Origin of the sequence: Reyranella sp. (assembly GCF_044224635.1) — a bacterium.
GTDB lineage: Bacteria > Pseudomonadota > Alphaproteobacteria > Reyranellales > Reyranellaceae > Reyranella.
Genome location: NZ_JBGAKA010000054.1, coordinates 1 through 55411, shown reverse-complemented (window position 1 = coordinate 55411; position 55411 = coordinate 1). Strand labels below are relative to the sequence as shown.

The window sequence follows — 55411 nt, the reverse complement described above, 5'->3', positions numbered from 1 at the left end:
CCTCGCGCCACTGCGGCAGCCTCGATCGCCGCTTCCTGCGGCTGTGAAAGGCTCCAAGCTGAAATGGGTTGAGCCGCGAGTTCTGGTCGACGTGGCCTTTCCGAATATCAGCGAGGACGGCCGGCTGCGGCACCCGAAGTTCAAGGGTGTTCGAAGAGACCCGTAATGCTACCGTTTGACGCCCTTGGAGAGCGGGAAATTCAGATGAGGCCTCTATCCGTCGTTGTCTTATGGACGGCACTTATCGTTTTGTTGGTCAGCGTCGGAACGGTGGCGGCGCAACAATCCGGGCGGATTTACAAACTCGGATGGCTTTGGCTTGGCAGGCCCGGTCTTGTCCCGGTTCCTGCCGAAAAGTGGGCCGGTGACTGGGCCGCTTACCGAGACGTCCTGCGTGACGCTGGCTTTGTCCTAGGAAAAAACTTGGTCGTTGAACAGCGACATGCGAGCGGGGACGAAAGCCAGCTTATGACCGAAGCCGAAGCCTTGGTTGGCGCGGGCGTTGATGCAATCGTTACGCAAGGAACTCCACCAACTGTCGCGGCAATGCAGGCAACCAAGAGCATACCGATTGTCTTTTACGGCGTCGGCGATCCAGTTGAAAAGGGCGTAATCGCTAGCCTCGGAAGGCCCGGCGGGAATGTAACCGGGATGGCTGTCCAAATTGCCATGCCCAAGCAGTGGCAGCTACTGCACGACGTCGCTCCAGCCGTGCGGCGTGCTGGCTTTCTCGGGAACGCAGGGAACGTTCCGGCTGCGGATCGACGCACGGCCTTTGAGGCTTTCCAGGTTGAGCGAATGAGGACGAGCGCGGCTGCAGTGGGTATCGAGCCGATTCGCATGCGGGTAAATTCACTGGGAGATGTCGAGCCCAAGTTTGCCGCGCTAGCTGCTGCGGGCGATGCCGGGGTGGTCGTTGTCAACGATGCGCTGTTGGTCAGTCAAGAATGGCGACCTGTCATCCTGGAGCTGGCTCTCAAATACCGTTTGCCTACTTCTTGCGCCCAGAGCCCTCCGTGGGCCAGCTCAGGCTGTTTGGTGACGTACATTGAGAATTGGAACGCCATCCTGCGGGGCGCCGCCGCCCAGACCGTCAAAGTCTTCAAAGGTGCCGCGCCCGACCGCATCTCCGTAGAACAACCCACCGACTACAAGCTCGTAATCAATGCCAAGACAGCAAAGGCGCTCGGCCTAACGGTGCCTCCATTCCTGCTAGCTGCTGCTGCGGAGGTGATAGAGTAAGACGGCATCCAGGAGACCGGCGGCTTCGTCGTCACCTTCGCCTTTGCACTGATCATCATCTACCTGTCGCTGGCCGCCCTGTTCGAGAGCTTCCGCGATCCGCTGATCATCCTGTTCTCGGTGCCGATGTCGATCGCCGGCGCGCTGGTCTTCCTGATGGGGCGCAGCACCGTGGCGTTTCCCGGCGCCACGCTCAACATCTACACCCAGGTCGGTCTGGTCACCCTGATGGGCCTGATCAGCAAGCACGGCATCCTGATCGTCGAGGTCGCCAACGAATTGCAGGCCGCCGGCAAGTCGCGGCGCGAGGCGATCGAGGAAGCCGCGGCGATCAGGCTGCGGCCCATCCTGATGACCACGGCGGCGATGGTGCTGGGCGTGGTCCCGCTGATCGTCGCCACCGGCGCCGGCGCACTGTCCCGCTTCAGCATGGGCCTGGTGATCGCGAGCGGCCTCTCGGTTGGCACGCTGTTCACCCTGTTCGTGGTGCCTGCCGTCTACCTGATGCTCGCCGCCGACCATTCGAAGAGCTCGCCGACGCGTCGGCTGCCGACTGATCCTGCAGTGAGAATCGCAGTTGCAATGAATCGCGCCAGGGATTGCGCAAGATGTGAGATCACATTCTCGCTCGATTCACGGTGCTCAATCTCCATCCCTGTAGGTTGGAGAGGTGCACATGTCGTCACTGATCTTCAAGAGCGTGCCCGGGCATTGGCAGGGCAATGACTACAAGGACAAGAAAGCCGTCATCAAGGACGGCCAGATCGTCAAACCGGCCGAAAAACACCAGGTGTCGATGACGAGCGTGTCGATCGACAACCAGAGTCCATTTGCGCTCATCTTCATGACGCACATGAACATCGATTTCGACGGTGCCGCCAACGCCTACGGTCCATCGGACAAGGACACGCTCGATTGGATCGATAATGCGGGCCGCCAGACCCACTACTATGGCGTCATGTCGGTCCTGCCGACGGCAAAGAACCCGGTCGGCACCGACGGCATGATCACGGCCGATGACGGCACGAAGGTGAAGGTGGATCCGCGGTATCCTGACGCGAAGGGATATCTTCCCGTGGTCCAGCAATCGGGACCGTTCGCCGGCTACTTCGTTTCCACGACGTCGAAGAGAAATCCCGCCGGAAGCAAGTCGAGATACGAGCAATCGTACTATGTTGATTCGGCTGCGGTGCCGTACAGCGCCCTCTCCGGTGGACTGCATGGCCAGGGCGTCGGAGACGGCAACTACGGGATGGCGATCCGGCTCGATACGTTTGCGACGGCAGGCTTCCAGTTCCTCGGCGGAGAGGGAAACGCTTCCCATGCCGTCGGCGAGTGCTCGTACAAGGTCTTTCTCGACATCGGCGGGAAACCGAAGAAGCGCAGCGAGTCGTGGGTCAACAACAACTTCCCGACGTGTTTCGTCGTCTTCCCCCATTCGAATGTCCCGGCATTCCTGTGTACGACTTTCGTGCAGCACTCCGGCGACATAGCCGCCTTCATCGCGCTGCAAGCACAAGTAGACAAGCGCTCGCGCGGGACATCGGCTCTGGCGGCTTTCGACAAATGGGTCGCCGGCGGCCGAAAGGAAACTCCGAAGGACTATTCCGCGATCGCCATGGCGCTGCTCAAGTTCGGTTACGTGCCGAACCTGATGTCAACGCTCAGTGCCTGGCAATCCGTTCCCAGAGCGCTTTTTCCTCGAAGCACGCTGGGGATGACCTCATACGGGGGGAGGGGCATAGGCCGCGTTCGAAGGGTGGGCAACAGACGAACGTCTCGAAGGATGGGCAAAGGGCGAAGGGTGTCGCAGCACCCCTTCACTGCCCGACCCTTCGAGACGCGGCCCTTCGCGTGGCTCCTCAGGGTGAGGTCATTGTTGAGTGCTTGATCAGGGAAGGGGACTGGGGCTCCAGGTCGAAGACGGCGGACGGCCTGGAAGAGCATGAACCTGATCCCATCGCCGTCAGCGCGCGGCCACTGGCGCAGCGCCACCAGGCCGCCGTCGATCGGCAGCATGAGGCCGGTCACCCAGCGCGCTTCGTCCGAGGCGAGATAGACGGCGCCATGGGCGATGTCCCACGCCGTGCCTTCGGTCTTCATCGGCACCATGTTCCGCCGGCGCTCGCGCGCCTCCGTTCCCATATGCGCCACCATCGGCGTGTGCACGGAGCCGACGACGATGCAGTTGGCGCGGATGTTCTGGGTCGCATAATCGGCCGCCACCGACATCGTGAAGCCGTGCAGGCCGGCCTTGGCCGTCGAGTAGGCGACCGCGCCGGCGCTGCCCATCAGGCCGAGTGCGCCGGCAATCGACGACACCATGATGATCGATCCGCTGCCGCCCTCCTTCATCTTCGGCAGGCAATACTTGGTGCACAGCATCGTCGTCGTGAGGTTGGCCTCGATCACCTTGTGCCAGTCCGCAAGGGTCACCGTCTCGGGCGTGCCCGGCGCGCCGATGCCGACATTGTTGTGCAGGATGTCGAGCCGGCCGTACTGCTTCACCGCGAAATCGGCCATCGCCTCGGCGGCTTCTGGCTTGGCAACATCGGCAGCGAACACCGCCGCCTCGCCGCCCTCGTCCTTGATCTGGCGGGCGAGCTTCTCGGCCCGTTCGGCGCTGCGATTGACCAGGACGACCTTGGCGCCCTCGCGCGCAAAAAGAATGGCCGTGGCCATGCCGTTGCCGACGCCCTCGCCGCGCGGCGCCGCGCCCGTCACCACTGCCACCTTGCCCTTCAAGCGGTCCGCCATGGTCTCTCTCCCGATCGAATGCTATCTCCGCGCACCACCTTAGCGGGGAGCCTCGCATCATGACCAGCAACTCCACGACCTTCGAAGGCGGCTGCACCTGCCGGCAGGTGCGATATCGCATGACGGCAAAGCCGCTGTTCGTGCATTGCTGTCACTGCCGCTGGTGCCAGCGCGAGACCGGCGCCGCCTTCGCGCTCAACGCCATGATCGAGGCCGATCGGGTCGAACTGGTGAGCGGCGAGCCGGTGATGACGGCAAGTGATGACACCGCATCGCGGTGTGGAGCTATGGCGGCGCCGGCGACGCCGTGGCCTTCGTGCGCGTCGGCTCAGAAGATGCCGCCCGACATCCACATCTTCACCCTCATGGCGGCGCCGGCGACGCCGAGGGCTTCGTGCGCGGCGGTCGCCGAATACTACGACACCAAGAAGACCTGGCCGGCCGAAAGCCTGGCACGCCGCGAGTGCTGCCCGAGCGCCAGGCGGAGCAGGGGACTTCGCCATTGACCGACGTCCTGGCCGGCCGAAAGCTGGTACGGCGGGACGCCCCAGGCGGAGCCGACTTCTACTGGAGCGGGCGTCCCGCCCGTGCTTGAGGTCGGCGACCAGGGCGGCGACGATCCGCGTGCCGACGCCGACCACCAGCAGATCGTTGTCGACGCGCACGTAGTGATAGCCCGCCGGCGAGGGCGAGAGCTTGGCGATCAGCGCCGGCGGCGGCGCCTCCCCCTTGATGCTGTCGGCGAGTGGCTGGTCGAGCCGCCATTGCGACTTGCCTGCACTGGGCGCCAGGCACGCGTTGCTCATCTTGACCAGCGGCATGGGGCAGCGGCCGGCCGCCATCTCGGCGCGGTAGTAGGCGTAGACGGCTTCGCGGTCGCGCTGCGGCACCGTCATGTTGAGTGTCGGCAGCGGCGACTGCGACGCCGGCGGTGGCGCCGCCGGGTTGGCCGGACGATTGGCGGGCCCCTGCGCCAGGGAGGGCAGGGCGCCGAGAATGCCGGCGAGGGCCAGGGCTGCAAGCGCTACAGTGCGCATGGTCAGGCCTTCCAGTAGTCGGACAGTTTCGTCGCCAGCCACCGCGTCAACGCAGCGTTCACAGCAACCGGCTTCTCCTGCGCCATCCAGTGACCCGACTGCACGACCGCCTCGGTCAGATCGACACAGTCGCGGCGCATCGGCTCGGGCAGCTTCGAGGTCATGGTCTCGCAGGTCGTGTCGTAGGCGCCGTGCAGGAACAGCACCGGCATGGCGAGCTTTCCGTCCTTCACCGAACGCTTGGCATAGGCGCCGTTGGCTTCGTGATTCATGTACCACGAGTCCGGACCGAAGAAACCGTTGCGGGTGAGTGCCGCCGTGTAGGCTTCGAGATCCTGCCCGGTCAGCACGTCCGCATCGCGCGGCACGTCGGGACAGGCGCCGCCGCCGAACCATCCCCCGGCCGCGCGCACCATGGCGGTCGGCGCAGGCTTGCCGACGCGCGCCGGATCGCCCTTGCGGAACAGCGCCTTCACCACGTTGCGGATGCTGCCCTCGAAGCTCCTGCACGCCTTGTCGAAATTCTCGCGATAGAAGAGCTGGTAGTCCCATTGCCCGGCCGGGAACTTGTCCTCGGGATAGACCGAGCGGTCGACCAGCGGCACCACGGTGTCGAGCGTGAAGCCCGACGCGAGGTAGGGCACGCAGAGGCTCACCACGCCGGCCGTCTTGTCGGGATGGTGCGAAGCGATGTTCCACACCACCGGGCTGCCCCAGTCGTGGCCGATCCACACCGCCTTGTCGCGACCGAGCGCGGCCAGCAGCTCGAGCATGTCGGCGACGATCAGCTCCTGGGCAAAATCCTCGTGGCGCGTGTAGGTATCGGAGCGGCCGTAGCCGCGCATGTCGGGCGCGACGCAGCGAAAGCCCAGCGCCGCCAGAGCCGGCAATTGATGGCGCCACGACCGCGAGAGCTCGGGCCAGCCATGGCAGAAGATCAGCAGCGGCGCTTCTTCCGCCCCGCAGGCGAGGTAGCCCGTCGTGTGGCGCGCGGACTTGACGGTGTGCTCGGTGATCGGGAAGGTCATGGCGAGGGGAGAGTCACATGGAAATCGACACCGGCACAACCGAACTCTTGTGCAACGTGAAGGACGGCGTGGCGCTGATCACGCTCAACCGGCCCGAGGCACGCAACGCCATGTCGGACAAATTGACGCCGGCGCTGCGCACCCAGATCAGGGACCGTGGCGATGACCCGAACGTTGGCGCCCTCCTGATCACCGGCGCCGGCACCGCCTTCTGCAGCGGCGGCGACGTCAAGGGCATGGGCGGCCGCGGGCCGCGCGGGCAGATGAGCTTCGAGGAGCGCCTGGGCGACCTGCGCTGGCGCCAGGCGGCGCTGACCGGCGCGCTGGTCGGCCTGCGCAAGCCCACCATCGCCGCCCTTCCCGGCGCGGCCGCCGGCGCGGGCCTCGCGATCGCGCTGGCCTGCGACATCCGCATTGCCGCCCGGTCGGCGTTCGTCAGCACCGGCTATGCCCGCGTCGCCCTGTCGGGCGATTACGGCATCGCCTGGCTGCTCACCCGCACCATCGGCTCGGCGCGGGCGCGCGAGCTGATGTTCACCGCCGAGCGCGTCGACGCCGAGCGCTGCGAGCGCATCGGCCTGGTGAACCGCGTGGTGGCCGACGACAAGCTTCAGGCTGAAGCGTTCGCGCTGGCCAAGTCGCTGGCCGAGGGCCCGCGGGTGGCGCTGCGCAACATGAAGGACAATCTCGACGACGCGCTGCACATCGACTACCCGACCGCGCTGTTCCGCGAGGCCGAGCGCCTGGTTCAGGCCTCGCGCACCGAAGACCACAAGGAAGCGGTGCGGGCGTTCGTCGAGAAGCGCAAGCCGGTGTTCGTCGGAAAGTAGCTCATGTTCCCCATTGCCGGGAGCGCGCCACTCCGTGGCGCATCATCTTCTCCTCCCTAACGAAGTTGGGGAGGTGTCCGCGTCTTCGCGGACGGAGGGGTCATGAGCAGCGGGACCGTGGCCTTTGACCCCTCCGCCCCGTATGACAGGGCACCTCCCCACTTCGCGGGGAGGATTCATGAAACCCTGACCGCCCGCTTGCCGCGGTTGTTTCCTTCGAACAGGCCGATCAGGGCCTGCGGCGCCTTGTCGAGGCCGTCGACGATGTCGACGACGGCCTTGATGCGGCCGTCGGCGACCCACTGCGCCAGGCGCGCTTCGGCCGGCTCGCGCTGATCGAAGAAGTCCATCACGATAAAGCCTTCCATCCTGAGGCGCTTGGTGACGACCAGGCCGGGCACCGCCATCGGTCCGGGCGCCGGCTTCTCGACGTCGTATTGCGAGACGTTGCCGCAGCCCACGATGCGGCCGCGCTGGTTCATCAGCGACAGCGCCGCGTCGAGCACCGGACCGCCGGTGTTGTCGAAATAGACATCGACTCCACCGGGGCAGACGGCCGCCAGCGCCCGGCGCACGCCACCCGCCTTGTAGTCGACCGCGGCGTCGAAACCGAGCTCGCGCACCAGCCAGTCGCATTTGTCCTGGCCGCCGGCGGTGCCGACGACGCGACAGCCGGCGAGCTTCGCGATCTGGCCCACCATCGTGCCGACGGCGCCGGCCGCGGCGGAAACCAGCACCGTGTCGCCGGGCTTGGGCTGGCCGACCTCGAGCAGGCCGAAATAGGCGGTGAGCCCGGTGATGCTGAGCGGGCCCACCAGGTGCTCGAGCGGCGCCTGGGTCGTGCGCCTGGTGAGGCGCCGCTCCGGCAACGCGGCATAATCCTGCCAGCCCCAGTCGCCCTCGACGATGTCGCCGGCCTTCAGGCCGCCCGATTTCGACTCGACCACCTCGCCGATGGCGAAGCCGCTCATCACCTGGCCGGGCTCGAGGGCATCGCGGTAGGTCTTGCCCATCATCCAGGCGCGGTTGGCCGGATCGAGCGACAGCATGCGCGTGCGCACCAGTACCTCGCCATCGCTGGGCGCCGGGATCGCCGTCTCGGTCCATTGGAAGGTGTCGGGGCCGATCTTGCCCTGGGGCTGGCGGGCGTAGAGCCATTGACGGTTCATGTGACGGTTCCTGGGGGATCAATCCTGGTAGTGGGCGGCGCGCTTCTGCAGGTTGGACATGACGGCTTCGATCTGGTTGGCCGAGCCGATCAACTTCTGCTGCTCCACCGACTCCGCCAAGAGGCCAGCCTTCGCGTCGGTCGCCACCGCGTCGTTGAGCAGCCGCTTGGCGGCGCGCACGGCGTCGGGGCTCTTGCCGGCGATGTCGCGCGCCGTCGCCAGGGCCGATGCACGCGGATCCTCGACAATCCTGGTCACGAAGCCCAGCCGCTCCGCTTCCGTCCCGTCGAACACCCGGCCGGTGTAGGTGAGCTCGCGCACGATGTCCTCGCGCGCCAGATGGCGCATCAGCTGCGTGCCGGCGAGGTCGGGCACCAGGCCCCACTTGATCTCCATCACCGAGAAGCGCGTGTCCGATGTGGCGTAGCGGATGTCGGCACCGAGGGCGATCTGGAAGCCGCCGCCAAACGCCACGCCGTGCACGGCGGCGATCACCGGCACCGGCAGGTCGCGCCACAGCCAGGCGCAGTGCTGCGGCCGGTTGGCGATGCCGTGCGTGCGCACCGTGAGGTCGCGCGCCCCCGGCACGCCCGCGCCGTTGTCCTTCATGGCAGCGAAGCTGCCCATGTCGAGACCGGCGCAGAAGGCGCGGCCCTCGCCCGACAGCACCACGGCGCGCAGGCCCTTCATCCTGGCGAGCTCGGCGCCGGCCTCGATGATGCCCTCGAACATGGCGGGATCGAGCGCGTTCATCTTGTCGGCGCGGATCAGCCGGACGTCGGCGACGCCGTCGGCGAAATCGATCGAAACCCTGTCCTTCATTTGTCGTTCTCTCCGTTCAGCCCCGTGTTCAACCATTCCCGCAGTCGGCGCTTGACCTCGTCCTGCGACACCGGGGCGTCGGGCTTCGGCCACATCAGCACGGCGATGCCGCGCTGCACGTCGGCATAGGTGCAATCGTCAGGCAGGCGATCGAGCAGAGCCCTGACTTCCGCCTTCACATTCGTCATCGCGTCACCATCATCCAAACGGCCTGCACGATATAGACCGTGCCGATCACCAGGATCACGCGCCGGGTCCAGCGATAGAATTGCTTGTCGGACATACGGTCGAGGAAGCGGCGCGACAAGGTCGTTCCGAGGATGGCGAACACCGCGGCGTAGCCCATCACCAGCCATTGCGCCGCGTCGCGGCCGGCCGGATTGTCGATCAGGCCGGCGAAATAGGTGACCTTGGTGAGATGCCCCAGCACCTGGGCCGCCGCCTTGGTCGAAATGTTGACCTGCCGCGTCATGCCGGTGCGGACGTAGAAGATATCGAGGACCGGGCCGGTCACCCCAGACACCAGCTGCATGGCGCCGCCGATCGCGCCGGCCAGGAAGGCCTGGCCGCCCCGCTCGATGTTGGGTGCGATGCGCTGCGGCACCGACAGCGCCACGAACGGCGTCAAGCCGAGCACCATCAGCACCATCGCCTTGTCGGGCACGAAATCGAGCGACGAGAAGGCCAGCAGCGAAGCGCCCGACCCCAGGCCGAAATTGAGCACCACGCGCCAATTGACGTGATGCCGCCACAGCCACGCCCGCCAGGCGTTGGCGGCGATCTGGATGACGCCATGGAACACCATGGCGACCGGCACCGGCAGCAGCGCCAGCAGAAAGCCGATCAGCAGCATGCCGCCTGCCATGCCGAAGATGCCGGAAATGAACGATGTCACGACGGCCACGGCCGCCAGAGCCACCAGAACGGGAACTGAAAACATCCAACCGCGGCGTAACCCAGAGGCAGACTGGTGTCGAGCAGTGCACGCCCCCCTCCCCAGCGTCTTCGCTGGGGAGGTGTCGCCGTCTAAGGGCTTTTGGCCGCTCTGCGGCCAAAATGCCTAGGCGACGGAGGGGTCATGAGCCACAGTCACGATGCTCATGACCCCTCCGTCCGCGATGACGCGGACACCTCCCCAAGCGTAGCTTGGGGAGGGGGATGAGAACATTCCCATTGTCCGGCCAGTCTGCTCTAACGGCGGCCTGCCCGTACCGGAGTGCCGTGCCCGATGTCCGATGCCGATCTGCTGTTCATGCCCGCGACCAGAGCCGCCGCCCTCATCCGCGCACGCAAGCTGTCGCCCGTCGACTATGTCGATGCCGTCCTGTCGGCGATCGAGCGTGCGCAGCCCAAGCTCAACTGCTTTCGCCAGGTGCTGTCTGACGCGGCACGGCGCGACGCACGCAAGGCCGAGGAAGCGGTGATGCGCGGCGACCAGCTGGGGCCGCTGCACGGCGTGCCGGTAAGCGTGAAGGACCTGATCGACGTCGCCGGCGCCCATACGAGGCACGGCTCGGCGATCTTCGAGGACAATGTCGCCAAGGCCGACGACGTGCTGGTGCAGCGCCTGCGCGCCGCCGGCGCCATCGTCATCGGCAAGTCGACGACGCCGGAGTTCGGCGTCAAGGGCCTGACCGACGGCCCCTCCTTCGGCGTGACGCGCAATCCCTGGAACCTGGGGCGCACGCCCGGCGGCTCGAGCGGCGGCGGTGCGGCGGCGGTCGCCGCCGGCCTGGGTCCGATCGCGCTCGGCACCGACGGCGCCGGCTCGATCCGCGGCCCGGCCTCATGCAGCGGCCTGGTCGGGCTGAAGGCGACGCTCGGCGCGGTGCCGGCCGATACGACACGCGATGCCTTCGGCAACAACGTCTATGCCGGGCCGCTCACACGCACCGTCACCGATGCCGCGATCATGCACGCCGTGCTGACCGGGCCGAGCGGCAAGGATCCCTGGAGCCAGGGCGGCGAGGACAGGCGCCAGCTCTCGCCGGCGCTGACGGCTGAGGATCTGTCGGCCATCCGGATCGGCTACGTCGAGCGCACCGCCAACCCGCGGGTCGCCGCCGACGTGCGCGCCAACACGCGCCAGGCGCTCGACGCCTGGCAGGCAATGGGCGCCGACATCGAGGAGGTCACCGATCGCGTCGACTGGATCGAGCTCGAAGGCCGCGTGCTCTACCAGGCCAACTTCGCGGTGTTCTGCGCGCAATACCTGCCGAAGTGGCAGAACCAGATGGACCCGGTGACGCTCGCCTTCATGGAGCGCGGCGGCAAATTCAGCCTGGCCGATTTCCGCAACGCCCAGTTCGCCCGCACCGGCCTGTTCCGCGCCATCCAGGCCCTGCTCGAGCGCTTCGACTTCCTGGCGATGCCGACCAACTCACGCACCGCGCTCGACGTCACGCACGATGCCGCCAACGACGAGGTGGTGGTAGACGGCGAGAAATGCGGCATCACGCGGCAAGGCTGGACCTCCTACCAGTACCCGTTCAACCTGACCGGCCATCCGGCTCTTGCCGTCCCGTCGGGCTTCGGAACCGACGGCCTGCCAACCTCGGTGCAGATCGTCGGCCGCTGGGGCGCGGAAACCGACGTGCTGCGGCTCGGCGGATTGCTCGAACGGGCGCGCCCGTGGGCGCAGCATCGGCCGAAAAATTTCTGACGCGGCGAACCTTTCTCCACCCGAGGCGCCTCTCATGAACGTCGCCAATACCAAGGAGGCTTCGTTCATGTCGTTCAAACGCAACATCCCCGGCTGGGAACGCGCCGTTCGCGCCGCGCGCGGCATCGGGCTGCTCGCCGTCTCGCAGCCCGACTGATGCGCTTCGCGCGCCGCACCTGCGCCACGACGGAGGATGCCGAGGACGCAGCCCAGGCCGCGCTGTAGCAGCTCCATCGCCCGATCGGCACGCTGCGCGTGATCGCGGCATTCGCCAGCTGGCTGTTTTGCATCGTCGAGCGCGAATGCCGCCGCCTGCTCGGCCTGCGGCGACCGGCCGTGCCCATCGACCAGGTGGCCGAAGTCATCTCGTGAAATGAAGCACTTATTCTGTCGCAGGCCCTCAAGGTCCCTCGCGGTGCTCGGGATGACAGCATTCCTCGATGGACCGATCTCGTGAATTGATGCCTTGGTGCCTCACGGTCTCCATGGCCAGGGCGGCAGTCAATTCGCGCACGGCGGAAGCCGGATTCACCAGTCACATTCCCTCCGGCTGGTTCCAGCCGGCGGGAATGTGCTCTAGGCTGCCGCGGGTTCACGGAGGAAATTCATGCGTTTGCTTTCGGCGCTCGTGTGCGCCACCGCCCTGCTTGTCGGCATCGAACCCGCGATGGCCGAATATCCCGACAAGCCGATCCGCATCATGGCGCCCTATGCGCCGGGCGGGAACATCGACGTCACGGCGCGCATCATCGCCGACAAGCTGAAGGATGTGCTGGGTGTCACCGTGCTGGTCGAGAACAAGGCCGGCGCCAGCGGCATGATCGGCGGCGATGTGGTCGCCCGCTCGGCCCCCGACGGCTATTCGCTGCTGGTCGCGGCGAACTCGCTGGTCGTGGTGCCGGTGATCTATGGCAACGCGCCGTACGACTGGAAGACCGCGTTCCAGCCGATCAGCCATCTTCAGTCGGTGCCTGCCGTCATCGTCGTTCCGCCGAGCTCGCCGATCAAGACCTTGGCCGATTTCATCGCGCTCGGCGGCGACGGCAAGTTCAGCGTCGCCGACTCGGGCGTCGGCACGACGAATCATCTCGTCCTCGAGCTGCTCGGCGAGGCGACCGGCGCCAAGTACACGCTGATCCATTACAAGGGCAGCGGCGCCGCGACGATCGACGTCATCGCGGGTCAGGTGCCGGCGCAGGTCGACCAGCTCAATGCCGCGATCGGCCATATCAAGGCCGGCAAGCTGCGCGCCATCGCCGTGTCGTCGGACAAGCGCGTGCCGCAACTGCCCGACGTGCCGACCATGAAGGAGGCCGGGGTCAAGGGACTGGAGAATTTCACCTTCGCCACTTACACGGGCCTGTTCGGTCCGGCGAAGATGCCGCCTGACGTGCTGGCCAAGCTCAATGCCGCCATGAAGACGGTGCTCACCGATCCTGCGGTCGTCCAGCGCTTTGCCGACCTCACAGCCGAGACTTCCTGGAGCACGCCGCAGGCACTCGCTGCCATGCTCGATCAGGAAGAGCGCACCGTGGTGCCGCTGGTCAAGAAGCTCGGCATCAAGGCGGAGTAACCCGAAGGATGACCTGGCTCCCTCCCGCCGTCGCGCCGATCATCCTGCTGCTGATCTCCAACGTCTTCATGACGTTCGCCTGGTACGGGCATCTCAAGTTCACCGATCGGCCGCTGTGGCTGGTGGTGGTGGCGAGCTGGGGCATCGCCTTTGTCGAGTATTGCTTCGCCGTGCCGGCCAATCGCTGGGGCCACGCGGTCTATTCGGCGGCCGAGCTCAAGACCATGCAGGAGGTGATCACCCTCACCGTGTTCGCGGCCTTCTCGGTGCTTTATCTCGGTGAGCGCATAAACCTCAATCATGCGGTCGGCTTCGCCCTGATCTGCGCCGGCGCCTTCTTCGTGTTCCGCGGTCCCTTGCCGAACTGGCCCTGAAGATAATCACAGGTCTCCGCCGAGCCTTGGCTGCTAGAACCCGTGGGATGAACGACTTTCGTCCTGCGTAAGGGCCCTTGGGGAGACTGGCGATTGGCCATCGTGGGCAGGCGAGGTTGGCGCGACTGGTTCAGGCGGGAAGGCGTGGCGCTGATCGTCGTCCTGCTGATCGCCGCCGCGCTGCGGCTGTGGCGGCTCGGCGACAACGGCTTCGGCACCGCCTACTACGCCGCCGGCGTGCGCAGCATGCTGCAGGACGCCGGGCTCCTCTTCTACAACGCCTTCGATCCCGCGGGCTTCATCTCGCTCGACAAGCCGCCGGTCGCCTTCTGGATCCAGACGGTTTTTGCCGCCCTGCTGGGCTACAGCGGCTGGACGATCCATCTGCCGCAGGCGTTGGCCGGTATCTTCTCGGTATGGCTCCTCCACCGCCTGGTGCGGCGCTCCTTCGGCGTGCCGGCCGGCCTCGTCGCCGCGCTGCTGCTGGCGCTGTCGCCGATCGCCGTCGCCGTCGACCGGTCCAACAACACCGATTCCTGGCTGGTGCTGTTCCTGCTGCTCGCCGCCGTCCTCGCCCTGCGCGGCCGCGGCCTGGCGCTCGCCGCCTCGATGGCGCTGCTCGGCATCGCCTTCAACGTCAAGATGATGGCCGCGCTGGTGTGCGGGCCGGCGCTGCTGGCGGCGTGGCTGCTCTCGACCGAGCTCGATTGGCGGCGGCGCTTCGGATGGATGGCCGCCGGCGCGGCCGTGCTGATCGCCGTGTCGCTCTCGTGGGCTGCCGCCTTCGATCTCACGCCCAGGGACCACCGGCCCTATGCCGGCAGCAGCCGTGACAATTCGATGCTCGAGCTGATCGTGATGCACAATGCGCTGGAGCGCTTCGTGCGCCCCGAGCGGCCGGCGACGGCGGGCACGGCCGCGCCGCCGGCGCCGCGCTTCGCGGCCTACGACAACGTGCCGGTCGGCCCCTTGCGGCTCGCTCAGCCGACCTTGGCGCCGCAATTCGCCTGGATGCTGCCGCTGGCCATCATCGGCGTCGTGCTTGGCTGGCGCCGCCGGCGGCCAGCGATCGCCCTGTGGGCATTGTGGGCGCTCGCCTATGGCGTGGTGTACAGCGCTGCCGGCGGCATCTTCCACGCCTATTACCTGTCGACGCTGGCGCCTCCACTGGCCGCGCTCGCGGGCATCGGCGGGTTCGAGCTGTGGCGCCGCGGCCCGCGGCATCTCGCCATCGGCCTCGCCGTGACAGCGCTTTGGCAAGGCTACGTCGCCGGGTCGGCCGTGGGCTGGGACTCCTCGTGGCTGGCCGCACCCGGGCTCGCCCTGCTTGTCGGCGGCGCGACGCTGTGGCGGGACAAGCGACCGCCGGCCCTGATCGGCGCGCTCCTGCTGCTGGTGCTGCCGACGGCGTGGACGCTCAGCGTGCTGTTCGCGCCGGGCAATCTCACCCTGCCGTCGGCCAGCCTGGTGCGCTGGCTCGGCCGGGACGACGGCCGCGGCCCCATCCTGTCGCGCGACTGGCGCGCCCTGACCGACGATCCCAAGCTGGCGGCCTTCCTGCAGGACAATCGCGGCAAGGCGCGCTTCCTGCTCGCCGCGCCCAACGCGCTGCTCGCCGCGCCGGTGATCGTGCGAACCGGCCAGCCGGCCATGGCGTTCGGCGGTTTCTTCGGCACCGACCCGGTGATGGGCGTCGATGCCTTCGCCAAGCTCGTCGAGCGCGGCGAGGTGCGCTACGCGGTGCTGGGCAGCACGCGGCGGCAGAGCGAGTTCGAGCGCTGGGTGATGGCGCATGGCCGGCCGGTCGATCCCGCGGCCTGGCGATCCCTGCCAACCGAGCCGCGGCGCGCCATCATCCTGTTCGACTTGGCTACGAAGTAGACGGGCGGCGAAGTAGTTGGGCGCCAAGGTAGGCGGCTACTCGGCCGCCTGGCCGGCCGCCTGCTGCAGCGCGCGCCGGGTGCGCTCGCCGGCCCGCCGGTTGCGCCGCTTCAGCCACCACATCAGGAAGCCGGTCACCGCGAAGATCGGGATGATGACACCGGAGACGAAGACCAGGAACTTGTAGATCCCACCCAGGCCCACGCCGTAATGCAGCGCACGCTGCCAGGCGATGATGCTCTCGCCGGTCGACAGGGTGCGCGGATCGAACACGTCGACCACCGATTTGCGCCACGGATCGACGATCACGGTGATGATCGGCGCACCCGCCTCGTGGCCGGGCCGGATCAGGCCGATGCGGATGGCCTGGTCGGGACGCGTCGCCAGGAAGGCATTGAGGAAGCGGGCATCGGGCACGCGCTCCTGGGCAAGCGCCAGCGCTTCGCCGAGCCCGATCGGGGTGGCGCCGCGAATCGGCTCGACGCGCGCCTGAAACATCGCCGCGCGCATGTCGCGGCCCGGCCAGACGGCGCCGACTGCCGCCGAGATCTGCTGCGGAAAGGCGAGATAGACGCCGGTGAAGTTCACCAGCATGAACAGCACCAGGCTCCAGATGCCGACCGCGCCGTGCAGCTCCCGATTGAGGCGCACGCCCCTGGCCTTGCGGCGGACCATGAAGGCCGCCTTCCATTGCCCGGGCCGCGGCCACCACAGGTAGAGGCCGGAGCAGCCCAGGAACAGCAGCGCCACGCCGAGCCAACCCACCAGCTCGCGGCCCAGTCCGCCGGCGATGAACAGATGGCCGTGCAGGTCGTGGAAGAAGCGCACCCAGCCGGTCATCGCCTGCTGCGTCTCGAGGATTTGCAGCGACACCGGGTCGACCAGGATCTGCAGGCTGCCGGCGAACGGGCTCTGCACCGGCACCCGCCCCTGCGCCGCCCCACCCTGCTGGCCACCGCCTTGCGGGCCAGCGGCTTGTTGACTGCCTCCCTGCTGGCCCCTTCCCTCCTGGCCTTGCGGCGGGCGATCGCCGCCCCGGAACTGCGGGCGCTCGCCGGCCATGCCGGGCCGCGACAGGCGGACGGCGGCGGGTTCACCGACCTCGCTCGGCCAGCGCACGGCGATGGGGATGCGCCCCGCCTCGCGGTTCGCCGCCCGCGCCGCCTCGATCAGCTCGACCGGCGACCGCCAATCACCGCGCGTCGTCGCATGCGGCTCGCCCTGGCCCAGCAGGTGCTCGATGTCGTGGGCATAGACCAGCACCGCGCCGGTGATGCCCATCATCACCAGCGGCAGCAGCAGGATCAGGCCGACCCAGAGATGGATCTGCTGCAGCCAATAACGAACCGTCCGCCGCTGTGGCTTGGGAATTGCGGGCATCGCGACCTGCCTGACTGATGGGAGGGCTGGCGGCGGCTGGCCCGATGACGACGAGTCAGCCCGCGCCCAGGGCGCGAGCAATCTGGTTGGTCAGGAGCGCCGCCACGTAGGCGAGCCCCAGCATGTAGAAGAAGGTCACCCACATCCATTTCCAGCTGCCGGTCTCGCGGCGGATGACGGCCAGGGTGGAGGCGCACTGCGGCGCGAAGACATACCAGGCGAGCATCGCCAGCGCCGTGGCGAGACTCCACTGCCCGGCGATCGCCTGGCCGATCTTGTCAGCCGCGTCCTCAGCCCCGCCGATGGCGTAGATGGTGCCGAGCGCGCCGACCGCGACCTCGCGCGCCGCCATGCCGGGGATCAGCGCCACGTTGATCTGCCAGTTGAAGCCCAACGGCGCGGTCAGCGGCTGGATCAGCGAGCCGATCATGGCGGCCAGGCTGTAGCTGATGGCGGGTTCGGTCGCGCCCTCCGGCGGCTGCGGGAAGCTCGCCAGCAGCCAGATCAGGACCATCATCGACAGGATGGTCGTGCCCGCCCGCTTGAGGAAGATCGTCGCCCGTGTCCACAGACCGATCGCCAGGCTCTTGGCCTGCGGGATCTTGTAGTCCGGCATCTCGAGCATGAACGGTTCGCCCGGTGCGCCGCGCCAGATCAGGCGCTTCAGCACGAAGGAGACGGCGAGCGCGCCGACGATGCCGGTGGCGTAGAGGCCGAACATCACCAGGCCCTGAAGGCCAACGACGCCCCACACGTCGCGGTCGGGAATGAAGGCGCCGATGATCAGGGTGTAGACCGGAATGCGCGCCGAGCAGGTCATCAGCGGCGCCACCAGGATGGTGGTGAGCCGATCGCGCCGGTCGTCGATCACGCGCGTCGCCATGATGCCCGGGATGGCGCAGGCAAAGGAAGACAGCAGCGGGATGAAGGCGCGCCCGTGCAGGCCGGCGCCGCCCATGATCCGATCCATCAGGAAGGCGGCGCGCGCCATGTAGCCGACATCCTCGAGCACGAGGATGAAGAAGAACAGGATGACGATCTGCGGCAGGAAGACGATGACGCTGCCGACGCCGGAGATCAACCCGTCCTTGAGGAAGCTCTTGAGCAGCTCGGGCAACGGGCCCGCCTCGACCAGCGCCCCGAGCCAGCCGAAACCCGCCTGGATCGCCTCCATCAACGGCCGCGCCCAGGCGAACACCGCCTGGAACATGACGAACAGGATGGCGATCAGCACGACCAGGCCGGCCACCGGGTGCAGCAGCACGGCATCGGCCCGCGCCGTGCCGCGATGGCGCTCGCCCGAGCTCTTGACCGCGGCATGCAGGATGCGATCGGCCTCGCGCTGGCTGACCCGCAGCTCGCCGGCGTCGGGCGCATGCCAGTCGGCGGCGCCGGGCGCCGGCAGCGCCTGCAGCAGGCGGTCGATCTCGCCCAGCAGCGCCTCGGTCCCGCCGCGGCGCACGGCGATCGACTGAACGACCGGGACACCGAGCTCGCACGCCAGTCGGGTCGCATCGATCTCGATGCCGCGCTTGCGGGCGATGTCCATCATGTTGAGCGCCAGCACGACCGGCCGCCCGACCCGCTTCAGCTCGAGGGCGAGCCGCAGGGCGAGCCGCAGGTTGGAGGCATCGCCGACGCAGACGATCAGGTCCGGCGCCGCCTCGCTGGCGTGGCGGCCGAGCACGACGTCGCGCGTGATCTCCTCGTCCGGCGAGCGGGCGCGCAGGGAATAGGTGCCGGGCAGGTCGACGACCTGGATGGCATGGCCGCCTGGCGTGACCAGCCGGCCCGTCTTCTTCTCGACCGTGACGCCGGGATAGTTCGCGACCTTCTGGCGACTGCCCGTCAGGGCGTTGAACAGGGCGGTCTTGCCGCAATTGGGATTGCCGACCAGGGCGACCACTGGCGCGACATTTGTCGCAACGTTCACGCGGGCGGCTCCGCACTCACCAGGACGGCCATGGCTTCGCGCCGGCGCAGCGCGATCGTCGTATGGGCGACCCGCACGGCGATGGGATCGCCGCAGAATGCGCCTTGATGCAGCAGCTCGACGTCGGCGCCCTCGACGAAGCCCAGCTCGATCAGGCGGCGCTCAAGCTCGTGCCCGGGCAGGCCGGTCGGCGAGTCATCGACGGCAAGCGCCTGAATCCGGCCGCGAAACCCCACGCGCGCGTCGCCCAATGCTAAGGTGGATTTGGCAATCATTGAGACTAATTCGTAATAGCACCGGCAAATCGAGTTTTCCAGCAGGGAGGTACGAAGAGATGGCAGCGATCGTTCTGGCGCATGGCGCCTGGTCGGCGGCATGGGCGTGGAAGAAGATGCGACCGCTGATCGGTGCCGCCGGGCACGAGTTTTTCTCGCCGACCTGCGGCAACGGCTGGAAGCTGCCGATCAATCCCATGCCACCCGACACCGCGCCCGCGGATGTCGCCTGGGCAAGCCCGCGTCGGCGGCCGCAGCCGATCAAGACCTTCGAGCAGAAGCTGCGGCTGGAGTCCAAGGCCGCGCCGCCGCCGCGCCATTACATCTACGCCAAACGCAACGGGCCGGGCGACGTGTTCCGCCAGTTCGGCGAACGGGCCAGGAGCGAGGCGGGCTGGACGTATCACGAGATGGATTGCAGCCACAATCCGCACATCACCTGCCCCGAGGCGCTGATGGCGCAGCTCTCCGACATCATGACCGGCAAATGACCGGCGCCCTCGCCTACGCCATTCTCGGTCAGCTCGGCCGCGATCGGCGCGCTGACGATTCGCTCAGTTTCACCGGCGGCGGCGATCCGGTGTTCGTCACGCCGTGGCGTATCGCCGAAGCGGGCTCCGCGGCGCTGGGCGCCGTCGGGCTGGCGATCTCGGACCTGTGGCGCCTCAGGACCGGCAAGCCGCAGGCCGTGACCATCGACCGCCACGCCGCCGCGGCCTCGCTGCGCTCCAACACCTACGTGCTGCAGAACGGCGAGAAGCCGGTCTCGTGGGATCCCCTCGCCGGCCACTACCCGACGCGCGACAACAGGGTGATGTTCCTGCACACCAACCATCCGCACCATCGTGCGGGTGCGCTGCGCATCGCCGGCGCCGGCGCGGAAACGCGCGAGGCGCTGGCCGCCGCGGTCGCCCTGTGGGACGGCCTCGCCATCGAGGCGGCGATCGCCGACGGCAACTGCGTGGGCGGGCTGGTGCGCAGCCGCGACGAATGGAACGCCCATCCGCACGGCATCGCCGTCGCCGGCTTGCCGCTGATCGACATCGTCAAGATCGGCGAGGCACCGCAACGGCCCTTGCCGAAGGGCGACCGGCCGCTGAGCGGCGTGCGCGCCTTCGACCTCACACGTGTGCTGGCCGGCCCGACCAGCGGCCGGGTGCTGGCGGAGAACGGCGCCGACGTCCTGCATGTCGCGGCGCCGCACCTGCCCTACCAGACCGAGATCCTGATGGACACCGGCCACGGCAAGCGCTGCACCTGGATCGACCTTCGCGAGCCCGCCGGTGTCGAGACGATGACCGCGCTGCTGCGCGAGGCCGATGTCTTCACCCAGGGCTATCGCCCGGGCACGCTCGCGGCGCGCGGCTTCTCACCCGAGCGCGTGGCCGAGCTCCGTCCAGGCATCGTCTGCGTCAGCATCTGCGCCTACGGCCACGCCGGACCGTGGGCCGACCGGCGCGGCTTCGATTCGATCGTGCAGAACGTCACCGGCCTGTCGGCAACCCAAGGCACGCTCGCCAAGCCGCGCAACCTGCCGGTGCAGGCGCTCGACTACATCGCAGGCTACCTCGGCGCGCTCGGCGCCATGATCGGGCTGGCGCGCCGGATCGAGCAGGGCGGCTCGTGGCTGGTGCGCGTGTCGCTGGTCCAGGTCGCGCATTGGCTGGCGAGCCTCGGCACCGTCGAGGCCGGCGACGGCCTCGCCGAGCTGAGCGAGCCCGAGCTCGCGCGCTACCTGATGGAAAGCGACGGCCCATTCGGCAGGCTGCGCCATCTCAAGCCCGTGGTGCAGCTCAGCGACACGCAACCCTTCTACACCCGGCCGCCGGAGCCGCTGGGCAGCTCGCCGGCGCGCTGGGCTTGAGTCAACCAGGACAGGCTTTGCGACAATGGCGACCTATTCGATCCACGCGGCGAAAACGAATCTCGCCAAGCTCATCGCCCGCGCCGAAGCAGGCGAGGAGATCGTGCTCACCCGCGGCAGGAAGCCGGTCGTCAGGATCGTCCCATTCAGCCGAAGCCCGAGCGGAAGTTCGGATGTCTGAAGGGTAAGGTATCGATAGGTCCCGAGTTCTTCGAGCCGTTGCCCGAGGACGAGTTGAAGCTCTGGGAGTAGGAGCGCAAACCTCTCGCTGGCGCCGTCTCAGCCGACGTGACGCTCTTCTCATGCTCCTCCCCAGCTTCGCTGGGGAGGTGTCCGCGTAATCGCGGACGGAGGGGTCATAGGCCCCCTCACGTGACCCATGACCCCTCCGTCTCGGATTACCGAGACACCTCCCCAGCTTCGCTAGGGAGGAACATGAGAAGAGAGTCCTACGCCACGCGAGGCGCCTTCCTGGCGCGGCTGGAAAGAGGAGGTTCAGGCCGATCACGCCGCCTGCAGGGTCGGCAGCGGTGACACCAGGGCGTCGATGAAGCGCCGGCAGAACTGCTCGGCGGTGGTGCGGCGGACCTTGGCGTTGAGCGCGGCGTGGCGGGCGCGGCGCTCGTCGAGCGACATGGTGAGCGCCACGTGCATGGCGTCGGCGATCGCATCGCCGTCGAACGGATTGACGATCAGCGCCTCGGTGAGCTCGTGCGCCGCGCCGGCGAAGCGCGACAGCACCAGCACGCCGGGATCCTCTTCCGGCTGGGCCGCGATGAACTCCTTGGCGACGAGATTCATGCCGTCGCGCAACGGCGTCACCACGCCGATGCGGCCGATCCGGTAGAGGCCCGCCAGGGTCGAGCGGGGCGCCGGACGCGTCGAGTAGCGCAGCGGCGTCCAGTCGAAATCGGAGAAGCGGCCATTGACCCGCCCAGTCAGCCGGTCGAGCTCGGCGCGCAGCTTGCGGTACTCGTCGACTTCCTCGCGCGAGCGCGGGCAGATCTGCAGGAAGTGAATCCTGCGGCGATGCTCGGGATGGCGTTCGAGAAGGATTCCGTAGGCCTCGAACCGGTTGGGCAACCCCTTGGAATAGTCCATGCGGTCGACACCGATGGCGAGGCTGCGCCCGACCAGGCTGTTGGCCACGCGCGTGACGAGCTTGTCGCCGGCCGACCGCTTGGCCTCCTGGGCGAACGACTCGGCGTCGATGCCGATCGGGTTGGCGAAGGCGCGCATGCGCCGGCCGTTCAGGCGCACCCATTCGCCGTCGACCGTGGCGCCGAGCAGTCGCTGGGCGCAGTCGCGGAAGTCGCGTGCATGCTCCTCGGTCTGGAAACCGACGACGTCGTAGGCGCATAGATCGGCCACCAGCTCGCGCGCGACCGGGATGGCCTCGAGCACCGAGGGGGGCACGAACGGGACGTGCAGGAAAAAGCCGATCGGACCGGTGAAGCCGTGCCGGCGCAGGATGCGACCGAAGGGCAGCAGATGATAATCGTGCGCCCATACCATGTCGTCTGCCTGCAGCACCTGGCTCAGGGACGACGCGAACGTGGCATTCACGGCGAGGTAACCTGCATAGTCCTCGCGCCGGAAATGCATCAGGCCGAGACGGAAGTGCAGCAAAGGCCACAGGGCGCCGTTGGCAAAGCCGACATAGAAGGCGCGATGCGCTTCGGCAGTCAGGTCGATCGTGGCGTAAGTGACGCCGCGTGCCTCGACCATTGCGGGCTGCGCCGCAGGATCGCTCGACAAGCGACCGCTCCAGCCGAACCACATCGACCCGGGAATCATCAGATCGCGCAGGGCTACCGCCAAGCCGCCCGCGGCGGCACTCCGGGCCTTCGGGATGGGCACCCGGTTCGAGACAATCACGAGGCGTGCCATAGTCCCTCCTCCCAACTGCGCGACAGGCGCATGGCCGACAGGATCAGCCCGACCTGCGAGTAGGTCTGCGGAAAGTTTCCCCACAGCTCGCCAGTGCGAGGATCGATGTCCTCCGACAGCAGCCCGACATGGTTGCGGCGGGCCAAGAGGTTGTTGAAGAGCTCGAGCGCCTCCTGCCGCCGCCCGACGCTTACCAGCGCATCGATGTACCAAAACGTACAGAGCAGGAAGGCATTGGACGGCGTGCCGAAATCATCGGCCTCGCGATAGCGCATCAGAAAGCCGTTCTTCATCAAGCGCTTCGATACGCAATCGATGGTCGCATGGAAGCGCGGATCGTCCGATCCGAGCAGACCGATCTCGGGCAGCACGAGCGACGAGGCATCGAGCATGTCACGATCGAGCACACCCGACAGCCAGCCCTCCCCGGTCGTGCCGCGCTGCAGCACCTCGTGACGCAGGACGCCGGCGCGGGCCAGCCATTGGCGCGATTCGGAATCAATTCCCACACGCTTGGCGATCAGTCCCAGCCTGTGCTGGGCGGCCCAGCACATGGCCGCGGAAAACGTATGCACTTCCTCGCGCTCCCGATACTCCCAAAGGCCGGCGTCGGGAGTCAACGCCGCCCGGTGCGCCTCGTTCCCGACCACGCACAGCTGCCGGTAGAGCGTGAGATCGCCTTGGCGCGGCAAACGCTCGTCCCAGAACATCTGGGCCGCCGTGAGGACCATCGAGCCGTAGGTATCGTTCTGGCGCTGCACCACGGCGGCGTTGCCGATGCGCACCGGGCCGTTGCCGCGATAGCCGGGCAGCGAATCGACGATCCGCTCGGTGGTGTCGGCGCCGGGCGCGATCGGAAACAGCGGCAGGATCGAATCGACCTCGCCGCGCGCGCTGCCGTCCTCGACGATGTCGACAATGAAGCGCACATACTGTTCCATGGTGCGTGTGGCCGACAGCCTGTTGAGGGCGGTCACCGTGAAGAAGGCATCGCGCAACCAGGCGAAGCGATAGTCCCAGGTGCGCGGCGTGTCCGGCGCCTCGGGAACCGACGTGGTGAGGGCCGCCAGCACCGCACCGGTGTCCTCGTAGCTGCACAGCTTCAGGGTGATGGCGGCGCGGATGACCGCCTGCTGCCAGTCGAACGGCACGTTGAGATCACGCACCCAGGTATGCCAATACGCTTCGGTTTCGGCGAGAAAGTTGCGCGCCACAGAATCGGGGCTTTCCGGCAAGCTCTCGTCGGCACCAACGATCAGCGTGATCGGCCGATCGAGCGAGAACTCGGTCTCATGCAGGACGTGGTTGACCGACGCGTCGGTGGTCAGCCGCAGCACCGAGGTGTCGCTGAAGAAGCGGACGTGATTGCTGCCGGCGGTGAGCTGCGCCTTGCGCGCCCCGTAATCAAAGGTCGGACGGATCCTGATTCGCAGCCGCGGCCGCCCTTCCACGGGCTCGAGGCGGCGGATCATCATGGGTGGCCGGAACATGCGGCCGAACCGTCGGAAGCGTGGCGCGAAATCGACGATCCGCAGCGATCCGGCCGAGCCCTCGATCGTGGTTTCGAGGACGGCGGTGTTGCGCAGGTAGCGCTGGCGGCTGTCCTTGGCGCCGGCGACGGCGACATCCATGAAACCACCCTGCGGATCATTGCCGCCGAGCAGGGCGTTGAAAACCGGGTCGCCATCGAGCCGTCCCAGGCCATGCCAGACATGTCGGCCGTTGCGGTCGATCAGGCTGGCGATCGAACAGTTGCCAATGACGCCAAGATCGAGGCTGCTCATGGCGCAACCGCCGGCGACGACGCGCCAACCGGTGCGACACGGCCTCCCATGAGGTCGACGCCGCGTTGCAGCCAGGCGCGCACCGCCGAGGGTTGCCCGCCGAACACTTCCGCCACGCGCAAGCCCTCCCCGCCCAATCTTTTCGCCGCTTCCATCCCCGCCTCGTCCGTGAAATCGTCGCCGACAAAAATCGGTCGGCGCCCCTGAAATGGCGCATGAGCCATCAAGCGCTCGACGGCGCGGCCCTTCGATGTCGTGCGCGGCCCGATCTCGACGGCCTTCCTCGCCGGAATGAGACGGAACTTCGGATGGTCGTCGGGGACCAGCGCGCGCGCCAGCCGCCAGACATCCTTCTCACGATCCGGCACCAGCCGGTAGTGGATGGCGACGCCATGCGGCTTGGCCTCGACCAGCACACCAGGCCATCGCTCCGCCGCAGCCGCCAGCGATTCGCGCCAGCTTCGCGGCATCGTTGCCGTGAACCTGAAATCCTCGCGCGTCCCGTCATCGCGCCGCAACGAGACGCCGTGCTCGCCGGCCGCAGCGGCGGCAAACGGCTTCAAGAGACTGTCGGTCATGGCAAGCGACCGGCCGGTCACGATCGCCATGGCGCCGTCCAACTGCGCATGAAGAGCGGACAGCAACGCCGGCAGACCGGGTGGCACCACCACCTCGTCTGGTGTCGCCGCGATCTCGATCAAGGTGCCGTCGAGATCGAGGAACAGGGCGGTGGTGCGATCGAGGTCCGGCGGCGTCATCCTGTTCCCACTCGCAGTGACGAGATTCGCGCAGCCAGACGCTCCCGCAAGAAGGGGGCCGCGCTTGGCGCGCGTGCTTGTTAACGTTGTGGGTCGCAAATGGTTCCAGTGACTGCGCCAACGGAGGCCCTTCTTGAGCAAGGAAACTACAGAGCTGGTGAAACGACTCATTGCCGGGACCGCGCTACCCCAGTGGCGCTCTTCTTGTCGAACCCATGAGCGCCACTGGAGTGGCGCGATCCCAGCGAAGAGACGCGTCAGCGCAGGGGTCCCAGCGGCTGCCAGAACGACTTGCCGGATTCGAACGCCGCCGCTGCGGGCGATATGCCGGCATCACGCAGGCTGCGCGCGTCCATCGCCGCCAGGTGACGGCGGATAACGATGCGTTCGCGCCAAAGTTTCAGGCATGCCGCGACGCGCCGGCGAACAGTCAGACGGGGCGACGCCGGCGTGACGAAGGCATCCGGCCGGCCGTCGATGCGATAGCGCGATTGATAGCTCATCTGAACCCTCCTTGGGCTTGATGAACCGAAGGTGATCGCCCGCCACCCCGCGCTCAATTGCATGGCAGGTAATGACGCCCCTTATGCAATTGGGGCAGCCGGCGGCGGCATCCATGCTACTAATTCGCCAGTCATCGTCTTCGCCAGTCATCTTCGCTCGAGGTTCCCGCCATGCTGCCTAGCCAACGCGCGCTGTTCGATATTCCGCGCGAGGTCTGTTTCCTCAATGCCGCCGCCTGGAGCCCGCTGCCGCTTGCCGTGCAGGAAGCCGGCCGCATCGGTGTCGGCCGCAAGGGCCAGCCGTGGAAGCTCGACGCCAAATTCATCGCCGAACAGCACGAGCGGGCGCGCAAGGCTGCAGCCGCCCTGATCGGCGCCGAGCCGGTCGATATCGCGCTGATCCCCTCGGTCGGCTACGGCGTCTCGACGGCCGGCAAGGTGCTCGACGTGCCGCGCGCCAGCCGCGTGCTGGTCCTGGAGAACGATCACACCTCGCCGGTGCTGGAATGGATGAGCCGTGCCGCCGAAGGCGGCTTCACGGTCGAGCCGGTGGCGCAGCCGGCGGATGGTGATTGGACCGCCGCCGTGCTCGAGGCGATGGCGCGCCGCGGCGCCGCACCGCTCGCCCTGGTGTCGGTGTCCTCGGTCCATTGGTCGGACGGCGGAGCGCTCGACCTGCCGCGGCTTGCCGCCGCCGCCAGGGCCCAGGGCGCGGCGCTGCTGATCGATGCGACACACGACGCCGGCGTGCGCCGCATCGACGTCAGGACGCTCGATCCCGATTTCCTGATCTTCCCGACCTACAAGTGGGTGCTCGGCCCCTATGGCCGCGCCTTCATGTACGTCGCCAAGCGCCATCAGAACGGCGTGCCGCTCGAGCAGACCGCGCCGGCGCGCAAGGGCGTGTCGGCCGAGGCCAAGGTCTATTTCCGCGATCTCGCCTATGCCGACGGCGCGCGGCGCTACGACATGGGCGAGCGCGACCACTTCATCACCCTGGAGATGGCCGCGGTCGGCATGGAGATGATGGCCGGCTGGGGCAACGACCCGATCGTCGAGCGCCTGTCGATGCTGACCGACCGGCTGGCCGACGGGCTCGCCAACTCGGGCGTGCGCGTGCTCGACCGCAAGCTGCGCGCCCCGCACCTGCTCTGCCTCGCCTTCCCCAAGGGCATGTCCGACGACCTGCCGCAGAAGCTTGCCGCCGAGAACGTCTATGCCGCGCCGCGGCTCGGCCGGCTGCGCATCAGCCCGCACGTCTACAACGACGAGGAGGATGTCGACCGCTTCGTCGAGGTCTTCAAGCGCGTCGCGCTGTGAGGCGCCGCCTGTGATGCGGTCAAGGACGGAAAGGTCCCTCGCTGCGCTCGGGATGACAACAATGCTGTCATCCCGAGCGCAGCGAGGGACCTTTCATTCGTACCTGGTTCAACAGGATAAGTGATGCAGGCTCGCCTGGCCGTCGATATCGGCGGCACATTCACCGACGTTGTCCTCGAGACAGCCACGGGCACCCATGCTGTCAAGGTGCTCACCACGACGGACGCCCCGGCACGCGGCGTGCTCGACGGCGTGCGCGCCATCCTGACCGCGGCCAAATGCAAGGCGGCCGACGTCGGCCTGGTGGTGCACGGCACGACGCTGGCCACCAACGCGCTGATCGAGCGCAAAGGTGCGCTCACCGCCCTGGTGACCACGGCGGGCTTCCGCGATTCCCTGGAGATCGCCTGGGAGCATCGTTTCGAGCAGTACGACATCTACATGGAGCGGCCCGAGCCGCTGGTGCCGCGCGACCTGCGTTTCGGCGTGCCCGAGCGCGTGGCGGCCGATGGCGCGGTCCTGATGACGCTCGACGAAACGGCGGTGCGCGCGGTTGCCGGCGAGCTGCGCGCCCGCAAGGTCGAGGCGGTGGCGGTCTGCTTCCTGCACAGCTTCACCAACGAGGGGCACGAACGTCGCACGGGCGAGATCCTGGCCGAGGAGCTGCCTGGTGTCGCGATCTCGCTGTCCTGCGAGGTCTGTCCCGAGATCCGCGAGTACGAGCGGACGTCGACCACCATCGCCAACGCCTACGTCCTGCCGCGCATGGCGGGCTATCTCGGCGCGCTCGAGTCCGATCTCAAGAACGAAGGCGTCGCCGGGCCTTTGCTGCTGATGATGTCGTCGGGCGGCATCACCACCGTCGAGACGGCGCGACGCTATCCGGTGCGCCTGGTCGAGTCTGGACCGGCCGGCGGCGCCATCCTGGCGCTTACCGTCGCCGCGGAGAACGCGCTCGCCAAGGCCGTCGCCTTCGACATGGGCGGGACGACCGCCAAGCTCACGCTGCTCGACGACCTCAGCCTGCAGCGCTCGCGCCAGTTCGAGGTCGCGCGCGCCTATCGCTTCGTGCAGGGCAGCGGCCTGCCGGTACGCATCCCTGTCATCGAGCTGGTCGAGATCGGCGCCGGCGGCGGCTCGATCGCGCGGCTCGATGCGCTGGGTCGCCTCCAGGTCGGCCCCGACTCGGCCGGCAGCATGCCTGGCCCGGCGAGCTACGGTCGCGGCGGCACGTCGCCGACGGTCACCGATGCCGACACGGTGCTGGGCCGGCTCGATCCGACGCGCTTCGCCGGTGGCGCCATCCCGCTGCATCGCGACAAGGCGGCGGCGGCGCTGAAGCCGATCGCCGAGCATCTGCGCACGGATGCCGAAGGCGCCGCAGCGGGCGTCGCCGAGATCGTCGACGAGACCATGGCGAGCGCGGCCCGCGTGCATGCCGTCGAGAACGGCAAGGACACCGCCGACCGCACCCTGATCGCGTTCGGCGGCGCGGCGCCGCTGCATGCCGCGCGCCTTGCCCGCAAGCTCGGCATGAAGCGCGTGGTCGTGCCGGTCGGCGCCGGCGTCGGCTCGGCTTTCGGCTTCCTGCGCGCGCCGATCGCCTACGAGGTGGTGCGCACGCGTCATGTCCGGCTCGACCTGCTCGACGCGAAAATGCTGAACGAGTTGTTCGCCGCGATGCGCGCCGAGGCCGAGCAGGTGGTGCGGCCGGCGGCCCCGGGCGAGACGCTGATGGAGACACGGCAGGCTTTCATGCGCTATCGCGGGCAGGGTCACGAGATCGCCGTTGCCTTGCCCAACCAGCCGTTCGGTGCGGACGCGGCGCGCGAGCTGCATCGCCGCTTCGAGGCGACCTACGAAAGTGTGTTCGGGCGCGCCATTCCCAAGCTCGAGGTCGAGGCGCTGACCTGGACGCTGTCGATCGCCACCGACCGGCCGCTGCCCTCGGCCGCAGCCTCGCCAAAGGCAGTGTCGGCGCCCGCGCCAAGCGGTCGGCGCGATGTTCTCGATCCAGCCTCGGGGCGTCGCGATTCTGCAGCGCTCTACGAGCGCGCGGCGCTGCTTCAGGGCATGGCGATCGACGGCCCTGCCCTGATCGTCGAGGACGGCACCACCACCGTCGTGCCACTTGGCTTCACGGCCCGCATCAACGGCGTGGGCCAGATCGTGCTGGAGGATGCGACATGAGCACACCCACCGACATCCGCCTTCAGGTGATGTGGAACCGCCTGCTCTCGGTCGTCGAGGAGCAGGCGCGCGCCCTGGTGCGCACCGCCTTCTCGACCAGCGCCCGCGAGGCCGGCGACATCTCGGCCGGCGTGTTCGACCTCGACGGACGCATGCTGGCGCAGGCCGTCACCGGCACGCCGGGCCACGTCAACTCGATGGCGCGCAGCGTCATCCATTTCATCCGCGAGTTCCCGGTCGAGACCATGAAGCCGGGCGACGTCTACGTGACCAACGATCCGTGGAAAGGCACCGGCCATCTCTACGACATCGTCGTCACCTCGCCCGCCTTCCACGACGGCAAGCTGGTGGCGCTGTTCTCCTGCACCACGCATGTCGTCGACATCGGCGGCCTCGGCCAGTCGCCGGACGGCCGCCAGGTCTTCCACGAGGGTCTGTTCCTGCCGCTGCTGCCGCTGATGCGCGAGGGGCGGATGGACGAAAGCGTGATGCGCATCATCCGCGCCAACGTGCGCGAGCCGGTGCAGGTCGAGGGCGACATCCACGCGCTGATCGGCTGCAACGGCATCGGCGAGAAGCGCCTCAGCGACATGATGACCGAGCACGGCATCGCTTCGCTCGACGAGCTCGGCCAGCACATCATCGAGAAGAGCCGCGCCGGCATGGTGGCGGCGATCGGCAAGCTGCCGCGCGGCACCTGGAAGGGCCATATGCGGATCGACGGCTACGATGCGCCGATCGACCTGCACGCCGCCGTCACCATCCATGCCGACCGCATCTCGGTCGACTATGCCGGCACCTCGGGCGCGTCGATCTACGGCATCAACTCGCCGATGTGCTACACCGAGGCCTACACCGCCTTCGGCATCAAGTGCGTGGTGGCGCCCGACATTCCCAACAACGCCGGCACGCTCGATTCGATTCTCGTGACGGCGCCCGAGAACACCATCGTCAATGCCCTGTGGCCGGCCGCGGTCAACGCGCGCAGCACGATCGGGCACATGATGCCCGACGTCTGCTTCGCGGCCCTGCACCAGGCGATCCCGGGCCGCGTGCCGGCCGAAGGCACCAGCAACCTGTGGAACCTGAAGCTCGGCGCCGGCCACGGCATGACCGGCACGATCGGCAACAGCCGGCCGTTCATGGTGACGACCTTCCATTCCGGCGGCGCCGGCGCACGGCCGGGCCTCGACGGCCTGTCGGCCACGCCGTTTCCGTCGGGCGTGCGCAACGTGCCCGTCGAGATCACCGAGACCATCGCGCCGGTCGTCATCTGGAAGAAGGAGTACCGCACCGATTCGGGCGGCGCCGGCCGTCATCGCGGCGGACTCGGCCAAGTGATGGAGGTCGAGCATCGCGAAGGCGCGCCGTTCGGCATCTTCGCCACCTTCGAGCGCGTCAAGTACGCAGCCCGCGGCCGCGACGGCGGCAAGCCGGGCGGCAACGGCCGCCTGTCGCTCGCCTCCGGCCAGGAGCTGAAGCCGAAAGGCTTCCAGACCATCCCGGCCGGCGAACGCCTGGTCGTCGAGATGCCGGGCGGCGGCGGCTTCGGCGACCCGAAGGAACGCGACCGCGATCAGGTCGCGCGCGACGTCCGGCTGGGCCTGGTCAGCGCCGACCAGGCGAAGACGCTGTATGGAGCCGACGGCGACTGAACCGCTTGCATGTCACATTTGCATTGGCATATTATGCCAATGCAAGCTGGAGGCGTCTCATGCCGACCCGAAACGTCGTCCTCACGGAGCATCAGGCTGAACTGATCGAAAAACTCGTCGACTCGGGCCGCTATCAGAATGCCAGTGAAGTGCTGCGTGAAGGGCTTCGTCTCGTAGAGAGCCGGGAGAGGGAAGATCACGCCCGACTTCAGGCTCTGCGAGAGGCGGCTCGCGTAGGCATCGAGGATCTCGACTCGGGCCGCTACCAGGAATTCGCCTCGGTCGACGAGCTGAGGAGCCACCTCAATAATCTAGGCGACGCAGCGCTCGGTAGACGGAACGCTCGCGGGCGCAAGTGACATCGGGTACGCCCCGTTGGCGCATTCGTCTATCCAATGCGGCGGCCGTCGATTTCCAGGGTATCTTGCTTTGGACCAGAACCCGCTTTGGCGAGGATCAAGCGCTCGCCTACGAGAACGCGCTGACAGAGACGCTCGAGTTGCTGGCCGAGGGGCCGACGACGCCGGGAGCCAAAGCTCGCTTCGATATCGGCCGTGGTATTCATGCGCTCCACGTCTCACGCATCCGTCGTCGTGCCCGTCACGTCGTCCTGTTTCGTGTCATCGACGAGCATCGGATCGGGATTGTTCGGATCCTGCATGACAGTATGGATTTGGCGCGTCATCTCTCGGACCAGCAACCATGAGAGACTCAGCGCGGCGAAGACGCTAGTCTCTCGCCGCAAGACAAAGGCGAGGGAACCGAGATGTGGCAGCCCAACGAGCGTTATCCTGATCCTGCCGTGCGCGTGCTCGACGCGTCGTTCGCGCAGTACCGCCTGCCGCTGGCCTCGGTCGAGCGCCTGTACACCGGCTGCCGCTGGTCGGAGGGGCCGGTCTATTTCGGCGACGGGCGCTATCTGCTGTGGAGCGACATCCCGAACAACCGCGTGCTGCGCTGGGACGAGGAGACGGGCGCCGTCTCGGTCTTCCGCAAGCCGTCCAACAACGCCAATGGTCACACGCGCGATCGCCGCGGCCGGCTGATCGCCTGCGAGCACGATGCCCGCCGTGTCGTGCGCTTCGAGTACGATGGCGCGATCACCGTGCTGGCCGACTCCTACGAGGGCAAGCCGCTCAACTCGCCCAACGACGTCGTGGTGAAGTCGGACGGCTCGGTGTGGTTCACCGATCCGATGTTCGGCATCCTGGGCTACTACGAGGGCCACAAGGCGGAGAGCGAGAACAGGCCGGCCGTCTACCGCCTCGACGCGGCCACCGGCAAGCTGACGATGGTGGCCGACGACGTGCCCGGTCCCAACGGCCTCGCCTTCTCGCCCGACGAGAAGAAGCTCTATGTCGTCGGCTCGCGCGCCGAGCCGCATCGCACCATCGTGTCCTATGACGTGACCGCCGACGGCACCCGGCTCGGCAAGGGCAGCATCCTGATCGACGCCGGGCCCGGCGGATCGCCCGACGGCTTCCGGGTCGACATCCACGGCAATCTGTGGTGCGGCTGGGGCATGGGCTCGGCCGAGCTCGACGGCGTGCGCGTGTTCAACGCCTCGGGCAAGCCGATCGGCCATATCGACCTGCCCGAACGCTGCGCCAACCTGTGCTTCGGCGGCCGCTATCGCAATCGGCTGTTCATGGCGGCCAGCCATTCGCTGTACGCCCTCTACGTCAACACGCAAGGCGTGGCAGGCGGCTGACGCACCTCATCCCAGGCATTCGGCTTACCGTGCACGACATCGATTCGCGTTATGCGTGGCGGCGTCTCGCCGCCAGCGTCGCCCTGAGCACGATCGGCGGCATCGGCATGTGGTTCCTCGCGGTCGCCCTGCCGGCTGTGCAGGCCGATCTCGGCGTCAGCCGTGCCGACATCTCGTTCGGCTATACGATGAACATGCTGGGCTTCTTCGCCGGCGGCGTCGTGGCCGGCCGCATGGTCGATCGTCGCGGCATCGTCGTGACGTCGGTCGTCAGCGCCTTCGGGTTGGCCTCGGGCTTCGCCCTGGCGCCGCTGACCTCGTCGCTGATGCTGTTCTCCGCCGCCCAGGTGCTGATCGGCTTCAGCGCCGCCGCCACCTTCGCGCCCCTCGTCGCCGACGTCTCGCATTGGTTCGAGAAGCGGCGCGGCCTCGCCGTCGCCATCGCCGCCTCGGGCAACTACATTGCCGGCACGATCTGGCCGCCCATCGTCGAGCTGCTGATCCAGGATCACGGCTGGCGTTTCAGCTACGTCACCGCGGCGCTGTTCTGCCTGGTGGCGATGATTCCCCTCGCCTTCACCCTGCGGCGCCGGCCGCCCGATCACGAGGAAGCACGGGCCGCCGCGGTGGCCACGCATTCGCGCGACGCGCTCGGCCTGTCGCCCACCGGGCTGCAGGTTCTGCTGATCGTGGCGGGGGTCGCCTGCTGCGTCGCCATGTCGATGCCGCAAGTCCACATCGTGGCCTATTGCGCCGACCTGGGCTTCGGCGTCGCCCGCGGCGCCGAGATGCTGTCGCTGATGCTGGGCTTCGGCATCGTGAGCCGCGTCGCCACGGGCTGGATCGCCGACCGGGTCGGCGGGGTCACGACCCTGCTGGTCGGCTCGACCCTGCAGTGCGTCGCCCTGGTCGTCTACCTCTTCGCCGACGGCCTCACCTTGCTCTACCTGGCGTCGATCCTGTTCGGGCTGTTCCAGGGCGGCATCGTGCCGTCCTACGCCATCATCATCCGCGAGTACTTCCCGCCGCGCGAGGCCGCGACCCGCGTCGGCCTGACGGTCTCCTCGACCATCGTCGGCATGGCGCTGGGCGGCTGGATGGGCGGCGTGCTGTTCGACGTGACCGGGTCGTACCATGCCGCCTTCCTGAACGGCATCGCCTGGAACGTGCTGAACGCGGTCATCGCCGCCTGGCTGCTGATGCGGCAGAGCCGGCACACCGCCACGGCCTGAGGGACTTTCCCCCCGAGGAGTTGCCCCCAAGGAGTTACCATGCGCATCATGGCCATCCGCGACATCGTCTCGCCGATCCGCTCCAACATCGCCAACGCCTATATCGACTTCAGCCAGATGACGGCGAGCGTGGTCGCGATCGAGACCGATCGCGTCGTCGAAGGCCGCAAGGTCGTGGGCTACGGCTTCAATTCCAATGGCCGCTATGCCCAGCACGGCCTGCTGAACGAGCGCTTCATCCCGCGGCTCGCCCAGGCCAAGCCCGACTCCCTGCTCGACAGCGACGGCCTGCTCGACCCGGCCAGATGCTGGGCGGCGATGATGGCCAACGAGAAGCCGGGCGGGCACGGCGAGCGGTCGGTGTCGGTGGGCGTGCTCGACATGGCGCTATGGGATGCCGTCGCCAAGGCCAGGCGCGTGCCGCTGTGGAAGCTGCTGGCCGACCGCTACAACGGCGGCAACCACGACGACACGGCGTGGGTTTATGCCGCCGGCGGCTACTACTATCCCGGCAAGGACCTGGCCGGCTTGCAGGACGAGATGAAGCACTATCTCGATCTCGGCTACAGCTGCGTCAAGATGAAGGTGGGCGGCGTGCCGCTCGCCGAGGATCTGGCGCGCATCGAGGCGGTGCTGCAGATCGTCGGATCCGGCGAGCGCCTCGCGGTCGACGTCAACGGCAAGTTCGATTTGCCGACGGCCATCGCGTTCGGCAAGGCGATCGCAGGCTTCGGCCTGCGCTGGTACGAGGAGCCGCTCGATCCGCTCGACTACCTCGCGCATGCGGCGCTCGCCACGCAGTACGCGCCGCCGCTCGCCACCGGCGAGAACCTGTTCTCCATGCAGGACGCGCGCAACCTGATCCGCCACGGCGGTCTGCGGCCGGATCGTGACATCCTGCAATACGATCCGGCGCTGTCCTACGGGCTGGTCGAGTATCTGCGCACGATCGACATGCTGAAAGCCAACGGCTGGTCGCCGCGGCGCTGCGTGCCGCACGGCGGCCACCAGTTCGCGCTCAACATCGCCGTCGGCCTGCAGTGCGGCGGCAACGAATCATATCCGCAGGTCTTCGCGCCGTTCGGCGGCTTTGCCGACGATTGCGCGGTGGTCGACAGCCGCGTCGCCCTGCCCGACACGCCGGGCATCGGCTTCGAGCGCAAGGCCGACCTGTGGGCGGTCATGAAGGACGTGTAGCGATCTCGCTACAGCCTGTTCCGTCAGCTCAGCGAGATGGGCCCGGGTGGTTCCATCACTTGGGAAGGCGCTTCGGCGCGCGTGTTGCTGCGCCCGCCATCGTGGGTCTGATAGCGGTCGTCCTGCGGGATGCCGGCACACGACACGACCTGCGTGACGGCGACCGCCGCCGCCCGTCGCAGGCAGCCCCGCTTCATGCGTCCTTGCCGGCTGTCGGCGTTGCGGCCCGGAAATTCTCCCAGCCGCCCCCGCGTCCGCCGGAGCCGCCGGTGTTGCCGGTCGTGGTACAGCCCGCCGTCAGCGCCACCAGCAGGAAGGCAACGAACGCGACGCCCAAGGTTGTGCGAATCATGATGGTCTCGACGATGCCACCCGCCTATTCGGGCTTCAACAAGCCCGATTTCACAAGTTCGCTAACACCTGCTTCCTGATCCTTCATGTAGGCTGCGAACTCCTGCCGGCTCGACGGCCTGACCACGGCGCCGAGCTCGACGAGTTTCTGCGACACGGTTTCGTCCTTGAGCGCGGCGACGACCGCGCCGTTCAGGATGTCAAGGATCGGCGGCGGCGTTTCGGCGCGGGCGAACAGGCCGGCCGTGGTGCCGCCATCGAACGGTTGGCTGCCGATATCCTTGAGGCTCGGCACGTCCGGCAACTGGCCGATGCGATCGGGGCTCAGCACGAGCAGCGCCCTGAGCTTGCCGGCCTTGATGTGCGGCAGCGATGTCGTGAGCTGGTCGGTGTAGAGATCCGTCTGGCCGGCCATCAGGTCGGCGAGGCCCGGGCCCGACCCCTTGTACGGGATGATGTTGAACTGAACCTTGTCGTTCACTTGCAGGCGCAGGATGGCGATGTGGTTGGTCGTCCCGTTGCCGGCGTGGCCGATGCTCACCGTGCCGGGTTTGGACCTGGCTTCCGCCAGCACGGCCTTCATGTCGGCAAAGCGGCCGTCGCTCTTGGCGACGATCACCATAGGGACGGTGGTCAGCAGACTGATCGGCGCGAACAGCGGCACCATCGGCGGCTTGCCGGCGAGATAAGGCGCCACCCACTGCACGCTGAAGCTGCCCATCACCACGGTGTAGCCGTCGGCCGGTGCATTGGCGGCAGCCTCGGTGCCGACGATGCCGCCGGCGCCAGGCCGGTTGTCGGCCACGATGGTCTGCCCCAGCCGACGCCCCATCGCCTCACCGACGATCCGCGACGTGACGTCGTAGTTGCCGGCTGGGGGGAACGGGATGACCCAGCGAATGGGCTTGCTGGGAAAGCTCTGTGCCCGGGCGGGCATGCCGGCTGGCGCAATCATCGACGCGGTACCGGCGAGACCCACATTCAGGACATCTCTGCGACGTATCACAATCCCCTCCCTGCCCCTGTATTGGCGAAGAAGCTTGCCACTCATCGCTAGGACCGCGCCACTCCAGTGACGCTCCATCTCCCGAACCCCACAAAGAATGCGCCACAGAAGTGGCGCGGTCCCAGCATGAAGATCAACCCCTGGGAAAGTCGCCGTCGACGCCATTCCGAACAGCGATCATTCCGGGCCGCCTGGGGGCAGACAGGGCTTGAACCAGCGTTTACATGCCGCCGCCATCCCGCCCCATTTGGAGCGCACGTGGCGAGCTGCCGGCCGTAGCCGTCGCGCTCCGTCGCCGGCGCTGCATTGGAGAGTATTCCATGCCCACACGTCGTACCGCGTTGTTGATGGTGAGCGCCGCGATCCTCGGCGGTGCACTCGGCTCGTTCGGCGCCCTGGCCCAGATCAAGGCCGTGGCGCAAACGCCGGTGCGCGTCGGCCTGAAGGGCTATGACCCGGTCGCCTACTTCACCCTGTCCACCCCGACGCTCGGGGTTGCCCAGTACCAGTACGTCTACGACGGCGTGCTTTATCGCTTCGCCAACGCCCATCATCGCGACCTGTTCAAGGCCAACCCCGAGAAGTACGCGCCGCAGTTCGGCGGTTCGTGCGCCATGAACATGGCGGGCGGCGTGCGCCGCGAGGCCGATCCGACGATCTGGATCATCTCCAACGGCAATCTCTATGTCTTCGCCGGCACCGGCGGCCAGACGCGATTCCGCGACGATACCGCGGCGGCAGGCCGAGCCACCGACAACTGGAAGCGGCTGAAAGAAACTCCGAGCCAGTAGTGGCTCAGTTCAGGCCGGCCTTGCGCAGGCTGTCTTCCATTCGCCGCTGCAGGGCAGGATCCTGGAAACGCGAGCCGAAGCTCGAGAGCTCGAAGTAAGGGTTCTTGCGCTTAGCCCTGTCGGCTGCGTCCTTGGCATCGGCGGTGCGGCCGAGCTCGGCGTAGGCGGCGGCCAGAGGGAACTCGAGCAGCGGATAGGTCGGATGGCGCGCCCGTGCCGCCTCGAGCAGCCGCACGGCGTCGGCATAACGGCGGCTCAGCAGATAGGCGATGCCGAGATTGAGCGCGGCCTCGGGACCGATATTGACATTGAGGCGCAGCGCCTGCTCGGCCGCCGCGATCGACTCGTCGAGGCGGCCGGTCCACAGCAGAACCGCCGCCCGCGCCACCAGAACCTCGGCGTCGCTGGGATTGATCTGCAGCGCCCGTTCCGACTCCGCGAGCCCCAGATCGTATTTCGAGATCGCCGTGTATGCACGGGCCAGCACGCTGTGGGCGAGAACCGATTCGGCGTCGATGTCGATCGCCTTCTGGGCCAGCCGAATGGCCGTCTCGATGTCGCCTTGCGCGAACTCCGACCAGCCGAAGGCAGCACGCTGGAAATAGGCATCGGCCAGCTCGGCATAGGCTTCCGCGTAGCCCGGCGCCATGACGGTCGCCCGCTCCAGCATCTCGCGCGCCATGCGATTGCCGGCGCGCGAGGCCTCGTTGGTGAGCGCGCGCGAGCGCAGCATCAGATCGTAGGCGTCGAGATTGTCGGTCGGCTTGCGCAGGCTGTGCTGCAGGGCGATCTGCTGCAGGCTGGAGGCGAGCGTGCCGGCGACGCGGCGGGCGATGCGCTCCTGGACGGCGAAGATGTCGCTCAGCTCGTCGTCGTACTGCTCGGACCACAGCTGCGTGTTGTTGGCCGTGTCGGTCAGCTGGACGGTGACCCGCACGCGCTGTCCCATCCGGCGCACCGTCCCGCTGACGAGGTAGCGCGCGTTCAACGTCCTGCCGATCTCGGCCGGCGGCAGTTCCTTGTTCCGGAACGGCAGCACGGCGCTGTAGGCGATCACCGTCAGGTCCTTGAAGCGGCCGAGCGCGTGCGTGATGTCCTCGGTCAGGCCGTCGGAGAAATAGTCCTGGTTGGCATCGCCGCTCTGGTTGGCAAGCACCAGGACGGCGACCGAAAGCCCCGGCTCGGCCATCGTGCGCGTGCCGGCCGCCAGCGCCTCGTCGGTCGGCGTGTTGCGTCCGGCCAGGTACGCAATCGTGCCGCCGAGCGCCAGGGCGGCAACGAAGACGGCGAACACGGCGAGGACAACGCGACGCGGTCGCGGCGACACGGCTGCCGCAGCCGGCACGGTCTCCGACAAGGCCGTGCCGTCGAGCGCATAGATCGGCACCGGGCGATCGATGTTCTTGAGCGCGCGCGAACCCTGGAAGCGGAAGGGCAAGGCGAGCTTGTCGCGGACCTGCTCGTAGACGCTCGCCGACAGCACGATGGAGCCGGGCTCTGCCAGCGTGTGCAAACGCGCCGCCACGTTGACGGTGTCGCCGAACACGTCCTCGTCCGAGACGATGACGTCGCCGAGGTGCAGGCCGATGCGGAAGGCCTGGCGCCGCTCGGCCGGCAGGTCGGCATTGCGCTCGCTCATGCCGCGCTGCAGCTCGACCGCCGAGCGCATCGCCTCGACCGCGCTGGCGAACTCCACCAGCACGCCGTCGCCGACGGTCTTCACGATGCGGCCGCGAAAGCGCTCGACGACCGGCCCGACCAGCTCGGCAAGATGCGCCCTGAGGTCGAGCAGCGTCTGCTCCTCATCGGCACGCATCATGCGGCTGTAGCCATCGATGTCGGCGAACAGGATCGTCGCCAACCGCCGGTTCGGGGCCGGGTTGGCCATCGCCTGTCCGTCAGCCTCCTGAAGTGCGCTGAGCCGCCGGGCGGGCGGACAGGCGCGCAAGGTAGTCGTCGAACACCTTCTTGCCCTTGAGGCCGGGCGCGCCGAACATCATGGCGAAGCGGATCTCGGAGCCGACATAGACGTTGGCGGCGCTGAACCTGTCGCCGAGCAGCCACGGCCCCTTGGCGAGCGCCTTCTCGAGCGTGGCCACCACCTCGTCATAGCTGCCCCAGCCGACCGCCGACTTCCGCTCGACCTCCGGCCTGTTCATCATGCGGTCGAGCAGCGCCGGCTCGATGCAACCGGCGCCGAAGAACAGCCAGCGGTAATACGCGCCCCGCAGCGCATCACTTGGCGACGGCGCCAAGCCGGCAGCGGGAAACATGTCGGCGATGTAGGCGATGATCGCCGCCGTCTCGGTCACCACGACATCGCGGTGCACGATGGTCGGCAGCTTGCCCATCGGGTTCAACGCCAGGAAGGACGGTGTCTTGTGCTCGCCTTTCTCGAAATCGATCGGCATGATTCGATACGGCGCACCGGCCTCCTCGAGCATCCAGTGCACCATCTGCGAGCGCGAGCGTGGATTGTGATAGAAGACGATCTCGTCCGACATGTCCGGGGTCCCCTCGGCAACGGAAACGCCGCCTGCTTACACCCGACCGGCCACCCTGTCAGGCCGTTCGACCGAGCGGCCCTCTGCCGCGGGAACGCGTCATGATTACGACGAATTCTCAGGTCTTCCGGACCAAGGGTCCCGCGCTGCGCTCGGGATGACAGCGTTGATGTCGCCACACCACAGATGTCATCCCGAGCGCAGCGCGGGACCTTTGGTCCGGAAGAACATGATCGGCTCGCCTCAGATATACACCGCCTTCATCGCCGCTTCGGGGTAGCGCGAGCCGGCTGCGGCGCCGAGCGGGATGGCCTTCGACAGACGTGCAACGTCGTCCGCCGTCAGGGTGACCGAGAGCGCGCCGATGTTCTCGTCGACCCGATCGCTGCGCTTGGTGCCCGGGATCGGCACGATGTCGGGCCCTTGCGCGAGCAACCAGGCGAGCGCCACCTGGCCCGGCTTGCACTGCCTGTCGCGGGCAACCGCCTCGATGGCCGCGACCTGCTCCAGGTTGCGCGCGAGATTGTCCGCGGCGAAGCGCGGATGGCGGCCGCGGCCGTCGCCTTCGGGGATATCCGAGGCCTGCCGCACCGCGCCGGTCAGCAGGCTGCGGCCGAGCGGCGAATAGGCGACGAAGGAGATGCCGAGCGCCCGCGTCATCGCCAGCGTCTCCTCGGCATGAACCCGATAGAGCAGCGAGTACTCGCTCTGCACGGCGGCGATCGGATGGATCTTGTGGGCGCGGCTGATCGTCTCCGGGTTGGCCTCGCTGAGGCCGATCGCGCGCACCTTGCCGGCCTTCACCAGCTCGCCCATCGCGCCGACCGTGTCCTCGATCGGCACCGATGGATCGACACGGTGCTGGTAGTAGAGATCGATCACGTCGACGCCGAGCCGCTTCAGGCTGGCCTCGCAGGCCGCCTTGACGTAGGGCGGGCTGCCGTCGACGCCGTTGGCGCCGCCGGGCTTCTGCGTCTGGCCGAACTTGGTCGCCAGCACGACCTTGTCGCGCCGGCCGCCGGAGAGCGCCTTGCCGAGCAGGGTCTCGTTGTGACCCCAGCCATACATGTCAGAGCTGTCGAGGAAGGTGACGCCGTGGTCGATCGCATGATGGATGACGCGGATCCCTTCCGCATCGTCGCTCCTGCCGTAGGCGCCGGACAAGGACATGCAACCGAGGCCGATCGGCGCGACGGCGATCCCGCTGGTGCCGAGCGTGCGGGGCCTGGAGGGTGTGGCAGCGGTCATCGGAAACCTCGCATTGGCTGTCGGGATGGGGGCTGTCAGGATTGGCGCCGCCAGAATGGGACATGATCAGGCCTAATGTCTTCAGTCATTTCAAGCTCATCACCGGAAGCGCGCCACCCCGATGGCGCTCATGGGTTCTGTGGCCGCGAGGAAGAGCGCCATCGGAATGGCGCGCTTCCAGCGTAAGAGTCCGCTTCTTGTTAGTGGCGTGTTTCCATCGGCCTATCGTAGGAGGACACCAGCATGACCGACGGACACGGCAGTCCTGTCGCAATAACCCGCCGCTCCGCACTCGCGCTTGGGTTGATGTCGTTCGGCGTCGGCGCCAGAGCGCAATCCGGCGAAGCACCGTACCCCAACCGCGCCGTGCGCTTCATCGTGCCGGCGGCGCCGGGCGGACCGACCGACGTGATGGCGCGCGTCGTCACGCCGGGCCTGCATGCCCGCTTCGGCCAACCCGCCCTAGTGGTCAATCGCGCCGGTGCCGGCGGCAATATCGGCGTCGTGCAGGTCAAGCAGTCGCCGGCCGACGGCTACACCTTGCTGATCGCCTCGACCGGCTTCGTCGTCAATGCGAGCCTGTTCCGCGACCCCGGCTACGACCCATTCACGGATTTCCTGCCGATCACCGAGCTGGGCTCATCGCCCAACGTGATCCTGGTTCCGCCGTCCTCGACCATCACCTCGATCGCGGCCCTGATTGCCAAGGCCAAGGCGGACAAGGGCAAGCTCAACGTCATCAACCCGGGCCAGGGCTCGACGCCGCACCTGACAGCCGAGCTCCTGCAGCTGCGCACCGGCATCGAGATCGAGAACATTCCCTACAATGGCGCCGGGCCAGCCATCCAGGCATTGCTCGCCAACACCGCGCCGGTCGGCATCACGGCGCTGCCGCCGGCGCATGCGCATATCCGCTCCGGCGCCTTGCGCGCGCTCGCCATCACCGCCGAGAAGCGCTGGTTCGACCTGCCCGACGTGCCGACGGCTGAGGAACAAGGCCTTGCCGGGCTGGTGTCCGAGACCTTCCAGGGCATGTACGCCCCGGCCGGCACGCCGGCGGCGATCGTCGAGCGCGTGGCGCGCGACACGCTCGACGTGCTGAAGGACACGGCGACCATTGACAAGCTGCGCGGCGTCGGCTTCGACGTCCGGGCGAGCGGCCCGGACGGCCTCGCCCGCCGGGTCGCCAAGGAAGTGCCGATGTGGCGCGACATCATCGTGCAGTCGCGCATCGAGCTGCAGTAGGGCCGTCCTACAGCGCCGGAGTCATGGCTGGGAGCGCGCCACTCCTGCGGCGCTCATGGGTTGTGTGATCCAGAAGAAGAGCGCCACGGGAGTGGCGCGCCCATAGGCGCCAACTTTCGCTTCCCCTCCCCAGCTTCGCTGGGGAGGTGTCGCCGTCTTACGGCGACGGAGGGGTCATGAGCCCCAGACCCGTTGCCCATGACCCCTCCGTCCGCGATTACGCGGACACCTCCCCAGCTTCGCTGGGGAGGGGAAAACGAAAAGTTAGCGCACATGAGTGGCGCGCTCCCGGCGATGAGCATGACGCCTCCGGTAGCCGCCTGTCGGATTTCAATCGCCGTTCGGGTTGACCGTGTTCGTAGCATTCCCGAAGCTGCCGGCAAGCGTGCCGGCACCGTACCACACCACGGCCAGAACGCTCTCTGATAGCGGAGGACGCGACGTGTCGGCTAACCACCAGACCTACGACTTCATCGTGACGGGTGCCGGCTCGGCGGGCTGCGCCGTCGCCGGTCGGCTGAGCGAGGATGGCCGCTTCCGCGTGCTGCTGCTGGAAGCGGGGCCGCGAGACACCTATCCGTGGATCCACATCCCGCTCGGCTATCACAAGACCTACGTCAACCCGCGCGTCAACTGGATGTTCGACAGCGAGCCGGAGGTCGAGCTCAACAACCGCATCATGTACCAGCCGCGCGGCAAGGTGTTGGGCGGCACCAGCTCGATCAACGGCATGGTCTACATGCGCGGCAACGCCGCCGACTACGACGAATGGCGCCAGCGCGGCTGCGAAGGCTGGGACTACGATTCGGTGCTGCCCTACTTCAGGCGCGCCGAGGATCAGGAGCGTGGCCCCAACGAATTCCACGGTGTCGGCGGACCGCTCAAGGTCAGCGACCACCGCTGGAAGCCGGCGCTGGCGCAGGCCATGCACGACGCCGCGGTGCAGGCCGGCATTCCCGCCAACCCCGATTTCAACGGCGCAACCCAGGAAGGCGTCGGCTACTACCAGTCGACCACCGGCAAGGCGCGGCGCTGGTCGAGCGCCAAGGCCTATCTCAGCGGCGCCCGCCAGCGCCGGAACCTGACCATCGCCACCGAGGCGCATGCGACCCGCGTGCTGATCGAGAACGGCCGCGCCGTCGGCGTCGAGTACAGGACGCGCGCCGGCCCGCAGACGGCGCGGGCGCGCCGCGAGGTCGTGGTGTCCGGCGGCGTCTATGGCTCGCCGCAGCTCCTGATGCTGTCCGGTCTCGGACCGGCCGACCATCTCAAGCAGCACGGCATTGCCGTCGCGCGCGACATGCCGGGCGTCGGCTCGCACCTGCACGATCATTTCAACACCTATGTCGCCTATCGCTGCACGCGCCCCGAGACGATGAACGACCTTGCGAACAGCTGGGCACGTCAGATCATGGCCGGCGCCCGGTATGCCCTGGGCCGTACCGGGCCCTTGTCGACCATGGGCCTGTTCGTCGGCGCGCTGGTGCGCAGCGACCGGCGGCTCGAGCGCCCGGACCTGCAGATCAACATGTTCGTCTGGGCGATCAAGGACCGATCGCGCGCCGGCGTCATACCGCAACCCTTCTCCGCCTTCAGCCTGAGCCCGGTGCATCTGCGGCCGGACGGCCGCGGCACGGTGCGTCTCAAGAGCCCCGATCCGCTGGCCGCACCCGAGATCCGCTTCAACTTCCTGAAGAGCAGCTACGACTACGAGGCGCTGATCGCGGGCATGCGCATCTGCCGCGAGATCGCCAGCCAGGCGGCCTTGAAGCCCTATATCGCCGAGGAGGTGCTGCCCGGCCCGCAGATCACCGGAGAGGCCGAGCTCAAGGCCGACATCCGCGCCCGCGGCGTCTCCAACCTGCATCCCGTCGGCACCTGCCGCATGGGCCGCGAGACGGACTCGGTGGTCGATTCGCAGCTGCGCGTGCACGGCATCGGCGGCCTGCGCGTCGCCGACGCCTCGATCATGCCGGTCATCGTCGCCGGCAACACCAACGCGCCCTCGATCATGATCGGCGAGAAGTGCGCCGACATGGTGCGCAAGGCGGCGGCGTAGCTCATTCGCCTCCCCAGCGTCTTCGCTGGGGAGGTGTCCGCGTAATCGCGGACGGTGGGGTCAAGAGCAGCGGGACTGAGGCCCATGACCCCTCCGCCCCGTATGACGGGGCACCTCCCCAGCGAAGCTGGGGAGGAGAATGATCAGCGCAGCCCCCGAAAGAAGGCGCGCACGTCGTGGATGAAGAGGGCCGGCTGCTCGAAGGCGGCGAAGTGGCCGCCCTTCGGCATCTCGGACCAGTGGCGGATGTCGGTATAGCGCTCCTCCATCCAGCGCCGCACCGGCGTCACGATCTCCTTGGGGAACACCGCGACGCCGGTCGGCACCGTGATCGTCTGGGTGGAACGGCGCTTCGGGCCAAAGCTTTCCCAGTAGAGCCGGGCCGACGAGGCCGCCGTCGCGGTGACCCAGTAGAGCATGACGTTGTCCAGAAGCTCGTCGCGGCCCAGCACGTTCTCGGGATGGCCGTTGCAGTCGGTCCACGCCCAGAATTTCTCCAGGATCCACGCCGCCTGCCCGGCCGGTGAATCGGTCAGGCCGTAACCCAGCGTCTGCGGCCGGGTCGATTGCTGCTTGGAGTAGCCCGAGTCCCATTCGGCGTAGTACTCGGCGCCCTTGAGCGCCCTCGCCTCCTCGGCCGTCGGCTGGCCGTCCACCTTGGGCCGCGCCCCCATGGCGAGCGTGATGTGGATGCCGGCGCAATGCTTGGGATCCTGCGCGCCGAGCGAGCTGGTCACCGCCGATCCCCAGTCGCCGCCTTGCGCGCCATAGCGTGCATAGCCCAGCCGCGCCATCAGCTTGGCCCAGGTCGCAGCGATGCGGTCGACGCCCCAGCCGGGGGACGTGGGCTTGGACGAGAAACCGAAGCCCGGCAGGGACGGGCAGATCACGTGGAAGCTATCGGCGGCGTCGCCGCCGTGCGCTGCCGGATCGACCAGGGGCTCGATGACCTTGTGGAACTCGACGATCGAGCCCGGCCAGCCATGGGTGATGATCAACGGCAGTGCATCGGCGTGCGGCGAGCGCATGTGCACGAAGTGGATGTCGAGCCCGTCGATCTCGGTCTTGAACTGCGCGAAGCGATTGAGTGCGGCCTCGCGCTGGCGCCAGTCGTATCGCTCCACCCAATAGCGGCAGACGTCCTGGATCCAGTCGAGCGGTGCTCCCTGGCTCCAGTCGTCGACCAGCTCGGCTTCCGGCCACCGGGTGCGGCGCAGCCGATCCTTCAGATCGACAAGCACGTCGTCGCCGACGGCGATGCGAAAGGGCTTGATGTCACTGCTCATGGACGCTCCCGCTGTTCAAGCAGCGTCGAGGGTCCCTCGCTTCGCCGGCCAAGACAATGGCGTTCGACGGTCACAAGGAGGTTGTCATCTTCCGCAAAGCGAGGGACTTTCGTCGTCATCAAGGAGGATCCCGCCGTGTCGACTGTCGCCGCCATCAAACCCGCCGCTCATGCATTCGAGGTGCGCCCGCTGCCCGGTGGGCTCGGCGCCGAAATCCGCGGCGTCGCCGTGCCGGCAATCGACGACGCAACCTTCCCGGCGATCTACGAGGCCTTCCTGGCGCATCAGCTCCTGCTGTTCCGCGACCAGGAATTGCCGCCCGGCGACCAGGTTGCCTTCGCCCGCCGCTTCGGCGAGGTCCAGGTCCACGTCATGAACCAGTACCACGCCAACGCCCATCCGGAGCTCTATACGCTGTCGAACGTCGGGCCCGACGGCCGGCCCACCGGCAAGCATCCCGACAAGGGCACGATGGTGTGGCATACCGACGGCTCGTGGCAGCGACGCACGACCAAGTGCACCATGCTCTATGCCGAGGTGATCCCGAGCCACGGTGGCGGTACCGGTTTCGCCGACATGTATTCGGCCTACACGGCACTGCCAGCGGATGAGCAGCGCCACCTTGAGACGCTGCGCGCGATCCACAATCTCGACTTCTCACGCACCCGCCGGCATGGCGAGGATCCGATGTCCGAGGCCCAGCGCAAAGCGGTGCCGCCGGTCGATCACCCTGTCGTGCGCGTCCATCCCGAAACCGGCCGCAAGACGATCTATCTCGGCGACCACGCCGAGAGCATCGTCGGCATGGGCTACGACGACGGGCGCCGGCTGATCGACGATCTCAACCAGCGTATCGTTGGCCTCTGCCGTGTCTACAGCCACAGCTGGCGGCCGCGCGATCTGATGCTGTGGGACAATCGCTGCCTGCTGCACAAGGCCGGCAGCTACGACACCGCCAACGAGCCGCGCGTCATCCGCCGCTGCACCGTGCTGGGCGACCCGGCGTAGAGCCTTCCGCCGGAAACTCCCGGCCATGAGCTTCCTCCGCGAATTGCCTGGGGACGCAAGCGTCAATCGTCCTCGATCGCCGGGATCTCGGGGAACGCCACCATGTAGGTGTCGAGCGGCATCTGCGCGACTGCCACCCTGCTGGTGATCCGGATCACCTGCGGCTGGTCGATGAACGCTTGCTGCATGCGCTGGCGAAGCTCGCGAACCGCCTCACGATCGGTGCACATCACGCACAGCAAGCGCAGGTCGCCGTCGGCTTCGGGCAATACCCGGTCGGCGTTGATCGATCCGATGTCGTAGTGGTGCTCCTGCAGGAACTCGATAACGGGCAGGGCTTCGCGCGCCACCGCGGCCCGGACCAGCGGGCGGTTCATGGGCGGCGATCCTCGGGACCCGCGAACGCCCCGCCCGGCTGAACCGGGGCGATGTGGCGGAAGTCGTGTTGCCGTCCCGAGACGGTGTTTTTTTCGATGTGCATCCTGCCGCCAGAAGACATCGCTGATCGAAAATGCACAACCCCGCGAATCGCCACAGAGTGGATTTGCGGTCACCGGAACCTTGTGGCCCGTATGCTGGCAACACTTCGTTCGTCATCCTGAGCGCAGCAAAGGATCTCATCGCCGCTCGCTGTGGAGACTTTGAAGCGCCTGGCGTTGGGATCCTTCGCTGCGCTCAGGATGACAGCAAGGTCACTGTGCCGGCTTCCACAAGCACCGGTCACATCTAGATGACCTTCGCGGCGCGCAGCTTTGCGATCTCGGCGTCGCTGTAGCCCAGCTCCGCCAGCACCTCGTTGTTGTGCTCGCCGAGCTCCGGCGCGATGCCGGGCCTGGCCGGCGTCTCGGAGAACTGCCATGGCGTGCCGTGCACCTTCAGCTTCCTGCCGAACTTCGGATAGTCGACCGCGGTCACGTAGCCGTTGGCGATCACGTCGGGATCGTTCGATGCCTCGAGCAGCGTGTTGATCGGCGCCGACACGATGTCGGCACCGCGCAGCTTCGCCACCCAATCGTCGCGCGAGCCCGTGGCGAACAGCTCGTCGAGCAGTGCCAGCAGCTCGTTACGCTTGGCGTCGTTGTCGATGATCACGCCGAGGTCCTCGAAGCCTGCCTGCTTGATGCGGTCGTGGAAGCCCAGCCCCTTCATCGCGTCCGCCCAGTTGTCCGGACCGGTGAGCTGGAACACCAGCGGCTTGCCGTCGCGGTCGTTGAAGCTCGCGCTGATGCCGGGGCGTTGTGCTGTTCCCGTGATGCGCGCTTGGCCGGTCACCGGGTTCTCGTTGCGCCACATCGTCGTCGTGAAGGTCCAGCCCATCAGGCGAACGAGCGAACCGAGCAGCGACAGCTCGATCTTCTGGCCGACGCCCGTGGTGCGGGCGTGCGTCAGCGCCGCCAGGGCACCGCCGAAGGCCAGCATGGCGGTGCTTTCATCGGCCACCGAGGCGATGCCGGTGCGCATCTTCTGGCCCGGCATGGAATAGGCCTCGGCGATGCCGCCCAGCGCCTGCGCCATCGAATCGGTGCCCGGCAGGTGGCCGTTAGGACCGCGGGTGCCGTAGCCCGAGATCGAGACGTAGACCAGCCTGGGATTGATCTTCTTCAGCTCGTCGTAGCCGAAGCCGTTCTTCTCGGCCGCGCCGGGGCGGAAGTTCTGGCCGAAGATGTCGGCGCGCGCCACCAGCTTGTGGAGGATGGCGCGGCCCTCGACCGACTTGAGATTGAGCGTGACGCTCTTCACGCCGCGATTGTTGGTCTCGAAGAAAGTGCTGGGCATGCCCGGCAGCACTGTCATGCGGCGCGAACCGTCACCGCCTTCCGGCACCTCGATCTTGATCACGTCGGCGCCGAGGTCGGCCATCAGCATGTAGGGCACAGTGCCCGCCTGCGCCGTCGAGCAGGACACGACCTTGACGCCCTGCAATGGGCCGAACGGCTGACGCGACATTGCTACTCTCCCCTCTGCGGCAACAGATGAACTATGCCCTGTCGAGCAAGCGACAATGGATGATTATGCATTATCGAACAGGTGGCAGGCCACGGCATGGCCCGGCGTGACGTCGCGCAGCACCGGCTCCTCGGCCGAGCAGCGCGCCATGGCGTAGGGACAGCGCGTGTGGAAGCGGCAGCCACTCGGCGGATCGAGCGGCGACGGCACCTCGCCGCGCAGCTCGACCTCGTCGTCCTGGCGGCCCGGCCACGCCACCAGCACGGCCGAGAACAGCGCCCGTGTGTAGGGATGGCGCACGTCGTCGAACAGCGCCATGGTCGGCGCCCGCTCGACGATCTTGCCGAGATACATCACCACCGTGTGGTCGGCCATGTGCCGCACCGTGGCGAGGTCGTGCGCCACCAGCAGGTAGGCGACCTTGTCCTGCGCCTGGATGTCCTTCAGGAGATTCATCATCTGGGCGCGGATCGACACGTCGAGCGCCGAGACCGGCTCGTCGAGCACGATCAGCTTGGGCCGCGAGGCCAGCGCCGCGGCGAGCGCCACGCGCTGGCGCTGGCCGCCGCTGAACTCGTGCGGATATTGCTGCGCCTGCTCGGGCCGCAGGCCGACCTGGCCCAGCAGCTCGCTCACCCGCTCGTCGATGCTCGCCCGATCGCCCCAGCCGTTGACGATCAGCGCTTCGGCGATGATGCGGCCCGCCTTCATGCGCGGGTTGAGCGACGACCAGGGATCCTGGAACACCGCCTGCACCTTGGCGCGATAGGCGGCAAGGGCGGCTCCCTGCAGGCCATGGATCGGCCCATGGATCGGATCGTCATCGAGCAGGATGCGGCCCTCGGTGGGGTCCTCGAGGTTCAGGATCATGCGCGAGGTCGTGGTCTTGCCGCAGCCCGACTCGCCCACCAGCCCGAGCGTCTCGCCGGCGCGGATGTCGAAGGAAATGCCGTCGACCGCCTTGACGTGGCCGAGCGTGCGGGCAAACAGGATGCCCTTGGTGAAGGCGAAGTGCTTGCGCACGCCTTCAACCCGCAAGAGCGGCGCCCCGGTCATCGCACCAGCTTCCAGCAATTGGCGGTGTGTGCCTCGCCGACCTGCACGGTCCCTGGATAGGCCTCGAGGCAGCGCTGCTCGACCTCGCTGCAGCGCGAGGCGAAGCGGCAGCCAACCGGCAGGTCCATCAACGACGGCGGCTGACCTTCGATGGTTGCCAGCCGGCCGATCGGGCCGTGCATCCTGGGTACCGAGGCGATCAGCGCGCGGGTATAGGGATGCGACGGCGCCTCGAAGATCTGCTTCACCGGACCGCATTCGACGATGCGGCCGGCATACATCACGGCGACGCGATCGCACATGCGCCCGACCACGCCGAAATCGTGGGTGATGAACAGGATCGCCATGCCGGTCTCGGCCTGCAGGCGCTTCAGCAGCTTCAGGTACTGCAGCTGGATGGTGACGTCGAGCGCCGTGGTCGGCTCGTCGGCGATCAGCACCTCGGGGCGCCCGGTGATGGCGATGGCGCCGACCACACGCTGTTTCATGCCGCCGCTCATCTGGTGCGGATACTGGCCGAGGCGCTGCTCGGGGGCAGCGATCTCGACGCCACGCAGCGCACTGACAGCCTCGCGCGCCAGCTCGGCGCCGGGCACGCGGCGGCGGCGCAGGATCGCCTCGCGCAACTGATTGCCGATCGAGAAGACCGGGTTGAGCGAGGTCTGCGGATCCTGCAGCACCATCGAGAGGCGCCGGCCGCGGATCTCGCGCATCTCGGCCGGCGTGCGCTCGAGGATGTTCTCGCCGCCCAGCAGCACCTCGCCCTTGATGGTGCGTGCGCCCCCCTTGGGCAGCAGGCGCATCAGCGACAGGGCGGTCAGGCTCTTGCCGCAGCCCGATTCGCCGACCAGGCCCAGCACCTCGCCGCGGCGCAGGAAGAAGCTCACCCCATCGACTGCCTTGACCACGCCGCGGCGCAGGAAGAAGTGCGTGTGCAGGTCGCGCACCTCGAGGACGACGTCGCTGCTCACAATTGGCGCAGCCTCGGATCGAGCCGGTCGCGCAGCCAGTCGCCGAACAGATTGACCGACAGGACCATCAGGGTGATGGCGATGCCCGGGATCAGCGCCACCCACCAGGCGTCGGCGATGCGGCCGCGTCCCTCGGCGACCATCAGGCCCCACGACGGCATCGGCGGCGGGATGCCGGCGCCGAGGAAGCTCAGCGACGCCTCGGCGATGATCACCACCCCGATGTTGAGCGTCACCAGCACCATGAAGGTGTTGACCACGTTGGGCAGGATATGGGTCAGCATGATGCGCGCCGCCGAGCAGCCGCGCACCTTGGCCAGCGCCACGAAGTCGCGCTGGCGCAAGACCAGCACCTCGCCGCGGATGACGCGGGCGAAGCTCGCCCACAGGATCAGGCCGATGGCGATCACCAGGGTGCCGAGCCCCTGGCCCATGGTGACGGCGAGCAGCAGGGCGAACAGGATGGCCGGGAAGGTGAAGGCGGCGTCGACCAGGCGCATCAGGATGTTGTCGACCGCGCCGCCGACATACCCCGCGACCACGCCGACGACGAGGCCGACGCCGCCGCCCACGGTCAGCGCCAGCAGGGCGACGAGCAGGCTCACGCGGGCGCCGTAGATCAGGCGGCTCAGCACGTCGCGGCCGAATGCGTCGGTACCGAGCAGGTACTTGTCGCTGCCGCCCGCCATCCAGGCCGGCGGCAGGAGCTTGTCGCGCAGCGTCTGGTCGATCGGCGAATGCGGTGCGAGCAGCGGCGCGAACAGCGCCATGATCACGATCACCGAGATGATGACGATCGGGATCCACGGCACCCGCGACGTCCGCCGCACGCCCGCGCTGCTGCCGAGTCGCAACCGCCAGCGCCACCAGTTGGCGGCCGGGGGGCGTTCAAGGATGGCCATAGTCGAGTCCCGCGATTCTTATTCCCTCCCCAGCGAAGCTGGGGAGGTGTCCGCGTAATCGCGGACGGAGGGGTCATGGGCAGCGGAACTGAGACTCATGACCCCTCCGTCGCCGAAGACGGCGACACCTCCCCAGCAAAGCTGGGGAGGAAGGTGAAAACACTTACGCAAGGCGGATCCTCGGATCGACGTAGGCGTAGAGGATATCGACGCCGAGATTGAGGATGAGGATCAGGATCGCTTTCAAGATGATCACCGCCTGCAGCAAGGGGAAATCGCGATAGATCACCGCCTCGTAGGTCAGCCGGCCGACGCCTGGCCAGGCGAACACGGTCTCGGTGACGATGGCGCCGGTGATCAGGTTGCCGACGAACACGCCCCACAGGGTGAGAACCGGGATCAGGGCGTTGCGCAGGCAGTGCTTCCAGATCACCACGCCCTCGCTCAGCCCCTTGATGCGGGCGAGCTTGATGAACTCGCTGTCCATCACGTCGAGCATCGCCGAGCGCGTGATGCGCATGAAGCCGGCCACCAGGAACAGGCCGAGCGTGATCACCGGCAGAACATAGTGCGCCGGTCCGCCCATGCGGCCCGACGGCAGCCAGCCCAGCTCCACGCTGAACACGAAGATCAGCAGCACGCCCAGCCAGAAGCTCGGCATGGCGATGCCGAGAACGGCGACAGTGCCGGCCGCGCGATCGAGCATGCTGCCGCGGTTGAGCGCCGCCACGACGCCGAGCGGGATGCCGAGCGCCATGCCGAGCAGGATCGCCCATGGAAACAGGACCAGCGTGTTGGGCAGGCGGTCGAAGAACGCCTCGACCGCGGGCTGCTTCATGCGGATCGAGTTGCCGAGATCGCCTTGCAGCGCATTCTTGACGAAGATCACCAGCTGGTCGAACAGCGAGCCGTCGAGCCCGAGCGTGCGGGCAAGTGCCGCGCGATCCTCGGCCGTCGCATCCTCGGGCAGCATCAGATCGAGAGGATTGCCGGTCAGGCGGCCGAGGAAGAACACGATCATCGCCACCAGGACAAGCAGGACCGCGCCCTGCATCAGCCGTTGGGCGATGTAGCGCTTCATGCCGCAGACCGGACGGTGATTGCGCTCACTTCTTCCACGGCTTCTGATCAGGCCGCGGGATGCGCTCGAACACGTCGCCCAGCTCGTGGCGTCCGGGGATCGCCTCGAACTGGCCGACCTTCTTGGTGTTGATGGCGTAGTAGCCCATGCCTTCGATGATCGGCATCACCGTCCACGAATTGGCAACGATCTCGACCATCTTGTCGGTCAGCGCCGTGCGCTTGGCGCGATCGAGCTCGGCCAGCAGGGCGCGGTAGGTCGCTTCGAAATCCTGGCAGGTCTGCGAGCAATTCTCCTTGTCGCCGAGCAGGCGCTGCAGACTGTCGGGCGAGAAGGCGCCGTTGTAGCGCCACGGCGCGTCCGGCCGGCCGGCGGTGCGGTACATCGACGCCCAGCCGATCAGCGGCGCCTGGTCGCCGCGCTCGAGCGGCGCGAAGGTGCCCCATTCGTAGTGCTTCAGCGTCACCTTGATGCCGACCTTGGTCCACATGTCGGCGATCGCGGTGCCGATATCGACCATGAACTGCGTGCCCGGCAGGGCGGTGTTGGCGAACTTGAGCTCGAAGCCGTTGGGGTAGCCCTCCTCGGCCAGGATCTTCCTGGCGAGCGCGGGATCGTAGCGATACGCCTCGGCCGCCCACTTCTCCCAGCGATCGGCGCTGAAATACTCCGTGTAGCCGAAGGTCGAGAACGGGTAGGGCAAGCGCGCCTTGCCATTCATCACGTGCTCGATGACCTGCTTGCGGTCGATCGCCAGCGACAACGCCTGGCGCACGCGCGGCTTGGCCAGGGGCGAATCCTTAACCTCCGGCTTGTAGCTGCCGTAGACCTGGAAGATCGCCTGCATCGTGCCCGGCACCGACAGGACCTCGAGCCCGGCGCGTGAGACGCTCAGCATGGTCTCGGGCCCGATCGAGGCGATCGCCGCCTCGCCGGTGCGCACCATGGCGACGCGCGTGCTCTCCTCCGGCACCAGGAGCACGTGCAGGTCCTTGAAGCTCGGCCGGCCGCGCCAGTGCGGCGTGGTGACGGCGGTGAACTCGATGCGATCGCCCGGCACGTTGCGCACGAACTTCCACGGCCCGCTGCCGATCGGCTTCTTGCGGAACTCCTCCTCGCCGACCTTCTCGATATAGGCCTTGGGCATGACGGCGCCTTCCGGCGCCACGGCACGCGACAAGCTGGCCGGCAGGCCAAGCTGGGGGCTCGCCGTGTTGATCTTCACGGTTAGATCGTCGACCACCTCGATGCTCTTGATGGTGCGCCGCATGCTGGCGGCGGCCGAGGCGATCGAGCCCGGCCCCATCTGGCGCTCGAGGCTGAACTTGACGTCGTGCCCGGTGAGCTTGTCGCCGTTGTGGAAGGTCTGCCCGGGCCGCAGGAAGAAGGTCCAGGTGAGCCCGTCGGGCGACATCTCCCAGCGCTCGGCGACGCCCGGCCCGACGCCGCCCTTGGCGAGATCGAAGCCGACCAGGGAATCGTACATGATGGCCTGATAGACAGCATTGCCCGGCCGTCCCTCGAGGATCGGATCAAGCGTCTGGGCCCCCAGCGACTCGACGGCGAAGACGAGCGTTCCTTTCTGGTCCTGGGCCTGCACCGGCGACAGCGCGCCGACGATCAGGGCGGCGGCCCACGCCGCCACCTTGGTAGCTTGCCGAAACATGGATCCTCCTCCCAGAGGGTCACGACGCGTTGTTGTTCTCTGCGCGCCGTGCACGGCCGATGAACTATCCGTTGCGCTCCGAAATCTTGTCAATAGCGTGGGCTGAACGACAATCTGAGCGGCCGCGCCGACGACGACATCCTGATTGGCGGTTTCGGATCCGACACCTTGAAGGGCCGCGCCGGCGACGACCTCCTGGTCGGCGATCACCTTGATGGGGACGGCTCGATCGTGTCGGAGCTCGATTCCATCGGGATGTCGCAAGGCTCGGTCAGCCCGCCGGGCGCCAACGCCAACTGGAAGGCTTGGGAGAACTACGAGAACCGGCTGAAGCACCAACGGCAACGACACGGCGAACCCCGACATCACCGACAACCTTGCGTTCCTTGTAGGCGGCGATGGCCCGCCTTCTTTTCCTTGGGCTGCACGTTTCGATCCCTCGTAGTGTCAGCGCCTCAATATCATCCGGGTATTTTATTGACACAAGATATTTTACCCGGATATAAATTAACCCATGTCCGATTCCCTCTCCAGGCCTTGCACTGCCTTCGAGGGCCATCGCCAACTGGCGCGTGGTGCCTTGGTAGATGTTGCCCTCGCGGTCCGCGCCGCCCTGGCCGCCGATCCTCATGCGTCAATCCTCGTCTTCGGCGACGCGACGGGTGGCGTCATCGACCTCGACCTGCGGGGCACAACGGCGGAGATCGTGGCGCGCCTGACAAAGCAGGCAGGCCTCCCGCAATTCGCGACCGCCGCAGAACAGGACTCCGGTGAAGAGGACACCTCGCCTGCCATGCGCGGCCGAGGCCGCCCGCGGCTCGGAGTCGTCGCGCGCGAAGTCACCCTGCTGCCACGTCATTGGCAATGGCTGGCACAGCAGCGGGGCGGCGCGTCCCAGGCGCTGCGTCGCCTGGTCGACGAAGCCCGCCGAGCCGATGGCGACAGGACGCGCACCCGCGCCAACCAGGAACGGGCCTACCGGTTCATGTCAGCCATGGCAGGCAATCTGCCGGGCTTCGAGGATGCGACACGCGCCCTGTTTGCCGGCAAGCGCGACGAATTCGCGATGCACGCGGCATCCTGGCCCGCGGATGTTCGAACCCACGCCCAGGATCTTGCCTGGACCATCGCTGACGGCGCCAACGATGACAGCACTCACTAGTTTGCCTGTTCTCCCCGACGGCTCATCGCTGGGACCGCGCCACTGCGGCGGAGCAAACTCC

Annotated in this window: 51 protein-coding genes and 2 pseudogenes (1 of these 53 cut by a window edge); 26 read left to right on the top strand and 27 right to left on the bottom strand. The window is 67.5% G+C overall.

Annotated features, from left to right (window positions below; all coding sequences use genetic code 11):
- From ACILR9_RS32010 to ACILR9_RS32000, 3 genes and pseudogenes are all read left to right on the top strand, one after another.
- Nucleotides 1-166, top strand: partial view of a hypothetical protein gene (locus tag ACILR9_RS32010; protein ID WP_395714043.1) — the 3' portion only. 362 nt of this gene lie to the left of the window's left edge; only the last 166 of its 528 coding nucleotides appear in the window; the start codon falls outside the window, past its left edge; the stop codon is at nucleotides 164-166.
- Nucleotides 166-1242 carry an ABC transporter substrate-binding protein gene (locus ACILR9_RS32005; protein ID WP_395714042.1) on the top strand — a complete coding sequence of 359 codons (1077 nt, stop codon included), beginning with the start codon at nucleotides 166-168 and terminating at the stop codon, nucleotides 1240-1242. The genes ACILR9_RS32010 and ACILR9_RS32005 overlap by 1 nt, the downstream gene beginning before the upstream one ends.
- Before the next feature lie 6 nt (nucleotides 1243-1248).
- A pseudogene (locus ACILR9_RS32000) lies at nucleotides 1249-1773 on the top strand (efflux RND transporter permease subunit); the annotation flags it as partial.
- Nucleotides 1774-2880: 1107 nt separating this feature from the next.
- On the opposite strand, the gene ACILR9_RS31995 reads toward ACILR9_RS32000, so the two are convergent.
- The gene (locus ACILR9_RS31995) at nucleotides 2881-3999 is read right to left on the bottom strand and encodes an SDR family NAD(P)-dependent oxidoreductase (RefSeq protein ID WP_395714041.1); all 1119 of its coding nucleotides are present in this window, start codon (nucleotides 3997-3999) and stop codon (nucleotides 2881-2883) included.
- Between the two features lie 59 nt (nucleotides 4000-4058).
- On the opposite strand from ACILR9_RS31995, the gene ACILR9_RS31990 reads away from it, so the two are divergent.
- Nucleotides 4059-4505: a GFA family protein gene (locus tag ACILR9_RS31990; protein ID WP_395714040.1), complete on the top strand. Its 447-nt coding sequence runs from the start codon at nucleotides 4059-4061 to the stop codon at nucleotides 4503-4505.
- Between the two features lie 533 nt (nucleotides 4506-5038).
- Here the strand turns inward: ACILR9_RS31990 and ACILR9_RS31985 are convergent.
- On the bottom strand, nucleotides 5039-6064 hold the full coding sequence (locus ACILR9_RS31985; protein WP_395714039.1) for an alpha/beta fold hydrolase: 1026 nt from the start codon (nucleotides 6062-6064) through the stop codon (nucleotides 5039-5041).
- Between the two features lie 17 nt (nucleotides 6065-6081).
- Between ACILR9_RS31985 and ACILR9_RS31980 the strand changes: the two genes are divergently transcribed.
- Nucleotides 6082-6894, top strand: a complete 813-nt coding sequence (locus ACILR9_RS31980; protein ID WP_395714038.1) for an enoyl-CoA hydratase-related protein — start codon at nucleotides 6082-6084, stop codon at nucleotides 6892-6894.
- A 176-nt stretch (nucleotides 6895-7070) separates the two neighbouring features.
- Here the strand turns inward: ACILR9_RS31980 and ACILR9_RS31975 are convergent, their stop codons facing one another.
- Genes ACILR9_RS31975 through ACILR9_RS31960 form a run of 4 tightly spaced genes read right to left on the bottom strand, consistent with a single transcriptional unit; the run spans nucleotide 7071 to nucleotide 9825 of the window.
- On the bottom strand, nucleotides 7071-8063 hold the full coding sequence (locus ACILR9_RS31975) for an NADP-dependent oxidoreductase (RefSeq protein WP_395714037.1): 993 nt from the start codon (nucleotides 8061-8063) through the stop codon (nucleotides 7071-7073).
- Nucleotides 8064-8081: 18 nt separating this feature from the next.
- The gene (locus ACILR9_RS31970) at nucleotides 8082-8885 is read right to left on the bottom strand and encodes a crotonase/enoyl-CoA hydratase family protein (protein ID WP_395714036.1); all 804 of its coding nucleotides are present in this window, start codon (nucleotides 8883-8885) and stop codon (nucleotides 8082-8084) included.
- Nucleotides 8882-9073: a hypothetical protein gene (locus ACILR9_RS31965; protein WP_395714035.1), complete on the bottom strand. Its 192-nt coding sequence runs from the start codon at nucleotides 9071-9073 to the stop codon at nucleotides 8882-8884. The genes ACILR9_RS31970 and ACILR9_RS31965 overlap by 4 nt, the downstream gene beginning before the upstream one ends.
- Nucleotides 9070-9825 (bottom strand): TSUP family transporter, encoded by a 756-nt coding sequence (locus ACILR9_RS31960; RefSeq protein ID WP_395714034.1) that lies wholly within the window; start codon nucleotides 9823-9825, stop codon nucleotides 9070-9072. Before ACILR9_RS31960 ends, ACILR9_RS31965 begins: the two co-directional genes overlap by 4 nt.
- A 288-nt stretch (nucleotides 9826-10113) precedes the next feature.
- Here ACILR9_RS31960 and ACILR9_RS31955 point away from each other — a divergent pair, with 288 nt between their 5' ends.
- The 4 genes from ACILR9_RS31955 (at nucleotide 10114) to ACILR9_RS31940 (ending at nucleotide 15375) form a co-directional block, all read left to right on the top strand.
- The gene (locus tag ACILR9_RS31955) at nucleotides 10114-11547 is read left to right on the top strand and encodes an amidase (protein ID WP_395714033.1); all 1434 of its coding nucleotides are present in this window, start codon (nucleotides 10114-10116) and stop codon (nucleotides 11545-11547) included.
- Nucleotides 11548-12154: 607 nt separating this feature from the next.
- On the top strand, nucleotides 12155-13120 hold the full coding sequence (locus ACILR9_RS31950) for a Bug family tripartite tricarboxylate transporter substrate binding protein (RefSeq protein ID WP_395714032.1): 966 nt from the start codon (nucleotides 12155-12157) through the stop codon (nucleotides 13118-13120).
- Nucleotides 13121-13128: 8 nt separating this feature from the next.
- Nucleotides 13129-13494 (top strand): DMT family protein, encoded by a 366-nt coding sequence (locus tag ACILR9_RS31945; RefSeq protein ID WP_395714031.1) that lies wholly within the window; start codon nucleotides 13129-13131, stop codon nucleotides 13492-13494.
- Between the two features lie 102 nt (nucleotides 13495-13596).
- Complete coding sequence (locus ACILR9_RS31940) at nucleotides 13597-15375, top strand: glycosyltransferase family 39 protein (RefSeq protein ID WP_395714045.1); 1779 nt, start codon at nucleotides 13597-13599, stop codon at nucleotides 15373-15375.
- 36 nt (nucleotides 15376-15411) lie between these two features.
- Here ACILR9_RS31940 and ACILR9_RS31935 read toward each other — a convergent pair whose 3' ends face one another.
- Genes ACILR9_RS31935 through ACILR9_RS31925 form a run of 3 tightly spaced genes read right to left on the bottom strand, consistent with a single transcriptional unit; the run spans nucleotide 15412 to nucleotide 18963 of the window.
- Nucleotides 15412-16755: a PepSY-associated TM helix domain-containing protein gene (locus tag ACILR9_RS31935; protein ID WP_395714030.1), complete on the bottom strand. Its 1344-nt coding sequence runs from the start codon at nucleotides 16753-16755 to the stop codon at nucleotides 15412-15414.
- 55 nt (nucleotides 16756-16810) lie between these two features.
- The gene (gene feoB, locus ACILR9_RS31930; protein WP_395714029.1) at nucleotides 16811-18688 is read right to left on the bottom strand and encodes a ferrous iron transport protein B; all 1878 of its coding nucleotides are present in this window, start codon (nucleotides 18686-18688) and stop codon (nucleotides 16811-16813) included.
- Nucleotides 18685-18963, bottom strand: coding sequence for a ferrous iron transport protein A (locus tag ACILR9_RS31925; RefSeq protein ID WP_395714028.1), 279 nt, complete (start codon nucleotides 18961-18963; stop codon nucleotides 18685-18687). The genes feoB and ACILR9_RS31925 overlap by 4 nt, the downstream gene beginning before the upstream one ends.
- Before the next feature lie 59 nt (nucleotides 18964-19022).
- Between ACILR9_RS31925 and ACILR9_RS31920 the strand changes: the two genes are divergently transcribed.
- Genes ACILR9_RS31920 through ACILR9_RS31910 form a run of 3 tightly spaced genes read left to right on the top strand, consistent with a single transcriptional unit; the run spans nucleotide 19023 to nucleotide 21008 of the window.
- Complete coding sequence (locus tag ACILR9_RS31920) at nucleotides 19023-19454, top strand: hypothetical protein (protein ID WP_395714027.1); 432 nt, start codon at nucleotides 19023-19025, stop codon at nucleotides 19452-19454.
- Complete coding sequence (locus tag ACILR9_RS31915; protein ID WP_395714026.1) at nucleotides 19451-20827, top strand: CoA transferase; 1377 nt, start codon at nucleotides 19451-19453, stop codon at nucleotides 20825-20827. Before ACILR9_RS31920 ends, ACILR9_RS31915 begins: the two co-directional genes overlap by 4 nt.
- Before the next feature lie 25 nt (nucleotides 20828-20852).
- Nucleotides 20853-21008, top strand: coding sequence for a type II toxin-antitoxin system Phd/YefM family antitoxin (locus tag ACILR9_RS31910; protein ID WP_395714025.1), 156 nt, complete (start codon nucleotides 20853-20855; stop codon nucleotides 21006-21008).
- Between the two features lie 323 nt (nucleotides 21009-21331).
- Here ACILR9_RS31910 and ACILR9_RS31905 read toward each other — a convergent pair whose 3' ends face one another.
- The 4 genes from ACILR9_RS31905 to ACILR9_RS31890 form a co-directional block, all read right to left on the bottom strand.
- Nucleotides 21332-22717 carry a trehalose-6-phosphate synthase gene (locus ACILR9_RS31905; RefSeq protein ID WP_395714024.1) on the bottom strand — a complete coding sequence of 462 codons (1386 nt, stop codon included), beginning with the start codon at nucleotides 22715-22717 and terminating at the stop codon, nucleotides 21332-21334.
- On the bottom strand, nucleotides 22702-24501 hold the full coding sequence (locus ACILR9_RS31900) for a glycoside hydrolase family 15 protein (RefSeq protein WP_395714023.1): 1800 nt from the start codon (nucleotides 24499-24501) through the stop codon (nucleotides 22702-22704). Before ACILR9_RS31900 ends, ACILR9_RS31905 begins: the two co-directional genes overlap by 16 nt.
- Nucleotides 24498-25259, bottom strand: a complete 762-nt coding sequence (gene otsB, locus ACILR9_RS31895) for a trehalose-phosphatase (RefSeq protein ID WP_395714022.1) — start codon at nucleotides 25257-25259, stop codon at nucleotides 24498-24500. Before otsB ends, ACILR9_RS31900 begins: the two co-directional genes overlap by 4 nt.
- 257 nt (nucleotides 25260-25516) lie before the next feature.
- Complete coding sequence (locus tag ACILR9_RS31890; protein ID WP_395714021.1) at nucleotides 25517-25762, bottom strand: DUF1127 domain-containing protein; 246 nt, start codon at nucleotides 25760-25762, stop codon at nucleotides 25517-25519.
- A 171-nt stretch (nucleotides 25763-25933) separates the two neighbouring features.
- On the opposite strand from ACILR9_RS31890, the gene ACILR9_RS31885 reads away from it, so the two are divergent.
- From ACILR9_RS31885 to ACILR9_RS31850, 8 genes are all read left to right on the top strand, one after another.
- The gene (locus tag ACILR9_RS31885) at nucleotides 25934-27082 is read left to right on the top strand and encodes an aminotransferase class V-fold PLP-dependent enzyme (protein WP_395714020.1); all 1149 of its coding nucleotides are present in this window, start codon (nucleotides 25934-25936) and stop codon (nucleotides 27080-27082) included.
- 123 nt (nucleotides 27083-27205) lie between these two features.
- Nucleotides 27206-29272 (top strand): hydantoinase/oxoprolinase family protein, encoded by a 2067-nt coding sequence (locus ACILR9_RS31880; protein WP_395714019.1) that lies wholly within the window; start codon nucleotides 27206-27208, stop codon nucleotides 29270-29272.
- Nucleotides 29269-30927, top strand: a complete 1659-nt coding sequence (locus ACILR9_RS31875) for a hydantoinase B/oxoprolinase family protein (RefSeq protein ID WP_395714018.1) — start codon at nucleotides 29269-29271, stop codon at nucleotides 30925-30927. The genes ACILR9_RS31880 and ACILR9_RS31875 overlap by 4 nt, the downstream gene beginning before the upstream one ends.
- A 59-nt stretch (nucleotides 30928-30986) precedes the next feature.
- Nucleotides 30987-31286 carry a type II toxin-antitoxin system ParD family antitoxin gene (locus ACILR9_RS31870; RefSeq protein WP_395714017.1) on the top strand — a complete coding sequence of 100 codons (300 nt, stop codon included), beginning with the start codon at nucleotides 30987-30989 and terminating at the stop codon, nucleotides 31284-31286.
- Nucleotides 31283-31633, top strand: a complete 351-nt coding sequence (locus ACILR9_RS31865) for a type II toxin-antitoxin system RelE/ParE family toxin (RefSeq protein WP_395714016.1) — start codon at nucleotides 31283-31285, stop codon at nucleotides 31631-31633. The genes ACILR9_RS31870 and ACILR9_RS31865 overlap by 4 nt, the downstream gene beginning before the upstream one ends.
- Nucleotides 31634-31693: 60 nt before the next feature.
- Nucleotides 31694-32638 (top strand): SMP-30/gluconolactonase/LRE family protein, encoded by a 945-nt coding sequence (locus ACILR9_RS31860; RefSeq protein ID WP_395714015.1) that lies wholly within the window; start codon nucleotides 31694-31696, stop codon nucleotides 32636-32638.
- Nucleotides 32639-32667: 29 nt separating this feature from the next.
- Entirely contained in the window at nucleotides 32668-33870 is a 1203-nt protein-coding gene (locus ACILR9_RS31855) for an MFS transporter (protein WP_395714014.1), read from the top strand.
- Between the two features lie 39 nt (nucleotides 33871-33909).
- Entirely contained in the window at nucleotides 33910-35067 is a 1158-nt protein-coding gene (locus tag ACILR9_RS31850; RefSeq protein WP_395714013.1) for a mandelate racemase/muconate lactonizing enzyme family protein, read from the top strand.
- 23 nt (nucleotides 35068-35090) lie between these two features.
- Here the strand turns inward: ACILR9_RS31850 and ACILR9_RS31845 are convergent, their stop codons facing one another.
- The 3 genes from ACILR9_RS31845 to ACILR9_RS31835 are packed head-to-tail and all read right to left on the bottom strand — an operon-like array spanning nucleotide 35091 to nucleotide 36424.
- Complete coding sequence (locus ACILR9_RS31845) at nucleotides 35091-35264, bottom strand: hypothetical protein (protein WP_395714012.1); 174 nt, start codon at nucleotides 35262-35264, stop codon at nucleotides 35091-35093.
- Nucleotides 35261-35419, bottom strand: a complete 159-nt coding sequence (locus ACILR9_RS31840; protein ID WP_395714011.1) for a hypothetical protein — start codon at nucleotides 35417-35419, stop codon at nucleotides 35261-35263. The genes ACILR9_RS31845 and ACILR9_RS31840 overlap by 4 nt, the downstream gene beginning before the upstream one ends.
- Before the next feature lie 24 nt (nucleotides 35420-35443).
- Nucleotides 35444-36424 carry a Bug family tripartite tricarboxylate transporter substrate binding protein gene (locus tag ACILR9_RS31835; RefSeq protein WP_395714010.1) on the bottom strand — a complete coding sequence of 327 codons (981 nt, stop codon included), beginning with the start codon at nucleotides 36422-36424 and terminating at the stop codon, nucleotides 35444-35446.
- Nucleotides 36425-36744: 320 nt separating this feature from the next.
- Between ACILR9_RS31835 and ACILR9_RS31830 the strand changes: the two genes are divergently transcribed.
- Complete coding sequence (locus ACILR9_RS31830) at nucleotides 36745-37215, top strand: YHS domain-containing (seleno)protein (RefSeq protein WP_395714009.1); 471 nt, start codon at nucleotides 36745-36747, stop codon at nucleotides 37213-37215.
- 4 nt (nucleotides 37216-37219) lie between these two features.
- Here ACILR9_RS31830 and ACILR9_RS31825 read toward each other — a convergent pair whose 3' ends face one another.
- From ACILR9_RS31825 to ACILR9_RS31815, 3 genes are all read right to left on the bottom strand, one after another.
- The gene (locus tag ACILR9_RS31825; protein ID WP_395714008.1) at nucleotides 37220-39103 is read right to left on the bottom strand and encodes an adenylate/guanylate cyclase domain-containing protein; all 1884 of its coding nucleotides are present in this window, start codon (nucleotides 39101-39103) and stop codon (nucleotides 37220-37222) included.
- Between the two features lie 10 nt (nucleotides 39104-39113).
- Nucleotides 39114-39719, bottom strand: a complete 606-nt coding sequence (locus ACILR9_RS31820; RefSeq protein WP_395714007.1) for a glutathione S-transferase family protein — start codon at nucleotides 39717-39719, stop codon at nucleotides 39114-39116.
- A 243-nt stretch (nucleotides 39720-39962) separates the two neighbouring features.
- Nucleotides 39963-40967 (bottom strand): aldo/keto reductase, encoded by a 1005-nt coding sequence (locus ACILR9_RS31815; protein WP_395714006.1) that lies wholly within the window; start codon nucleotides 40965-40967, stop codon nucleotides 39963-39965.
- A gap of 243 nt (nucleotides 40968-41210) precedes the next feature.
- Here ACILR9_RS31815 and ACILR9_RS31810 point away from each other — a divergent pair, with 243 nt between their 5' ends.
- A complete protein-coding gene (locus ACILR9_RS31810) occupies nucleotides 41211-42212 on the top strand; it encodes a Bug family tripartite tricarboxylate transporter substrate binding protein (RefSeq protein ID WP_395714005.1) in 1002 nt (333 codons plus the stop codon).
- Nucleotides 42213-42654: 442 nt separating this feature from the next.
- Nucleotides 42655-44271 (top strand): GMC family oxidoreductase, encoded by a 1617-nt coding sequence (locus ACILR9_RS31805; RefSeq protein ID WP_395714004.1) that lies wholly within the window; start codon nucleotides 42655-42657, stop codon nucleotides 44269-44271.
- A gap of 143 nt (nucleotides 44272-44414) precedes the next feature.
- On the opposite strand, the gene ACILR9_RS31800 is transcribed toward ACILR9_RS31805, so the two are convergent.
- Nucleotides 44415-45557, bottom strand: coding sequence for an epoxide hydrolase family protein (locus ACILR9_RS31800; protein ID WP_395714003.1), 1143 nt, complete (start codon nucleotides 45555-45557; stop codon nucleotides 44415-44417).
- Between the two features lie 135 nt (nucleotides 45558-45692).
- On the opposite strand from ACILR9_RS31800, the gene ACILR9_RS31795 reads away from it, so the two are divergent.
- Nucleotides 45693-46565: a TauD/TfdA dioxygenase family protein gene (locus tag ACILR9_RS31795; RefSeq protein ID WP_395714002.1), complete on the top strand. Its 873-nt coding sequence runs from the start codon at nucleotides 45693-45695 to the stop codon at nucleotides 46563-46565.
- A gap of 62 nt (nucleotides 46566-46627) precedes the next feature.
- Here ACILR9_RS31795 and ACILR9_RS31790 read toward each other — a convergent pair whose 3' ends face one another.
- The 7 genes from ACILR9_RS31790 to ACILR9_RS31760 form a co-directional block, all read right to left on the bottom strand.
- The gene (locus ACILR9_RS31790) at nucleotides 46628-46942 is read right to left on the bottom strand and encodes a hypothetical protein (protein ID WP_395714001.1); all 315 of its coding nucleotides are present in this window, start codon (nucleotides 46940-46942) and stop codon (nucleotides 46628-46630) included.
- 349 nt (nucleotides 46943-47291) lie between these two features.
- Nucleotides 47292-48512 carry a CaiB/BaiF CoA transferase family protein gene (locus ACILR9_RS31785; RefSeq protein WP_395714000.1) on the bottom strand — a complete coding sequence of 407 codons (1221 nt, stop codon included), beginning with the start codon at nucleotides 48510-48512 and terminating at the stop codon, nucleotides 47292-47294.
- 63 nt (nucleotides 48513-48575) lie between these two features.
- The gene (locus tag ACILR9_RS31780) at nucleotides 48576-49568 is read right to left on the bottom strand and encodes an ABC transporter ATP-binding protein (RefSeq protein ID WP_395713999.1); all 993 of its coding nucleotides are present in this window, start codon (nucleotides 49566-49568) and stop codon (nucleotides 48576-48578) included.
- The gene (locus tag ACILR9_RS31775) at nucleotides 49565-50539 is read right to left on the bottom strand and encodes an ABC transporter ATP-binding protein (protein ID WP_395713998.1); all 975 of its coding nucleotides are present in this window, start codon (nucleotides 50537-50539) and stop codon (nucleotides 49565-49567) included. The genes ACILR9_RS31780 and ACILR9_RS31775 overlap by 4 nt, the downstream gene beginning before the upstream one ends.
- Nucleotides 50536-51441: an ABC transporter permease gene (locus ACILR9_RS31770; protein ID WP_395713997.1), complete on the bottom strand. Its 906-nt coding sequence runs from the start codon at nucleotides 51439-51441 to the stop codon at nucleotides 50536-50538. Before ACILR9_RS31770 ends, ACILR9_RS31775 begins: the two co-directional genes overlap by 4 nt.
- Nucleotides 51442-51604: 163 nt before the next feature.
- Entirely contained in the window at nucleotides 51605-52522 is a 918-nt protein-coding gene (locus tag ACILR9_RS31765) for an ABC transporter permease (RefSeq protein ID WP_395713996.1), read from the bottom strand.
- 25 nt (nucleotides 52523-52547) lie between these two features.
- A complete protein-coding gene (locus tag ACILR9_RS31760) occupies nucleotides 52548-54188 on the bottom strand; it encodes an ABC transporter substrate-binding protein (RefSeq protein WP_395713995.1) in 1641 nt (546 codons plus the stop codon).
- A 102-nt stretch (nucleotides 54189-54290) separates the two neighbouring features.
- Between ACILR9_RS31760 and ACILR9_RS31755 the strand changes: the two are divergent.
- Nucleotides 54291-54374, top strand: a pseudogene (locus ACILR9_RS31755) (hypothetical protein); the annotation flags it as partial.
- 328 nt (nucleotides 54375-54702) lie between these two features.
- Nucleotides 54703-55350 carry a DUF2239 family protein gene (locus tag ACILR9_RS31750; RefSeq protein ID WP_395713994.1) on the top strand — a complete coding sequence of 216 codons (648 nt, stop codon included), beginning with the start codon at nucleotides 54703-54705 and terminating at the stop codon, nucleotides 55348-55350.
- The last annotated feature ends 61 nt before the right edge of the window (nucleotides 55351-55411 follow it).

What these genes read in the sequence shown, in the direction of transcription:
- ACILR9_RS31885 (WP_395714020.1), top strand. Translation starts at nt 25,934, where the DNA reads ATGCTGCCTAGCCAACGCGCGCTGTTCGATATTCCGCGCGAGGTCTGT.
- ACILR9_RS31970 (WP_395714036.1), bottom strand. Translation starts at nt 8,885, where the DNA reads ATGAAGGACAGGGTTTCGATCGATTTCGCCGACGGCGTCGCCGACGTC.
- ACILR9_RS31850 (WP_395714013.1), top strand. Translation starts at nt 33,910, where the DNA reads ATGCGCATCATGGCCATCCGCGACATCGTCTCGCCGATCCGCTCCAAC.
- ACILR9_RS31770 (WP_395713997.1), bottom strand. Translation starts at nt 51,441, where the DNA reads ATGGCCATCCTTGAACGCCCCCCGGCCGCCAACTGGTGGCGCTGGCGG.
- ACILR9_RS31965 (WP_395714035.1), bottom strand. Translation starts at nt 9,073, where the DNA reads ATGACGAATGTGAAGGCGGAAGTCAGGGCTCTGCTCGATCGCCTGCCT.
- ACILR9_RS31995 (WP_395714041.1), bottom strand. Translation starts at nt 3,999, where the DNA reads ATGGCGGACCGCTTGAAGGGCAAGGTGGCAGTGGTGACGGGCGCGGCG.
- ACILR9_RS31790 (WP_395714001.1), bottom strand. Translation starts at nt 46,942, where the DNA reads ATGAACCGCCCGCTGGTCCGGGCCGCGGTGGCGCGCGAAGCCCTGCCC.
- ACILR9_RS31955 (WP_395714033.1), top strand. Translation starts at nt 10,114, where the DNA reads ATGTCCGATGCCGATCTGCTGTTCATGCCCGCGACCAGAGCCGCCGCC.
- ACILR9_RS31890 (WP_395714021.1), bottom strand. Translation starts at nt 25,762, where the DNA reads ATGAGCTATCAATCGCGCTATCGCATCGACGGCCGGCCGGATGCCTTC.
- ACILR9_RS31920 (WP_395714027.1), top strand. Translation starts at nt 19,023, where the DNA reads ATGGCAGCGATCGTTCTGGCGCATGGCGCCTGGTCGGCGGCATGGGCG.
- ACILR9_RS31785 (WP_395714000.1), bottom strand. Translation starts at nt 48,512, where the DNA reads ATGTCGCGTCAGCCGTTCGGCCCATTGCAGGGCGTCAAGGTCGTGTCC.
- ACILR9_RS31765 (WP_395713996.1), bottom strand. Translation starts at nt 52,522, where the DNA reads ATGAAGCGCTACATCGCCCAACGGCTGATGCAGGGCGCGGTCCTGCTT.
- ACILR9_RS31820 (WP_395714007.1), bottom strand. Translation starts at nt 39,719, where the DNA reads ATGTCGGACGAGATCGTCTTCTATCACAATCCACGCTCGCGCTCGCAG.
- ACILR9_RS31810 (WP_395714005.1), top strand. Translation starts at nt 41,211, where the DNA reads ATGACCGACGGACACGGCAGTCCTGTCGCAATAACCCGCCGCTCCGCA.
- ACILR9_RS31945 (WP_395714031.1), top strand. Translation starts at nt 13,129, where the DNA reads ATGACCTGGCTCCCTCCCGCCGTCGCGCCGATCATCCTGCTGCTGATC.
- ACILR9_RS31985 (WP_395714039.1), bottom strand. Translation starts at nt 6,064, where the DNA reads ATGACCTTCCCGATCACCGAGCACACCGTCAAGTCCGCGCGCCACACG.
- ACILR9_RS31825 (WP_395714008.1), bottom strand. Translation starts at nt 39,103, where the DNA reads ATGGCCAACCCGGCCCCGAACCGGCGGTTGGCGACGATCCTGTTCGCC.
- ACILR9_RS31910 (WP_395714025.1), top strand. Translation starts at nt 20,853, where the DNA reads ATGGCGACCTATTCGATCCACGCGGCGAAAACGAATCTCGCCAAGCTC.
- ACILR9_RS31975 (WP_395714037.1), bottom strand. Translation starts at nt 8,063, where the DNA reads ATGAACCGTCAATGGCTCTACGCCCGCCAGCCCCAGGGCAAGATCGGC.
- ACILR9_RS31870 (WP_395714017.1), top strand. Translation starts at nt 30,987, where the DNA reads ATGCCGACCCGAAACGTCGTCCTCACGGAGCATCAGGCTGAACTGATC.
- ACILR9_RS31800 (WP_395714003.1), bottom strand. Translation starts at nt 45,557, where the DNA reads ATGAGCAGTGACATCAAGCCCTTTCGCATCGCCGTCGGCGACGACGTG.
- ACILR9_RS31915 (WP_395714026.1), top strand. Translation starts at nt 19,451, where the DNA reads ATGACCGGCGCCCTCGCCTACGCCATTCTCGGTCAGCTCGGCCGCGAT.
- ACILR9_RS32005 (WP_395714042.1), top strand. Translation starts at nt 166, where the DNA reads ATGCTACCGTTTGACGCCCTTGGAGAGCGGGAAATTCAGATGAGGCCT.
- ACILR9_RS31845 (WP_395714012.1), bottom strand. Translation starts at nt 35,264, where the DNA reads ATGAAGCGGGGCTGCCTGCGACGGGCGGCGGCGGTCGCCGTCACGCAG.
- ACILR9_RS31815 (WP_395714006.1), bottom strand. Translation starts at nt 40,967, where the DNA reads ATGACCGCTGCCACACCCTCCAGGCCCCGCACGCTCGGCACCAGCGGG.
- ACILR9_RS31990 (WP_395714040.1), top strand. Translation starts at nt 4,059, where the DNA reads ATGACCAGCAACTCCACGACCTTCGAAGGCGGCTGCACCTGCCGGCAG.
- otsB (WP_395714022.1), bottom strand. Translation starts at nt 25,259, where the DNA reads ATGACGCCGCCGGACCTCGATCGCACCACCGCCCTGTTCCTCGATCTC.
- ACILR9_RS31830 (WP_395714009.1), top strand. Translation starts at nt 36,745, where the DNA reads ATGCCCACACGTCGTACCGCGTTGTTGATGGTGAGCGCCGCGATCCTC.
- ACILR9_RS31750 (WP_395713994.1), top strand. Translation starts at nt 54,703, where the DNA reads ATGTCCGATTCCCTCTCCAGGCCTTGCACTGCCTTCGAGGGCCATCGC.
- ACILR9_RS31780 (WP_395713999.1), bottom strand. Translation starts at nt 49,568, where the DNA reads ATGACCGGGGCGCCGCTCTTGCGGGTTGAAGGCGTGCGCAAGCACTTC.
- ACILR9_RS31980 (WP_395714038.1), top strand. Translation starts at nt 6,082, where the DNA reads ATGGAAATCGACACCGGCACAACCGAACTCTTGTGCAACGTGAAGGAC.
- ACILR9_RS31900 (WP_395714023.1), bottom strand. Translation starts at nt 24,501, where the DNA reads ATGAGCAGCCTCGATCTTGGCGTCATTGGCAACTGTTCGATCGCCAGC.
- ACILR9_RS31860 (WP_395714015.1), top strand. Translation starts at nt 31,694, where the DNA reads ATGTGGCAGCCCAACGAGCGTTATCCTGATCCTGCCGTGCGCGTGCTC.
- ACILR9_RS31875 (WP_395714018.1), top strand. Translation starts at nt 29,269, where the DNA reads ATGAGCACACCCACCGACATCCGCCTTCAGGTGATGTGGAACCGCCTG.
- ACILR9_RS31935 (WP_395714030.1), bottom strand. Translation starts at nt 16,755, where the DNA reads ATGCCCGCAATTCCCAAGCCACAGCGGCGGACGGTTCGTTATTGGCTG.
- ACILR9_RS31905 (WP_395714024.1), bottom strand. Translation starts at nt 22,717, where the DNA reads ATGGCACGCCTCGTGATTGTCTCGAACCGGGTGCCCATCCCGAAGGCC.
- ACILR9_RS31950 (WP_395714032.1), top strand. Translation starts at nt 12,155, where the DNA reads ATGCGTTTGCTTTCGGCGCTCGTGTGCGCCACCGCCCTGCTTGTCGGC.
- ACILR9_RS31840 (WP_395714011.1), bottom strand. Translation starts at nt 35,419, where the DNA reads ATGATTCGCACAACCTTGGGCGTCGCGTTCGTTGCCTTCCTGCTGGTG.
- ACILR9_RS31760 (WP_395713995.1), bottom strand. Translation starts at nt 54,188, where the DNA reads ATGTTTCGGCAAGCTACCAAGGTGGCGGCGTGGGCCGCCGCCCTGATC.
- ACILR9_RS31960 (WP_395714034.1), bottom strand. Translation starts at nt 9,825, where the DNA reads ATGTTTTCAGTTCCCGTTCTGGTGGCTCTGGCGGCCGTGGCCGTCGTG.
- ACILR9_RS31925 (WP_395714028.1), bottom strand. Translation starts at nt 18,963, where the DNA reads ATGATTGCCAAATCCACCTTAGCATTGGGCGACGCGCGCGTGGGGTTT.
- ACILR9_RS31880 (WP_395714019.1), top strand. Translation starts at nt 27,206, where the DNA reads ATGCAGGCTCGCCTGGCCGTCGATATCGGCGGCACATTCACCGACGTT.